The sequence below is a fragment of the Fodinicurvata fenggangensis DSM 21160 genome (assembly GCF_000686045.1).
Lineage (GTDB): Bacteria > Pseudomonadota > Alphaproteobacteria > Kiloniellales > DSM-21159 > Fodinicurvata > Fodinicurvata fenggangensis.
Map to the genome: position 1 here is coordinate 1 of NZ_JMLV01000018.1, position 50,314 is coordinate 50,314.

General features: G+C 65.1%; 61 protein-coding genes and 1 tRNA gene. 49 read left to right on the forward strand and 13 right to left on the reverse strand.

What is annotated here, in order from left to right:
* The 16 genes from BP38_RS22855 to BP38_RS21305 all read left to right on the forward strand — a co-directional run.
* On the forward strand, nucleotides 1–368 hold a 368-nt coding region (locus tag BP38_RS22855), incomplete at its 5' end, for a hypothetical protein (RefSeq protein ID WP_035725770.1).
* A complete protein-coding gene (locus BP38_RS0117105) occupies nucleotides 349–2,331 on the forward strand; it encodes a phage terminase large subunit family protein (RefSeq protein ID WP_026988730.1) in 1,983 nt (660 codons plus the stop codon). The genes BP38_RS22855 and BP38_RS0117105, both read left to right, overlap by 20 nt.
* 4 nt (nucleotides 2,332–2,335) lie before the next feature.
* Nucleotides 2,336–2,539, forward strand: coding sequence for a gpW family head-tail joining protein (gene gpW / locus BP38_RS0117110; RefSeq protein WP_026988731.1), 204 nt, complete (start codon nucleotides 2,336–2,338; stop codon nucleotides 2,537–2,539).
* Entirely contained in the window at nucleotides 2,539–3,621 is a 1,083-nt protein-coding gene (locus BP38_RS23235) for a phage portal protein (RefSeq protein ID WP_051609501.1), read from the forward strand. The genes gpW and BP38_RS23235 overlap by 1 nt, the downstream gene beginning before the upstream one ends.
* A complete protein-coding gene (locus tag BP38_RS23240) occupies nucleotides 3,582–4,166 on the forward strand; it encodes a phage portal protein (protein ID WP_051609502.1) in 585 nt (194 codons plus the stop codon). Before BP38_RS23235 ends, BP38_RS23240 begins: the two co-directional genes overlap by 40 nt.
* A gap of 3 nt (nucleotides 4,167–4,169) precedes the next feature.
* The gene (locus BP38_RS0117120) at nucleotides 4,170–5,126 is read left to right on the forward strand and encodes a S49 family peptidase (RefSeq protein WP_026988732.1); all 957 of its coding nucleotides are present in this window, start codon (nucleotides 4,170–4,172) and stop codon (nucleotides 5,124–5,126) included.
* A gap of 52 nt (nucleotides 5,127–5,178) precedes the next feature.
* Nucleotides 5,179–5,679: a hypothetical protein gene (locus tag BP38_RS21965; protein WP_026988733.1), complete on the forward strand. Its 501-nt coding sequence runs from the start codon at nucleotides 5,179–5,181 to the stop codon at nucleotides 5,677–5,679.
* Nucleotides 5,680–5,745: 66 nt separating this feature from the next.
* The gene (locus tag BP38_RS0117130; protein WP_026988734.1) at nucleotides 5,746–6,114 is read left to right on the forward strand and encodes a head decoration protein; all 369 of its coding nucleotides are present in this window, start codon (nucleotides 5,746–5,748) and stop codon (nucleotides 6,112–6,114) included.
* A gap of 63 nt (nucleotides 6,115–6,177) precedes the next feature.
* Complete coding sequence (locus tag BP38_RS0117135; protein ID WP_026988735.1) at nucleotides 6,178–7,209, forward strand: major capsid protein; 1,032 nt, start codon at nucleotides 6,178–6,180, stop codon at nucleotides 7,207–7,209.
* Between the two features lie 76 nt (nucleotides 7,210–7,285).
* Entirely contained in the window at nucleotides 7,286–7,663 is a 378-nt protein-coding gene (locus tag BP38_RS0117140; RefSeq protein ID WP_026988736.1) for a hypothetical protein, read from the forward strand.
* A gap of 6 nt (nucleotides 7,664–7,669) precedes the next feature.
* Nucleotides 7,670–8,005, forward strand: a complete 336-nt coding sequence (locus tag BP38_RS0117145; RefSeq protein ID WP_026988737.1) for a head-tail joining protein — start codon at nucleotides 7,670–7,672, stop codon at nucleotides 8,003–8,005.
* Nucleotides 7,998–8,582, forward strand: coding sequence for a hypothetical protein (locus BP38_RS0117150; RefSeq protein WP_026988738.1), 585 nt, complete (start codon nucleotides 7,998–8,000; stop codon nucleotides 8,580–8,582). Before BP38_RS0117145 ends, BP38_RS0117150 begins: the two co-directional genes overlap by 8 nt.
* A gap of 11 nt (nucleotides 8,583–8,593) precedes the next feature.
* Nucleotides 8,594–8,770, forward strand: a complete 177-nt coding sequence (locus tag BP38_RS0117155; RefSeq protein ID WP_245602440.1) for a DUF2635 domain-containing protein — start codon at nucleotides 8,594–8,596, stop codon at nucleotides 8,768–8,770.
* Between the two features lie 3 nt (nucleotides 8,771–8,773).
* Complete coding sequence (locus BP38_RS0117160; RefSeq protein WP_026988740.1) at nucleotides 8,774–10,273, forward strand: phage tail sheath subtilisin-like domain-containing protein; 1,500 nt, start codon at nucleotides 8,774–8,776, stop codon at nucleotides 10,271–10,273.
* Nucleotides 10,274–10,311: 38 nt separating this feature from the next.
* Complete coding sequence (locus BP38_RS0117165; protein ID WP_026988741.1) at nucleotides 10,312–10,671, forward strand: phage tail tube protein; 360 nt, start codon at nucleotides 10,312–10,314, stop codon at nucleotides 10,669–10,671.
* A gap of 1 nt (nucleotide 10,672) precedes the next feature.
* Nucleotides 10,673–10,978: a phage tail assembly protein gene (locus BP38_RS21305; protein ID WP_051609503.1), complete on the forward strand. Its 306-nt coding sequence runs from the start codon at nucleotides 10,673–10,675 to the stop codon at nucleotides 10,976–10,978.
* Here BP38_RS21305 and BP38_RS0117175 read toward each other — a convergent pair.
* The gene (locus BP38_RS0117175) at nucleotides 10,948–11,127 is read right to left on the reverse strand and encodes a hypothetical protein (RefSeq protein ID WP_026988742.1); all 180 of its coding nucleotides are present in this window, start codon (nucleotides 11,125–11,127) and stop codon (nucleotides 10,948–10,950) included. The genes BP38_RS21305 and BP38_RS0117175 overlap by 31 nt on opposite strands.
* Between BP38_RS0117175 and BP38_RS0117180 the strand changes: the two genes are divergently transcribed.
* Genes BP38_RS0117180 through BP38_RS21325 form a run of 10 tightly spaced genes read left to right on the forward strand, consistent with a single transcriptional unit; the run spans nucleotide 11,126 to nucleotide 19,847 of the window.
* Complete coding sequence (locus tag BP38_RS0117180; protein ID WP_026988743.1) at nucleotides 11,126–12,880, forward strand: phage tail tape measure protein; 1,755 nt, start codon at nucleotides 11,126–11,128, stop codon at nucleotides 12,878–12,880. The two genes, BP38_RS0117175 and BP38_RS0117180, sit on opposite strands and share 2 nt — an antisense overlap.
* The gene (locus BP38_RS0117185; RefSeq protein ID WP_026988744.1) at nucleotides 12,877–14,055 is read left to right on the forward strand and encodes a DNA circularization protein; all 1,179 of its coding nucleotides are present in this window, start codon (nucleotides 12,877–12,879) and stop codon (nucleotides 14,053–14,055) included. The genes BP38_RS0117180 and BP38_RS0117185 overlap by 4 nt, the downstream gene beginning before the upstream one ends.
* A gap of 3 nt (nucleotides 14,056–14,058) precedes the next feature.
* Complete coding sequence (locus BP38_RS21310; protein WP_051609504.1) at nucleotides 14,059–15,141, forward strand: phage baseplate assembly protein; 1,083 nt, start codon at nucleotides 14,059–14,061, stop codon at nucleotides 15,139–15,141.
* Nucleotides 15,138–15,716, forward strand: a complete 579-nt coding sequence (locus BP38_RS21970) for a phage baseplate assembly protein V (protein WP_081816762.1) — start codon at nucleotides 15,138–15,140, stop codon at nucleotides 15,714–15,716. Before BP38_RS21310 ends, BP38_RS21970 begins: the two co-directional genes overlap by 4 nt.
* Before the next feature lie 3 nt (nucleotides 15,717–15,719).
* Nucleotides 15,720–16,172: a phage GP46 family protein gene (locus BP38_RS0117200; protein WP_211250386.1), complete on the forward strand. Its 453-nt coding sequence runs from the start codon at nucleotides 15,720–15,722 to the stop codon at nucleotides 16,170–16,172.
* Nucleotides 16,165–17,226, forward strand: a complete 1,062-nt coding sequence (locus BP38_RS0117205) for a baseplate J/gp47 family protein (RefSeq protein ID WP_026988746.1) — start codon at nucleotides 16,165–16,167, stop codon at nucleotides 17,224–17,226. The genes BP38_RS0117200 and BP38_RS0117205 overlap by 8 nt, the downstream gene beginning before the upstream one ends.
* Complete coding sequence (locus BP38_RS0117210) at nucleotides 17,226–17,816, forward strand: YmfQ family protein (RefSeq protein WP_035725776.1); 591 nt, start codon at nucleotides 17,226–17,228, stop codon at nucleotides 17,814–17,816. Before BP38_RS0117205 ends, BP38_RS0117210 begins: the two co-directional genes overlap by 1 nt.
* A complete protein-coding gene (locus tag BP38_RS21975) occupies nucleotides 17,813–19,096 on the forward strand; it encodes a hypothetical protein (RefSeq protein WP_051609506.1) in 1,284 nt (427 codons plus the stop codon). Before BP38_RS0117210 ends, BP38_RS21975 begins: the two co-directional genes overlap by 4 nt.
* On the forward strand, nucleotides 19,096–19,452 hold the full coding sequence (locus BP38_RS0117220; protein WP_155992490.1) for a hypothetical protein: 357 nt from the start codon (nucleotides 19,096–19,098) through the stop codon (nucleotides 19,450–19,452). Before BP38_RS21975 ends, BP38_RS0117220 begins: the two co-directional genes overlap by 1 nt.
* The gene (locus BP38_RS21325) at nucleotides 19,449–19,847 is read left to right on the forward strand and encodes an HI_1402-related protein (protein WP_051609507.1); all 399 of its coding nucleotides are present in this window, start codon (nucleotides 19,449–19,451) and stop codon (nucleotides 19,845–19,847) included. The genes BP38_RS0117220 and BP38_RS21325 overlap by 4 nt, the downstream gene beginning before the upstream one ends.
* Nucleotides 19,848–19,863: 16 nt before the next feature.
* On the opposite strand, the gene BP38_RS0117230 is transcribed toward BP38_RS21325, so the two are convergent.
* Nucleotides 19,864–20,142, reverse strand: a complete 279-nt coding sequence (locus BP38_RS0117230) for an SH3 domain-containing protein (protein ID WP_026988749.1) — start codon at nucleotides 20,140–20,142, stop codon at nucleotides 19,864–19,866.
* A gap of 138 nt (nucleotides 20,143–20,280) precedes the next feature.
* Here BP38_RS0117230 and BP38_RS0117235 point away from each other — a divergent pair, with 138 nt between their 5' ends.
* From BP38_RS0117235 to BP38_RS21335, 7 genes are all read left to right on the forward strand, one after another.
* Nucleotides 20,281–20,574 (forward strand): hypothetical protein, encoded by a 294-nt coding sequence (locus BP38_RS0117235; protein ID WP_026988750.1) that lies wholly within the window; start codon nucleotides 20,281–20,283, stop codon nucleotides 20,572–20,574.
* 72 nt (nucleotides 20,575–20,646) lie between these two features.
* On the forward strand, nucleotides 20,647–20,994 hold the full coding sequence (locus BP38_RS0117240) for a hypothetical protein (RefSeq protein ID WP_026988751.1): 348 nt from the start codon (nucleotides 20,647–20,649) through the stop codon (nucleotides 20,992–20,994).
* Nucleotides 20,995–21,005: 11 nt separating this feature from the next.
* Entirely contained in the window at nucleotides 21,006–21,230 is a 225-nt protein-coding gene (locus BP38_RS22760; protein WP_026988752.1) for a DUF350 domain-containing protein, read from the forward strand.
* Nucleotides 21,190–21,717: a transglycosylase SLT domain-containing protein gene (locus tag BP38_RS21330; protein ID WP_211250388.1), complete on the forward strand. Its 528-nt coding sequence runs from the start codon at nucleotides 21,190–21,192 to the stop codon at nucleotides 21,715–21,717. The genes BP38_RS22760 and BP38_RS21330 overlap by 41 nt, the downstream gene beginning before the upstream one ends.
* The gene (locus tag BP38_RS22405; RefSeq protein ID WP_081816764.1) at nucleotides 21,714–22,004 is read left to right on the forward strand and encodes a ubiquitination-like system serine protease family protein; all 291 of its coding nucleotides are present in this window, start codon (nucleotides 21,714–21,716) and stop codon (nucleotides 22,002–22,004) included. The genes BP38_RS21330 and BP38_RS22405 overlap by 4 nt, the downstream gene beginning before the upstream one ends.
* On the forward strand, nucleotides 22,004–22,423 hold the full coding sequence (locus BP38_RS0117255; RefSeq protein ID WP_155992491.1) for a hypothetical protein: 420 nt from the start codon (nucleotides 22,004–22,006) through the stop codon (nucleotides 22,421–22,423). Before BP38_RS22405 ends, BP38_RS0117255 begins: the two co-directional genes overlap by 1 nt.
* The gene (locus BP38_RS21335) at nucleotides 22,404–22,595 is read left to right on the forward strand and encodes a hypothetical protein (protein ID WP_155992492.1); all 192 of its coding nucleotides are present in this window, start codon (nucleotides 22,404–22,406) and stop codon (nucleotides 22,593–22,595) included. Before BP38_RS0117255 ends, BP38_RS21335 begins: the two co-directional genes overlap by 20 nt.
* Nucleotides 22,596–22,664: 69 nt before the next feature.
* Here BP38_RS21335 and BP38_RS0117265 read toward each other — a convergent pair whose 3' ends face one another.
* Nucleotides 22,665–23,192, reverse strand: coding sequence for a hypothetical protein (locus BP38_RS0117265; protein ID WP_155992493.1), 528 nt, complete (start codon nucleotides 23,190–23,192; stop codon nucleotides 22,665–22,667).
* A gap of 830 nt (nucleotides 23,193–24,022) precedes the next feature.
* On the opposite strand from BP38_RS0117265, the gene BP38_RS0117280 reads away from it, so the two are divergent.
* The 5 genes from BP38_RS0117280 (at nucleotide 24,023) to BP38_RS0117300 (ending at nucleotide 27,790) form a co-directional block, all read left to right on the forward strand.
* On the forward strand, nucleotides 24,023–25,288 hold the full coding sequence (locus tag BP38_RS0117280; protein WP_026988755.1) for a Y-family DNA polymerase: 1,266 nt from the start codon (nucleotides 24,023–24,025) through the stop codon (nucleotides 25,286–25,288).
* Nucleotides 25,285–25,539: a hypothetical protein gene (locus BP38_RS0117285; protein WP_035725781.1), complete on the forward strand. Its 255-nt coding sequence runs from the start codon at nucleotides 25,285–25,287 to the stop codon at nucleotides 25,537–25,539. Before BP38_RS0117280 ends, BP38_RS0117285 begins: the two co-directional genes overlap by 4 nt.
* Before the next feature lie 107 nt (nucleotides 25,540–25,646).
* A complete protein-coding gene (locus BP38_RS21340) occupies nucleotides 25,647–25,997 on the forward strand; it encodes a hypothetical protein (protein WP_155992494.1) in 351 nt (116 codons plus the stop codon).
* Nucleotides 25,998–26,088: 91 nt separating this feature from the next.
* Complete coding sequence (locus tag BP38_RS0117295; protein WP_026988758.1) at nucleotides 26,089–26,787, forward strand: GntR family transcriptional regulator; 699 nt, start codon at nucleotides 26,089–26,091, stop codon at nucleotides 26,785–26,787.
* A gap of 91 nt (nucleotides 26,788–26,878) precedes the next feature.
* Nucleotides 26,879–27,790, forward strand: a complete 912-nt coding sequence (locus BP38_RS0117300) for a dihydrodipicolinate synthase family protein (protein ID WP_026988759.1) — start codon at nucleotides 26,879–26,881, stop codon at nucleotides 27,788–27,790.
* Between the two features lie 27 nt (nucleotides 27,791–27,817).
* Here the strand turns inward: BP38_RS0117300 and rlmN are convergent, their stop codons facing one another.
* Complete coding sequence (rlmN, locus tag BP38_RS21345) at nucleotides 27,818–29,032, reverse strand: dual-specificity RNA methyltransferase RlmN (protein WP_081816765.1); 1,215 nt, start codon at nucleotides 29,030–29,032, stop codon at nucleotides 27,818–27,820.
* A 59-nt stretch (nucleotides 29,033–29,091) separates the two neighbouring features.
* Nucleotides 29,092–29,634, reverse strand: coding sequence for an invasion associated locus B family protein (locus BP38_RS0117310; protein WP_026988760.1), 543 nt, complete (start codon nucleotides 29,632–29,634; stop codon nucleotides 29,092–29,094).
* A 253-nt stretch (nucleotides 29,635–29,887) separates the two neighbouring features.
* On the opposite strand from BP38_RS0117310, the gene BP38_RS0117315 reads away from it, so the two are divergent.
* The 3 genes from BP38_RS0117315 to BP38_RS0117325 all read left to right on the forward strand — a co-directional run bounded on the left by BP38_RS0117315 (nucleotide 29,888) and on the right by BP38_RS0117325 (nucleotide 33,081).
* The gene (locus BP38_RS0117315) at nucleotides 29,888–30,571 is read left to right on the forward strand and encodes a sigma-70 family RNA polymerase sigma factor (protein WP_245602441.1); all 684 of its coding nucleotides are present in this window, start codon (nucleotides 29,888–29,890) and stop codon (nucleotides 30,569–30,571) included.
* Nucleotides 30,568–31,260, forward strand: a complete 693-nt coding sequence (locus tag BP38_RS21350; RefSeq protein WP_035725783.1) for a ChrR family anti-sigma-E factor — start codon at nucleotides 30,568–30,570, stop codon at nucleotides 31,258–31,260. Before BP38_RS0117315 ends, BP38_RS21350 begins: the two co-directional genes overlap by 4 nt.
* 99 nt (nucleotides 31,261–31,359) lie before the next feature.
* Nucleotides 31,360–33,081, forward strand: a complete 1,722-nt coding sequence (locus BP38_RS0117325; protein WP_026988762.1) for a sensor histidine kinase — start codon at nucleotides 31,360–31,362, stop codon at nucleotides 33,079–33,081.
* On the opposite strand, the gene BP38_RS21355 is transcribed toward BP38_RS0117325, so the two are convergent.
* Nucleotides 33,078–33,629: an RNA methyltransferase gene (locus tag BP38_RS21355; protein WP_035725786.1), complete on the reverse strand. Its 552-nt coding sequence runs from the start codon at nucleotides 33,627–33,629 to the stop codon at nucleotides 33,078–33,080. The genes BP38_RS0117325 and BP38_RS21355 overlap by 4 nt on opposite strands.
* 112 nt (nucleotides 33,630–33,741) lie before the next feature.
* Between BP38_RS21355 and BP38_RS0117335 the strand changes: the two genes are divergently transcribed.
* Nucleotides 33,742–34,782 (forward strand): asparaginase, encoded by a 1,041-nt coding sequence (locus tag BP38_RS0117335; protein WP_026988763.1) that lies wholly within the window; start codon nucleotides 33,742–33,744, stop codon nucleotides 34,780–34,782.
* A gap of 2 nt (nucleotides 34,783–34,784) precedes the next feature.
* Here BP38_RS0117335 and BP38_RS21360 read toward each other — a convergent pair whose 3' ends face one another.
* From BP38_RS21360 to BP38_RS0117355, 4 genes are all read right to left on the reverse strand, one after another.
* A complete protein-coding gene (locus BP38_RS21360) occupies nucleotides 34,785–36,020 on the reverse strand; it encodes a pyridoxal phosphate-dependent aminotransferase (protein ID WP_081816767.1) in 1,236 nt (411 codons plus the stop codon).
* A gap of 354 nt (nucleotides 36,021–36,374) precedes the next feature.
* Entirely contained in the window at nucleotides 36,375–38,342 is a 1,968-nt protein-coding gene (locus BP38_RS0117345; RefSeq protein WP_026988764.1) for an acetoacetate--CoA ligase, read from the reverse strand.
* 50 nt (nucleotides 38,343–38,392) lie between these two features.
* Nucleotides 38,393–38,857, reverse strand: coding sequence for a DUF3429 domain-containing protein (locus BP38_RS0117350; protein ID WP_026988765.1), 465 nt, complete (start codon nucleotides 38,855–38,857; stop codon nucleotides 38,393–38,395).
* 40 nt (nucleotides 38,858–38,897) lie between these two features.
* Nucleotides 38,898–40,085: an MFS transporter gene (locus BP38_RS0117355; protein WP_026988766.1), complete on the reverse strand. Its 1,188-nt coding sequence runs from the start codon at nucleotides 40,083–40,085 to the stop codon at nucleotides 38,898–38,900.
* A gap of 334 nt (nucleotides 40,086–40,419) precedes the next feature.
* Here BP38_RS0117355 and BP38_RS0117360 point away from each other — a divergent pair, with 334 nt between their 5' ends.
* The 3 genes from BP38_RS0117360 to BP38_RS0117370 all read left to right on the forward strand — a co-directional run bounded on the left by BP38_RS0117360 (nucleotide 40,420) and on the right by BP38_RS0117370 (nucleotide 43,394).
* Nucleotides 40,420–41,457: a DctP family TRAP transporter solute-binding subunit gene (locus BP38_RS0117360; RefSeq protein WP_051609510.1), complete on the forward strand. Its 1,038-nt coding sequence runs from the start codon at nucleotides 40,420–40,422 to the stop codon at nucleotides 41,455–41,457.
* A gap of 96 nt (nucleotides 41,458–41,553) precedes the next feature.
* Nucleotides 41,554–42,090, forward strand: a complete 537-nt coding sequence (locus tag BP38_RS0117365) for a TRAP transporter small permease (protein ID WP_026988768.1) — start codon at nucleotides 41,554–41,556, stop codon at nucleotides 42,088–42,090.
* Complete coding sequence (locus BP38_RS0117370; protein WP_245602442.1) at nucleotides 42,087–43,394, forward strand: TRAP transporter large permease; 1,308 nt, start codon at nucleotides 42,087–42,089, stop codon at nucleotides 43,392–43,394. Before BP38_RS0117365 ends, BP38_RS0117370 begins: the two co-directional genes overlap by 4 nt.
* 99 nt (nucleotides 43,395–43,493) lie before the next feature.
* Here the strand turns inward: BP38_RS0117370 and BP38_RS21365 are convergent, their stop codons facing one another.
* The 3 genes from BP38_RS21365 to BP38_RS0117385 all read right to left on the reverse strand — a co-directional run bounded on the left by BP38_RS21365 (nucleotide 43,494) and on the right by BP38_RS0117385 (nucleotide 47,546).
* The gene (locus BP38_RS21365) at nucleotides 43,494–44,450 is read right to left on the reverse strand and encodes an Abi family protein (protein ID WP_051609511.1); all 957 of its coding nucleotides are present in this window, start codon (nucleotides 44,448–44,450) and stop codon (nucleotides 43,494–43,496) included.
* Nucleotides 44,451–44,533: 83 nt separating this feature from the next.
* Nucleotides 44,534–47,314: a DNA polymerase I gene (gene polA / locus BP38_RS0117380; RefSeq protein ID WP_051609512.1), complete on the reverse strand. Its 2,781-nt coding sequence runs from the start codon at nucleotides 47,312–47,314 to the stop codon at nucleotides 44,534–44,536.
* A 43-nt stretch (nucleotides 47,315–47,357) separates the two neighbouring features.
* Nucleotides 47,358–47,546: a zinc-finger domain-containing protein gene (locus BP38_RS0117385; protein WP_026988771.1), complete on the reverse strand. Its 189-nt coding sequence runs from the start codon at nucleotides 47,544–47,546 to the stop codon at nucleotides 47,358–47,360.
* 138 nt (nucleotides 47,547–47,684) lie between these two features.
* Between BP38_RS0117385 and BP38_RS0117390 the strand changes: the two genes are divergently transcribed.
* From BP38_RS0117390 to BP38_RS22765, 4 genes are all read left to right on the forward strand, one after another.
* Complete coding sequence (locus BP38_RS0117390) at nucleotides 47,685–48,677, forward strand: ABC transporter ATP-binding protein (protein ID WP_026988772.1); 993 nt, start codon at nucleotides 47,685–47,687, stop codon at nucleotides 48,675–48,677.
* A 39-nt stretch (nucleotides 48,678–48,716) separates the two neighbouring features.
* A complete protein-coding gene (locus BP38_RS21370) occupies nucleotides 48,717–49,736 on the forward strand; it encodes an alpha/beta hydrolase (RefSeq protein ID WP_155992495.1) in 1,020 nt (339 codons plus the stop codon).
* Between the two features lie 97 nt (nucleotides 49,737–49,833).
* Nucleotides 49,834–49,910, forward strand: a tRNA-Arg gene (locus tag BP38_RS0117400).
* A 166-nt stretch (nucleotides 49,911–50,076) separates the two neighbouring features.
* The coding region (locus BP38_RS22765) for a COG3415 family protein (RefSeq protein ID WP_211250390.1) at nucleotides 50,077–50,314 on the forward strand (238 nt) is incomplete at its 3' end.

Consider the following 50,314-nt stretch of genomic DNA (forward strand, 5'->3'; position numbering starts at 1 on the left):
CGGCGCCCGCTGCCGCCGGCCCTGGCTATCGCGACGAGAAGACACAGACCGAGCGCGTGCGCCGGCAGCTGTTGCAGCTGGAGCTCGAGGAGAAGCAGGACCGCCTGCGCCCCCGGGCCGAGGTCGAGGCAGCGATGACGACCTGCGGCCGGCGCCTGCGCGACAGGCTCGGTCGCGAGATGGAGCGGTGGGCCGTGCCCTTGGCGCAGCTGACCGGACACGACCAGACAGAGCTGCGCGACTTCCTGCGCGAACGCGCGACGGAGCTGCAGCAGGCCCTGGCCGAATCCCTGGCCGGCGTGGACGACAGCGTCCAGGCCGAGGACGACGAAGGCGAGGAGGATGCCGATGACCAAGCTGCGGCGTAGTACCCTCGCCATAGTGGCGGGCGCCCTGGCGGTTGGCCTGATGCCAGATCCGGTGATCCAGCCGAGCAGCTGGGCCTCCGAGAACGTGGTCGTGCCGGACGGGCCTTTTGCCGGAGAACGGTGGTCCCGGGACGAGGCGCCCTATGCCGCCGAGATCCTGGACAGCCTGGCGCTGCACGAGCCCTGCAACCGGGTGACGGTGCGCAAGAGCGCGCAGACCGGCCTGACCTTGGTGGGTCTGGCCTGGCTGGGATACATCGCCACGGTGGCGCCGGCCGATGCCCTGGTGGTGCAGCCGACACAGGACGCGCATCAGCGCTTCAATCGCGAGAAGCTGCAGCGCCTGATCGATTCCTCGCCGGCAGTGAAGGCGAAGATCTCGCCGATCGCCAGCCGGTCGGGCGAAGGCTCGACCTCGGCGCACAAGCGCTTCCCGGGTGGCGGCATCACCCTGGGCATTGCCAGTTCGGCGGCGGCGCTGCGCTCGGCCACGGTGCGCTATGTCATGGCGGACGAGGTCGATGAGTATCCGGCCGACGTGGACAACCAGGGCGACCCGATGGAGATGCTGGCGGCCCGCCAGATATCCTTCGGCCGCGACGGTCGCTGGAAGCGTCTGGAGATCTCGACGCCGACGCTGTCGCGGCTGAGCCGCATCGACGCGGCCTACGATGAAGGCGACGGGCGGCAGTGGGTCTGCCCCTGTCCGCATTGCGGCGGGGACCAGGTGCTGAAGCCCGAGCAGGTGCGCGGCGCCGAGCGGGCGCCGTTCAATGCGTTCCTGGTCTGCGAGGCCAACGGCTGCGTGATCACGGAAGCGGATCGCTGGCTGATGGTTGGGCAGGGCCGCTGGGTCGCGCAGCGGCCGTGGGTGGAGCGGCATCGCTCCTATCACGTCGATGCGCTGATGAGCCGCCTGGTCACCCTGGACCAGTTCTGGGCCCAGGAGGTTGCGAGCCGGGAGAACCCGCAGAAGCGGAAGGCCTTCCTGAACCTCTGGTGCGGCCAGGTCTACGAAGGCGAGGGCGAGGCCCCCGCCTGGCAGGACTTGCAGCGCCGCGCCCAGGAAATCGACAGCCATGCGGTCGGAGAGATCCCGGCCTGGGTACTGTTCACCACCGCCGGCGTGGACGTCCAGGCCGATCGCCTGGAGGTCTCGTTGTGGGGCTGGGGCGTCGGGCGGACGAGCGCGCTGGTCGAACACAAGGTCTTCTCGGGCGACACCTCGGCCCCGGATGTTTGGGCCGAGCTGACAGCCTGGTGGGCCGAGGCCAAGGAGACCCGGGACGGGCGCAATCTAAACCTGGCGGTGACAGCGGTAGACAGCGGCTTCCGGCCGGCGATGGTGCACGACTGGTGCCGCAGCAAGCAGGGTGCGATCGCGGTGAAGGGTGCCAGCACCACGACCCGGACGGACTGGGCCCTGTCGAACCCGAAGACGATTCACTACACGCCGCGGGGCAAGCCGTCGCGGCGGGCCGGTGCCAACCGCCTGGTGGGCACCTGGCGAATGAAGAGCGAGATCTACTCCGCCCTGGAGATGGAGGGACCGCGGCCGGACGGGAACTTCCCACCGGGCTTTGCCTTCCTGCCGACCGGCGCACCGGACGACCTGTTCCAGCAGATCGTCTCGGAGCAGCTGGTGCGCATCGAGCGCAAGGACGGCCGGGTGGACTATGCCTGGCGGCTCCTGCCGCAGACACGCAACGAGGTGCTGGACTGCGCGGTCTATGCCCGGGCGGCCGCCTATCACTTGGGCATGGAGCAATGGACCACGCAGCAGTGGCAGGACATGGCGGCCCGCGCCGGCGCCCAGGCCGCCGCCGCGGCCAACGCGCAGCTGGACCTGCTGCAGGCCGTGCACCGTCCGCCGGCCGAAGAGCAGGCGACCACGAAGACCGAGAAGCCGAAGGCTGGCGGCAAGCTGGCCGCCCGTCTGAAACGGTACAACCAGGGAAGCTGAGATCATGACGAAAGCCGAGCGGCTGGCGGAAGCGGAAGAGGCGTTGCATCGCCTGCTGACCGGGGCGTCCGTGGCGTCGGCCCGGGATGCGACGGGGCGGCAGGTGACCTATACACAGGCGACCCGCCGGGACCTGGAGGCCTATATCGCGCAGTTGAAGGCCGAGCTGGGGCAGAAGCCCCGCCGTGCCTTGAGGGTGGTCTTTTGATGGCGGCCGCTCAGAAATCCTCGATCCTGGACAAGACGGGCCATCCCTATGCCCTGCCGGACGCCAAGTCCAAGGCCCGGGGCATGGCAGCCTATGACGCCGGCGATCCCTTCAGCCAGGAGCTGATGACCTGGGATCCGCCGACGATGTCGGCGGACTCGGCCTACCTGCCCGAGCGCGAGCGCATCGCGGCGCGGCTGCACGACCTGGTGCGCAACGACGGCTGGGCCAGCGGCACGGTGACCAGCTTCGTGAACGCCGCCATCGGCTCGCAGTTCCGCCTGAACAGCCGGCCCGACTATCGGGCACTGGGAATCAGCTTCGAGGCTGCGCGGCAGCTGGGCAAGGAGATCGAGGCGCAGTGGCGCCAGTTCGCCAACGACCCGCGCTGCTACGCCGATGCCTCGCGCCGGACGACGGTGACCGGCCTGTTCTACCAGGGCTTCCGGCATCGCATCATTGATGGCGAGACCCTGATGGTGCCGGGGTACAAGCCGCGGCCGGGCTGGGGCTGGACCACGAACTTCCGCCTGGTGCATCCGGAGCGGCTGTCGAACCCGAACCACGCGCCGGACACGGCCTATCTGCGCGGCGGGGTCGAGCTGGACGACGATGGCGCGGCGGTCGCCTACCACTTCCGCAAGGCGCACCCCGGCGACTGGCACATGATGGCCAGCGAGTTCTATGCCTGGGAGCGCGTGCCGCGCGAGACGGCCTGGGGCCGGCCCCAGGTGATCCACTACTTCCTGCCGACCGAGGCGGAGGAGACCCGCGGGATCAGCCCGCTGGCCCCTGTCGTCCGGCGCATGAAGATGAACCAGAAGTACGAGTCTGCCGAGCTACAGGCGGCTGTCGCCAATGCGGTGCTGGCGGCCTACATCGAGACCAGCCTGCCGCCGGAAGCGGCAGCGGACCTGCTGAGCGGGCAGAACGAGTGGGAGAACCACAACGAACGGCGCATGGACTTTTACGAAGAGGCGCCGGTGAAGCTGAATGGGATGCGGATCCCGTCCTGCCAAGCGGCGACGGGATCAAAATGCCCATGGCGTCCCGGCCGAACCGGGAGGCAGCGGACTTCGTGAACGCCAGCCTGCGCAATCTCAGCGCCGCGTCGGGGCTGAATCCCAGCACGATCAGCCGTGACTACAGCCAGACAAACTACAGCAGCGAGCGGGCTGCCATGCTGGAGGCCTGGCGCACCATCACGGCGGAGCGCCAGTTCTTCGCGCAAGGCCTGGCATCGCCCATGCTTCTCTGCTTCCTCGAGGAGACCTTCGATCGCGGCTACATCGAGCCGCCGCCAGGCGCCCCGGAGTTCTGGGAAGCCCCGGCGGCCTACCTGCAGGGCGACTGGATCGGGCCCGGCCGCGGCTGGGTGGACCCCGTCAAGGAAGCTGTTGCCGCCGGAACCCGGCGCGTCAACCGCGTGTCCACGCTGGCCCGCGAGAATGCCGAGCAGGGCCTGGACTGGGAAGAGACCCTGGAGCAGCTGGCGGCCGAGCGGCGCCAGATGGAAGAACTGGATCTGGGTCCCATGGACGATGGCGAGACGGCCTATCGCGAGACCGACAGCGAGGGCAACAGCGTCCAGGTCGGCGGCGAGAGCAGCGACGGCAACGGGAGCTAACGCATGACGTCACATCCTTTTCTGGCCGCGCGCCTGTTTGGCACGCCGGTCCTGGCGGAGCCCCGCAAGGCCGAGGTGGTGGCCCGCGTCCTAGCCCCACGGCTGGGCTTGGGCCAGCAGGTGGAGATCCGCAGTGATGCTCCACCTGCCGACCAGAGCTTCTGGGCCAGTCCGCCGCCGGCGTCCCGTTTCGGGGCACCGAACCTGGGCCCGCTGCAGGAGAGCGCAATGCGCGAAGCCTGTGGCGGGAACGGCTATCTGCTGGATCCGCTGAACGGAATCGCGGTGATCGAGGTCAAGGGCACCCTGGTGCACAAGTCCGGCCATGTCCGGGCCTCAAGCGGCGAACTGGGCTACGACGGCCTGGGCGCCCAGCTGACCGCCGCGCTCGAGGACAGCCGCGTCCGGGGGATCCTGCTGGATTGCCACTCCGCAGGCGGCGAAGTGGCCGGTTGTTTCCAGTTCGCGGACCGCGTTCGTGAGGCCGGCGACGTGAAACCGGTGATCGCACTGGCCGACGAAATGGCCTATTCGGCCGCATACGCCATCGCGGCCGCTGCCGACGAGGTCTGGCTGGCCAGCGAGACGGCCGGCGTGGGCTCGATCGGCGCGATCCTGTTGCACGTGGACTTCACCGGCGCCCTGGACGACGCGGGGATCAAGGTGACGGTCCTGCGCAGCGGTGATCGGAAGGCGGATTTCAACCCCTTCGAGGCGCTGAGCGACGACGTCCAGGCGCGCGAACAGCGCGAGCTGGACCAGGTGCGCGATCTCTTCGTGCGACGAGTGGCGGACTGGCGTGGCCTGCCGGATGACACGGTCTATGGGACAGAGGCCGGAACCTACACGGGCCGTGATGCCCTGGAGATCGGCCTTGCCGATGGTATCGGCGCGCCCGAAGCCGTCTATGACGCCTTCGCACAGCGCCTGAAGGAGCTGTCTGCAGCGCCGGCGGCCTGACAGCCGGCCCTCACCCCGCCGTTGGACGGCGGACATTCCAAAGGAGAAAGCCATGGGTAAGCGATTTGGACTGCTCAGCCGCAAGGCTGAGGAGGAGACGGCGGAGTCCGTCGAAGAGGAAGAGACCGAGGCCGAGAACGCCGAGGACACCGAAGCCGAAGAGGCCGAGGAGACCGAGGCGGAGGGCGCCGAAGCCGAAGATGAAGAGGCCGAGGAGGAGTCCGCGGAGGACGAGGACAAGGAGATGTCCGAGCGCGGCCGTGAGCGTAAGCGGATCGCCTCGATCCTGCGCTCGAAGGAGGCCAAGGGCCGCATGTCGGCCGCCATGGCCTTTGCCCTGGACACGGACATGGAGCCCAAGGCCGCGAAATCGGCGCTGGCCGGGATGTCAAAGGACTCTGGCAGCGGCTTCGACACCCGCATGCAGCAGGCCGCGCAGCCGGACCTGGGGCCGGGCGGCAAGCCTGGGGCGGACAAGAGCAATCCGGCCGCCTCGATCCTGGGCAACTACCAGAAGATGGGCGGCCAGGTGCCGTCAAAACAGCGCGGCTGACGAACAGGGCCGCTTCACAGGGGGCGAAGGCGCTTTTCAGCCTCAAGATATTGAAAGGATAGAGCCATGCCTGCGGATTCCGCTGAGTTCGAGTACCAGCCGGGGCACTTCGTCTCCGGCGATTTTCCCATCCACACCCAGCCGGTGACCATTGCTTCGGGCGAAGAGCTCGAGGCGCGCAGCGTGCTGGGCCAGGTGACCGCTGACGGTACCTTCAAGCTGTCGGCATCGGGCGCCAGCGACGGTTCCGAGACGCCGAAGGCGATCCTGGCCTATGCGGTGGACGCATCGGGCGGGGCCGTCGAGGCCGCCGTCTACATGTCCGGCAGCTTCGATCCGGACAAGCTGGTCTACGGCACCGGCCACGATGCCGAATCCGTTGCCCAGGCCCTTCTGGGCAGCCCGATCTTCCTGCGCAAGCCGGATCAGCGCTGAGCCTGAGCTGCCAGTTTCAACCCATTGCCCGGCAGCGTGCCGGCAGACCGAGGAGCAAGTATCATGGATGTGACCCTGTACGATACGCGCACGCTGCTGCGCGTGGTCGAGGACCTTTACGGACCGTCGACCTTTATCCTGGAGACCTTCTTTGCCCAGGAACAGACCTTCGACACCGAGATGATCGACTTCGACCTGGTGAAGACGGCCCAGAAGCTGGCCCCTTTTGTCAGCCCGATGGTCCAGGGCCGCCCGATGCGCGGTCGTGGGACCACCACCCGGTCTTTCAAGCCGGCCTACCTGAAGCCCAAGGATGCCGTCGATCCCAACCGCCCCTTCAAACGCCGAGCCGGCGAGCGCTACATGGGCGAGATGACCCCGGCGCAGCGACGCGATGCGGTGATCGCCGACATCCTGCGCGATCACACAATCGGCATCGACCTGCGCCTGGAATGGATGGCCGTCCAGGCCATGGTCAATGGCAAGGTGACGGTCTCAGGCGAAGACTACGAAACCGTGGAGGTGGACTTCGGGCGCGATTCCGAGCTGTCCATCCAGCTGACCGGGGGTGCCCAGTGGGGCGAGGCCGGCGTGAAGCCGACCGAGGACCTGGAAGAGTGGTTCGAACTGGTCGGCGACAAGTCCTCGGCCCCGGTGACCGACGTGGTGATGGACACCAAGGCCTGGCAGCTGCTGCGCGCGGACGAGGACTTCCGGGACACCCTGGACAATCGCCGCGGCACCTCGGCCAGCTTCGAGCTGGCGCCGGACAGCCGGATCAATGTCCAGTGGAAAGGCAGCACCGGCACCACCGATTACTGGGTCTATACGGCCAAGTACGAGGACGACGACGGGAACCAGGTGCCCTTCCTTCCGGAACACACGGTTATCCCGGCCAGCCGCCTGATCGAAGGTGTCCAGGCCTTCGGCGGGATCAAGGACCCCCGTGCCGGGTATGTGCCGGCCCGCTGGTGGCCGAAGAACTGGATCAACGACGATCCGCCGACCGAGTTCGTCATGACCCAGTCGGCACCGCTGGTGATCCCGTCGCGGCCCAACGCTGCGGCCTGCATCCGCGTGCGCGAGCCGGCCTGATCGCAGGCTGACGCCTGACCATCCAACGACGAAAGGCCCCGGGTGACCGGGGCCTTCGTATTTTCGGAGAAGAGACATGAGCAAGGACAAGAAGCTGACGATCGTGCCGACGATCACCCTGAAGATCGAGCGCGGCGGATCGCGCTTGGTGGCCGGCAAGGAAGCCTCGGTGAAGGAAGCGGAGGCCCATCGCCTGGTGAAGGCCGGCCGCGCGAACTGGCCCGCCGGCAATGCCGCGCCCAAGCCGGCGAAGCCCGAGGGCGAGGCCCTGACGGCCGCGATCTCCGAGGCCATCGGCAAGATGGACCGGTCGGACCAGGAGCAGATGACCGCCGCCGGCGTGCCCTCGACTTCGGCCCTGGCGCAGATGCTGGGCTACAGCGTATCCGCCGAAGAGCGGGACGCGGGCTGGGCGCGCTTCCAGGAGCAGAACCCCGGTCTGTTCAAGGACTGATCCATCATGGCCCTGGACTGGGACAGCCTGACGGTGCGGCCGGTGGCCGGGATCTTCGCGCAGGACGTGGAGTACCGGCCGCTGGACGCCGCCGACTGGATCGAGACGCGCGGCATCTTCAACGAGCCGCACGAGCTGATCCAGCTGGGCCAGGTGCCCATGGGCGACACCCAGCCTTCGCTGGACCTGCGCCTGGAGGACCTGCCGGGCGTGGATCCCCAGCAGGGCGACCTGGTTCGGCTGTCCGACAGCCGGGTCTTCGAGGTCTGCGATCCGCCGGAACGGCAATCCGAGCCGGCGGTGCGGCTGCGCCTGATGCAGGTGGGGAACGGCAATGTCTGAGGATCTGCCCTGGCGCACGGCCCTGCGGCATGAGGCGCTGCCGCTGATCAAGGCGGCGCTGCCGGACCTGGCCGCGAAGGTTTTCGACTCCCCGGTGACACCGCGGGCTTCGGAGCAGCTGCCCTATATCCTGATCCACACGCCGTCGACGCGGTACGAGAACGTCAGCCAGGAAGTGCACATGCCGTCCTTCCGGGAACGGCAGCGCCTGCAGATCGAGCTCCACGATACGGCCGGAGGCGGGGACGACCTGGCTACACGGCTGGACGAGAAGGCACTGACGATCGAGGGCGCCCTGATGAGCGATCCCGACTGGGTCAACCTGGCCAGTCATATCGATCTGGTGGAGACGACGAACGAGACCGACGGCGAGGGATCGCAGCGCAAGGCGGTGGCCACCCTGGTGATCGAGGCGTGGCGTGAGATCGACTTCGAGCCGAAGGTCGAAGACACGCTGAAGAGCCTGCGCTTCGAGGTGGACGTGATCGATCCGGCCGCCGACCCGAACCGACAGTATCCCGGCCCCGACGGCCGCATTGAAGTCGGAGGCGACTTCGACATCCCGCAAGAGGAGTGAGGACCATGTACGTGAAGCCTCGAGCCGGGGCGCTGGTGCGCGACCCCGAGACGATGAAGCCTGTGCCGGCGAAAGGCCGGGACGTGCCGCGATCCAGCTACTGGCTGCGCCGCCTGCAGGCGGGCGAGCTGGAGCAGGCCCAGAAGCCCAAGCGCCGCCAGGCGGGCGCCAGCAAGAAGGAGGACTAAGCCATGGCGGTGTCTTTCGAGCGTATCCCCGCGAACGTCCGCGTGCCGCTATTCTATGCGGAGGTGGACAACAGCCAGGCCAGCTACTTCCAGATCCAGCAGTGCGCGCTGCTGATCGGGCAGATGCTCGAGGCCGGCGATGCCGAGGCCGAGGTCCCAGTGCTGGTCAGCACGGCCGACCAGGCCCGCGGCCTGTTCGGCAATGGCTCCATGCTGCATCGCATGATGCAGGCCTATCGCCGCAACGACGACTTCGGCGAAGTCTGGTGCCTGCCGCTGACGGATGCCGACGCGGCTGCCGCGGCGAGCGGCAGCCTGGAGATCTCCGGCACGGCCACCACGGCCGGGCAGGTGAACCTCTACATCGCCGGCGAGCGGATCCGCACGGCGGTCAGCGTCGACGACGATGCCGAAGACGTGGCCGCCGCCATCGTCGAGGACGTCAACGCCATCACGGCCCTGCCGGTGACGGCGGAGGTGGACGGCACCACGGCTTCGAAGGTCAACCTGACGGCGCGCCACGGCGGCGACCTGGGCAACGAGATCGACCTGCGCCTGAACTTCCTGGGCAATGCCGGCGGCGAGCGCACGCCGGACGGCCTGGAGATCACCGTCACGGCCATGGCCGACGGCTCGGGAGATCCCGAGATCGCCGACGCCCTGGCCCAGCTGGGGGACGAGGAGTACGACTTCGTCGCCATGCCCTATACCGACACGGCGAACCTGGATGCCGTGAAGGAGGAATGGGGCGACGTGACGGGCCGCTGGTCCTGGTCGAAGCAGATCTATGGCCATGTCTTCAGCGCTATGCAGGGCACGCTGTCAGAGCTGAACACCTTTGGCACCGGCCGCAACGACCCGCATGTGACGGTGGTCGGCTATGACGGCAGCCCGACACCGCCCTGGGAATGGGCGGCAGCCTGGACTGGCCAGGCGGCGGTCAGCCTGCGGACGGATCCGGCGCGGCCGTTGCAGACCCTGCCGCTGCAGGGCGTCCTGGCGCCCCGCTCGGAGAAGCGTTTCACGATCAGCGAGCGGCAGACGCTGCTGTTCGACGGCATCGCCACCTGGGCGGCGAGCGAGGACGGCACGGTGCGCATCGAGCGCTCCATCACGACGTACCAGCAGAACGAATACGGCGAGCCGGACCCCAGCTACCTGGACGTCCAGACACTGTTCCAGCTGGCCTACATCATCCGGCGCATGCGCCAGGCGGTGACCCAGAAGTTCGGCCGCCACAAGCTGGCCAACGACGGCACGCGCTTCGGGGCCGGCCAGGCGATCGTAACGCCGCGGATCATCAAGGCGGAGCTGGTCGCGCAGTACGCCGCGATGGAGGAGCTGGCGATCGTCGAGAACCGCGAGGCCTTCCAGGAGGCCCTGGTGGTCGAGCGCAACGCCACGGATCCGAACCGCGTGGACGTGCTCTATCCGCCGGACCTGGTGAACCAGCTGCGGGTCTTCGCCCTGCTGGCCCAGTTCCGCCTGCAGTATCCTGAGTGAGGCCCCGCGCCTCCCGATCTTTCGAGGAGTAAAGACCCATGAGCAAGCGCATCGCCGGGACCTGCTATTTCAAGGCGGATGGCGAGTCCTTCAACCTGCGGGGCAGCTTCACGGTGAGCCCCGATCCCTACGAACGGGAAGGTGTGGCCGGCCTGGACGGCGTCCACGGCTACACCGAAAACCAGCGGGTGCCCTATATCGAGGGCGAGATCTCCGACCACGCGGACCTCTCGCTGAAGCGGATCCGCGAGATGACCGACGTGACCATCACGGCCGAGCTGGCGAACGGTAAGACGTACGTCCTGCGCAACGCCTGGGCCGCGTCGGCCCGCGACCTGAACGCCGGCGAGGGCAGCATGACGCTGCGCTTCGAGGGCCTTGAATGCGAGGAGATCTGACATGGATCAGACAGTCAGACTGAGACAGGCCGTTCAGGCCCACGGCAAGGAAATCGAGACCCTGGTCCTGCGCGAGCCGACGGGCGAGGACATCACGGTCTGCGGCTATCCCATGAAATTCGGCGACGGCGAGGCGCAGCCCGAGGCCAAGGCGATCTCGAAATATATCGCGCGCCTGGCGGACGTCCCGCCCAGCACCGTCAAGCAGCTGAGCACCGCCGATTACAACGAGTGCCTGATGGTGATCATGGGTTTTTTCATGCCGCCGGAGTCCCTTCAGCAGAACCAGACCATGGGGTCGGCCTGATCGACCGCCTGTTCGACCTGGCCTATTTCTGGCGCTGGGGCCCGGCCGAGCTGGGGCAGGTCCGCCTGTCGCAGCTGCGGCTCTGGGAAGCCCAGGCCCGCCGGATAGGCCAGGAAATCAATCCGTCGAACCCTCACTGAGGCAGCCATGTCCGATCGTCGCTTCAGCGTGCAGGCCATCGTCTCGATGGTCGACCGCATTAGCGGGCCCATGCGCCGGATGACCAATGCCATGCGCGGGCCGCGCCGGGCCTTCGGCAACCTGGCCTCCGCAGCCGGACGCCTGGGCACCCAGCTGGGTCTGATCGGTGCGGCCGGCGGCGGGGCCGTCTTCGGCATGCACCGCTTCATGTCCGGGGTGTCGGACCTGGGCGTCCAGGCCGAGCAGGCGGCAGAGCGCTTGAAGGTCTCCACGGAGTGGCTGTCCCAGTGGCAGCAGGTGGGCCGGCAGTTCGGCATCGATCCTGGCGACCTGGCGGACGGCATGCGCGAGCTGGCCATGCGTGCGGACGAGTTCGTGATGACGGCCGGCGGGCCGGGGGCCGAAGCCTTCGAACGCCTGGGCCTGTCGATCGAGGACCTGCGCAAGACCGGCGGCGACACCGACAAGCTGTTCGAGCTGATCATCGACAACATCCGCGACATGGACAACGTGGCCGCGCAGGCGCGCGTCGTGGACGAGCTGTTCGGCGGCCAGGCCGGCGAGCGCTTCACCGAGATGCTGTCGGCCAGCCAGTCGGAGATGGAGGCCTTCCAACAGGCCGCCGTGGAGTCCGGTCGCGTGATCGATGACGAGATGGGTGAGGGCCTGCGGGCTTATGGCCGCTCCATGACCAGCCTGATGCAGAGCACAGAGGGCTTGCGCATCGCCATCGGGACATCGCTCGTGCCGGTCCTGATGCCGCTGATCGAGCAACTGACGGACTGGATCCAGGCGAACCGCGACCTGATCGCCACCAAGGTGGAGACCTTCGTGGAGCGGCTGGCCACCTGGCTGCAGGAGGTGGACTGGACGGCCGTGCTGGAGGGGCTGCAGACCTTCGCCGATCGCGTGGGTGCGGCCGTGGACTTGATCGGCGGCTGGGACAACGCCCTGGTCGGCCTGATCGCCGTGCTGAACGGCCCGCTGATCGCGGCCCTGGTCTCGGTCGGTGCGGCGATCGTCAAGCTTGGCGCCGTGCTGCTTGCCAATCCCATAGGTCTTGCGGTGGCCGGGATCGCCTTGGCTGTCACGGCCATCTATCAGAACTGGGGCGGCATCGGGGATTGGTTCGAAAAGCGCCTGGGCAACCTGGAGAATATCTTCAGCGGTACCTTTGAATGGATCATCGGCCTGCTGACCGGCGATTTTGCACGCTCGGCCGAGGGCGTGAAGGAGGTCATGCGCGGCATGGACGGTGTTTTCAAGAGCACTTGGGAAGCCATCGAGGGAATCGTCAGCTGGGCCTGGGGCGAGATCAGTCCGATCCTGGACAAGTTCGGCCTGCTGGAGCCCATCAAGACGGCCTGGGACGGGCTGAAGAACAGCTTCGATAATATTCTCGGCACGATCGAGGGCCTCTTCGAGGACGCCTGGAATCTGATCGAGCCGATCGTGAACAGCATGAAGGACGCGGCGGACCTGCCTGGCCGGATCGGCACGGGGCTGGCGAACTTCGGATCTAGCCTGAAGTTCTGGGAAGACGACGAGGACGAGGCCGCGCAGGCGCGGCAGGCGCCCGGCGCGCAGGGCTACCAGCAGGGCTCGATCCTGCGCGAGGCGCAGCGGCGCTGGGGCGGCCAGCTGGACGTGCGCTTCCACAATGCGCCGGACGGCATGCGCGTGGAGTCCACCTCGGATGAAGACATGGACGTGAAGGCCGATACCGGAAACCATCCACTGGCGAGCGGAGCAGCCCCATGAGCTGGCGCGAGCGTTTGCGCCCCGGCAGCTTCCGGGGCGTCGGCTTTCATCTGGACGCGGACGACCGGCCGGCAGGCCGGCGGGCACAGGTGCACGAGTACCCGCAGCGGGACGAGCCCTACACCGAGGATTTGGGGCGGCAGACGCGCCGCTTCCGCATCTCGGCCTATCTGCTGGGGCCGGACTATGACCAGGAGCTGCAGGCACTGATCGAAGCGCTGGACCAGGCGGGCCCCGGCACGCTCGTCCATCCCTTCTATGGCGAGCTGCAGGTGGTCTGCCTGGGCGACGGCACGCGGATCTCGCACGACCGGCGCGAAGGCGGCTATTGCCGCATCACCATGTCCTTCGTGGAGGCGGGCGCCCTGCGTTATCCCGAGGGGCAGGTGAACAGCCGCGTGCAGACGCGCAGCTCGGCCGACCTGCTGGACCAGGCGGCACTGGCGGACTTCGCCGCCACCTTCGACGTGACGGCCTGGCCCGACTATGTGCGCGATGCGGCCACCGGCCTGGCGGACGAGCTGTCGTCTTTCATCTCCGACGGCTTCATGGCGGCGCCGCTGGAACTCACCGGCCTGCTGTCGTCCTTCGTCTCCTCGGCGACCGGCGCCCTGTCGGCGCCCATGGACCTGGGCCGGGCGGTCCAGGGGTTGGTGGGGGATGCCGCCGGCCTGATGGACAGCGGGGACCGGCTGGAGCCGCTGCTGGATCTGGGCCGCTTCTCGGGCAGCGGGGGTCCGACCTATTTCGACACGCCGGCCCGGCGGGCCCAGGCGGACAACGCCCGCGCTTTCTCGGGGCTGACTCGCCGCGCCGCTCTGGCTGAGGCCGCGCGGGCCACGGCGGACATGGAGTGGGAGGTTCTGGACGACGCGCTGTCGGCGCGTGAGCGAATCGGCGGCGGCCTGGACACCGAGGCGCAGCGGCCGGAAGTGAGCGACCGGACCTTCCGCGCGCTGACCGAGCTGCGCACCACGACGGTGCGCGACATCACGCGCCGGGCGGCCTCGGTCCCGCAGCTGCGGACCGTGCGGCCGAATGCGCCCATGCCGGCCCTGGTGCTGGCCTATGACCTGTTCGAGGACGCCGGCCGGGAAAGTGAGATCGTGACCCGCAACCGGATCCGCCATCCCGGATACCTGCCGGCCGAAGAGCTGGCCGTGCTGGAGCGCTGAGGTATGGACGAAGAAAATCAGGTGCGGGTCCAGGTGGACGGCCGCGACCATGCCGGCTGGCTGGAGGTGGAGATCTCCGCCAGCATCGAACGGCAGGCGCGCTCCTTCACCCTGGCCATCACCGAGAGCTGGCCGGGGGCCGCGGCGCAGGCCGGGCGGGTGCGCCCGGGGGCGACGGCGCGGGTCTTCATCGGGGCTGACCCGGTGGTGACCGGCCATGTCGACGCCACGCCGATCAGCTATGACGCCGGGCAGATCCGGGTCAGCCTGCGCGGCCGCTCGAAGACCGCCGACCTGGTGGATTGCGCACCGGTGGAAAACGGCGGGCAGTTCCGCAACCGGCGTGTGGAGCAGGTAGCGCGCGCCCTGGCGCGGCCCTATGACGTGGAGGTGCGCGCCGATGTGGCGACTGGGGCGGCAATACGTGACCACCAGGTAGAGCCGGGAGAGACGGTCTTCGAGTCCATTGCCCGTATGCTGGAGCTGCGCGGCCTGCTGTCCACCGACGATGCCGAGGGCGTCCTGGTACTGACCCGCGCCGGGGAAGGCCGGGCGGCCGATGCGCTCGAGCTGGGCCGAAACGTCCTCTCGGCCTCGGCTGATTTCGACATGGTGGACCGCTTCAGCGAATACCGCGTTCTGGGCCAGCAGGCGGGCAGCGACCTGGATTATGGAGAGACGATCAGCGGCGTGCGCGCTGTGGCGGAGGATCCCGCCGTGCCGCGCCGGCGGGTCACCGTGATCACGGCCGATGGACAGGTGGACACCGGCACGGCGCGCGAGCGGGCGCGCTGGACGGCGGCGAAGGCAGCGGGCGAGACACAGCGGGCACGGGTGCGCGTCCAGGGCTGGCGGCAGTCCGACGGACGGCTGTGGCAGGTGAATGAGCGCACGCGCCTGACCTGCCCCGTCCTGGGCCTCGATCGCGAGATGCTGATCGCCGAGGTGACCTATCGCCTGGACAGCGCCGGCACCACGACGCGCCTGAGCCTGGCCCCGCAGGAGACTTTCGAAATGCCACCGGCCAAGCAAGTGGCGAGCAGTGAGTCCTCGTCGCCCTGGGGACTCGGTTGGGAAGAACCATGAGCAACCGGCAGATGAAACACCTGCTCTCGCCGATCCGCCGGGCAATACGACTGGTCCTGTCGCGCGGAGTGGTGACCGCGGTGAACGCCGGCCTGAAGATGCAGGGCCTGCAGATCAAGCTCTATGCCGACGAGGTCAAGGGCGACCTGGAGCACTTCGAACCCTACGGCTTCACGGCGCATCCGCACTCTGGGGCCGAGGCGCTGGGCGGCTTCTTCGGGGGCGACCGCAGCCATGGCCTGGTCATCACCGTGGCGGACCGCCGCTATCGCCTGCGCAACCTGAAGGCGGGCGAGGTCGCCATGTACGACGATCTGGACCAGGTGGTGCACCTGACCCGCGAGGGGATCCGGATCTATTCGCCCATGGACGTAACCGTGAAGGCGGACAATCTGGCGCGCCTGGAAGGCGACGTGGTGGAGATCCATGCCGCCACGAAGCTGCATTTCGACGTGAACGGCTATGGCGAGGACTGGGTGCACGACGGCGCCGCCTGGCGCGTCGACACCTGGAAAGACGGCAACGTGGTGAGCGGCAGCAGCAATCCGATCTCGCCGCCCGAGCACGAGGGATAGGCCATGGCGTATGCAACCGACTCCGCGACCCTGGAGGTGGCCGGACAGCGCCTGTCCCTGGACATGCGTTCCGACGATGCGCTGACCCGCGCCGTCCTGATCTCGCTGTTCACCTGGCGCCGTGCCCGGCCGGACGACCGCCTGCCCGACGACCGGCGGCACGGCTGGTGGGGCGACACCTACGCCACGGTGAACGGCGATCGCATCGGCAGCCGCCTGTGGCTGTTGACGCGCGAGAAGCTGACGCAGGAGACCATCAACCGCGCACAGGAGTACGCCGAGGAGGCGCTGGCCTGGATGCGCGAGGACGGCGTGGCAGCCCGCATCTCGGTGCAGGTGGACCGTCGCGGGCTGGACCGCCTGGACCTGCTGGTCCGGATCTGGCGCCGCGAAGGCGACCGGCAGCCGGTGGAGCTGCGCTTCGACAACTTCTGGCAGGAGATGCTGAATGCCTGAGACAGGCTTTGACCGGCCCGGCCTGACGGACCTGATCGAGCAGGTGCGCGCCGACATCCTGGCCCGCAGCGGGCAGGACGAGACCCTGCGCCGCTCGGACCTGGAGGTGCAGGCCCGCGTCCAGGCCGGTGGTCTGCATGGTCTCTATGGCTACCTGGACTGGCTGGCGCGCCAGATGCTGCCCGACACGGCCGAGGCGGAGATCCTGGACCGCCATGCTTCCTGGTGGGGCGTGGCGCGCAAGGGCGCGACCCGAGCGGAGGGGCGCGCATCCTTCTCCACCAATGCCGGGGCGGAGATCCTGGAGGGCACGGTACTGCAGCGCGAGGGCAGCGACTTCGACTTCGTCACCACCGAGTCCGCCACGGCCACGGGCAGCGAGACCGAGGTGGCGATCGAGGCCGAGGAGGCCGGACCGGACGGCAATTTGCCGGAGGGCGCGGTGCTGTCCCTGGTCTCTTCGATCCCGGGTGTGGGCGCCACCGCCACTGTGATCGAGCTGACCGGCGGCGCCGATGTCGAGAGCGACAGCGACCTGCGCGGGCGCCTGCACGACCGCATCCGTCGGCCGCCGGCCGGCGGCGCGAAACATGACTATGTGGCCTGGGCCCTGGAACAGCCGGGCGTCACGCGCGCCTGGTGCTATCCGCTGCAGCTGGGCGTGGGCACCGTCGGCGTGACCTTCGTCATGGACGAGCGCGAGGACATCATCCCGACGCCGGCCGATGTGGACGCGGTGCAGTCGGCCCTGGACCTGCTGCGCCCGGTCACCGGCGACCTAACCGTCTATGCCCCGCAGCCGGAGGAGGTCGAACTGACCATCCAGGTCAACCCCGATACGCCGGAGGTGCGCGCCGCGATCGAGGAGGCGGTGCGCGACTTCATCTTCCGGGAGGCCGAGCCCGGTGGCACGCTCTATCTCTCGCGCCTGCGCGAGGCCATCAGCCTGGCCGCCGGAGAACGTCGGCACGACCTGATCAACCCCGCCGCGGATATCTCGGTGGATGAGCAGCATATCTCGATCTTCGGCACCATCACCTGGGAGAGCCCGTGATGCCGCTGCAGGATCTGGACCGCGACGATTATTACCGGCAGCTGCTGCAGCTGCGCCCGCCGGGCCCGGCCTGGCCGGCGGAGGATCCCCTGCTGGAGGCCATCGCCGAGGGACTGGCGACTGTCCATGCGCGCACGGCGGACTTGATGGACGAGGCCGATCCGCGCGCCACGCTGGAGATGCTGCCAGCATGGGAACGAAACGCCGGCCTGCCCGACGATTGCACAGGCCCGGCGGAGGGCCTGGTCGCTCGACGCGAACGTCTGGTCCAACAGCTAACCGAACAGGCCGGGCAGAGCCGGGCCTTCTTCATCGAGCTGGCGGAGACTCTGGGCTACCCGGATGCAACCATCACCGAGTTCCGGCCCTTCAACTGCCAGTCGGATTGCGACGACAGTCTGGACCCCGACCCCTGGCGCCATGCCTGGCGCCTGAACCTGCAGCAATCGGAAAATATCCATGACTTTACAGCGACGTCCGGTTGTGACGAGGCGCTGCGTGTCTGGGGCAACGAGGTTCTGGAATGCATCGTCCGGCGGCTGAAGCCGGCCCACACCAATGTTCTCTTTGCCTATGGAGTGAGTGAATGAAACGCATCGACACAGCCAATGTCGAGCCGGATAAGTTCGGGTCCGGCAAGAACGGTTTCCGCAACGGGGATCCCCTGGCGGGAACGCCGGCGACGAGTCTCTCCGCTTCGTTCTTCGACAGCATTCAGGAAGAGGTCTGCCGGCCTGTGGAGAGAGCCGGGATCTCGCTGGATGGTGAGGTCTATGAGCAGTTGACGGCTGCCATCCTCCGCCTCGCCGGCACCCAGGCGACGGCGCTGTCGTCCAACACCACTCTGGGCCTTGGCCATGCCGGCCTGGTCCTGGTGGACGCGAGCGGCGGCAACGTGACGCTGACGCTTCCCCCGGCCGATACTTTAGCCGGCCTGCGCTACACGATCCTGCGCACCGACGACAGCGGCAACAGTGTCTCGATCGAACCCGACAGCGGGGCCGGTGATGCCGTCGCCGGCGGCACCAGCCTGACCGTCGCTTCGGGACAGACCGTCATCCTGAACTCCGACGGCACGAGTGGCTGGCGGAAGGTGATGGATCTCAGCGATTATCTTAGATCATCTCAACTAACGGGATCTCTCAATCTGAGCGACCCACTTGGTGAAAGGGTCAGCTCAGAGATCGCCGCGGTAAATATGATTAAAGGTCTTGGGATTGGCGTTGATGATACAGAATCATTGGCCAGCACTCCTGCAGACTGGCGAGGTGTGCGAAGTGGCTTTTATAGATCTGGCGGTGGAGACACTGGACCATATTCATCGGTCGGCTCATTTATCTTAGTCCGCGGTTACACAAATGGTGAGAATGAAGGAGAACAATGGCAATTATATAATAATCGTTCGACAAATAGGTTTTTCTTTAGAGGATACGATATCGCTTTGAAGCAGTGGCTTCCTCCAGTAGAAGCCTTTACTGAAAAAAATATCGTCGGTGGAGTTTCGCAACAAAACGGCCTGCCAACGGGCGCCGTGATCGAAGAAGGCGACAACGCCAATGGACGATACGTCAGATTCGCTGATGGTACTCAGTTCTGCTATGGCGAAATTACTTTAATCTATCAGGGTGATAACTGGAGATTATACGAGGACTGGACTTATCCGGCGGTCTTCGCGGGCGATACTGCGCGCCCAATCGCTTCAACAGGTGACGGCGGGTCGGTTACGCCAGCTCTGCGAGATCTTACACACACACGTGTGTTGAACGTCACTGACACGGATTGCCGTGTCATCCAATACACCAATACAGATAACTTCGCCTCAGGCGATACGATCCAATGCGGCCTGATCGCGAGCGGGAGGTGGTTCTGATGCACCTGATATTTTTGCCTCAACGCGCGGACAGGGAAGTTACCTATGCGCGCGACGGAGACACTTTCCTAATCGACGGCGAGGCGATTGACCTGTCCGGAGACTGGGCGATCCTGGAGCCGGATGTGGAGGGCGAACCGCTGGAGCCGAGCGGCAACCTGCTGGCCGGGCGCCGCGAGAACGGCGAGATCACGCTCACGGTAAGGGCGCCGCACAAGCCCCAGGCGGAGGAGTCCGATCGCTATCCCGTCCCGATCAATCTGGCTGACGACGAGAGCATAACGCTGAGCGGCATTCCGCCGGAGCCGGAGCCGCCCGAAGATCCCGAAGGTACGGAAGAGGAGCCGGCGGAATGAAGAAAGTCAGCACCGCAGACTATGAGCAGAGGCGTTTCGAGCAGGTCAGGACCATGAAGCTGGCGCAGATCCGGGCGGCCTGTGACCGCGCCTGCGCCGGCCTGAAGGCGCCCTACAGCGCCACCGAGATGCAGACCTGGGAACGCCAGGAGCGGCAGGCGCGGGCCTTCATCGACGACAGCAATGCGGACACGCCGCTGCTGGACGAGCTGGCGACCAAGCGCGGCCTGAGCCGGCAGGAGATGGCGGACAAGATCATCGCCAAGGCCAATGCTTTCGAGACCGCGGCGGCGGAGGCCATCGGCACGCAGCAGGCCCTGGAGGATCAGGTGGATGCGGCCACGACGGTCGCCGAGATCGAGGGCATCACCTGGCCGGAATCAGGAGGAAGCTGATCAAATTGACCGGCGCCTAATACGTTAGTCCATCCGGGTCAGTGGGACCGATCTGGTCGATCCGGATCCAGCCATCTCGCCCGCCGGCCTTGTCGATGCCGACCTGCATGTAATCGCCTTTGCGCTGGAACTCCACCAGCTTGCGTCCGATGGCGATCACGAACTTAACCTCAGCGTCGGCGCTGGGCCCTTCACGCACTTCGGCCTGAAGGGTGTCGACATAGTGGAAATCGCCGGGCGCGGCCGAAGCCGAAGCGGCGAACAGACAGACGAGCAGTACAGTCAGGATGCGCATGGGCTTGCTCCCTTCACACGCAGGGTCAATGGGACATTCAACCCTGCATCAAGCGCCAGGACGATGACCACTATAAATCGTGCCTGCAAGGCATTGGGCTGACCTTCACCTGAACAATCTGAAAGCGGAGGCGATCGCATGCACTTGATCTGGTGGCTGTTTCTCATGGCCTTGGGGCGTCTGCCCGAGCCGGACCGTCGGCGTTTCGAGCATGGTTTCGGCTGGTGGGCACCGGCCATGCGCCCGCACTGGCGCCGGTTGTGGCGAAACCTCTGCAGCTTTTGGCGGCCAAGGGCCTGGGCGGACCTTTTCCATTCCATCGAGAATATTCCGACGGAATGGGCCAGGCAGGATCCGCAGCGGGCGCAGAAGTATTACCGCAGCGTGGTGCACTACCTGCTGATCGCCCTGATTGTCGTGGGCTTCGTTTGAACCGACAGGGGACGCTCGCGTTTCCAGGCCGCCGGGGGGCGGCTTTCTTTGTGTCTGCAGCTAGGGGGCTGGATGGAGACCTATCAGTTCTGGGGGCTTTTGCTCTCTGCCGTCGCAGTCTGTGTGTCCATGGCCGGTTTGGGAATCGCCTTGCTGCGGATCCTGCACAATCAGAACCGGCGCATCGACGACCTGCGCGAGCGGGCCCACGAGCAGACCGACGCGATCTACGCCAAGATCAACAAGAATCGCGAGGTCGCGGAGCAGCGCTTCGCCACCAAAGACAGCGTCCGTGAGGGCATCGAGGGGCTGTCAAAGCAGCTCGACAAGATGGACCGGCGGATCGAGCAGATCTGGCACTACGAACAGGAACGCGACCGCGACCGGCGCCTGGCCTCGGACGGTGCCGGCAACCGCTAAAGGAGAAAACCATGAGTGAAGTCATCGCCGTCAGCCAGGGCCTGAATCTGCTCTGGCTTGCTATCGCGCTCGGTCTGCTGTTCGGGACCCTGCGCGCCTTCGACCACTTGCTGGGGATCAATTTCAAGGCGCACATCTATGAAAAAATCGAGAGCGATCCTATTGGCGCTGGCCTTTACTTTGGTATGCGCTTCCTTGCCATCGGCATCGTGGTCGCAGCCGCTCTACAAAACTGACTACGACTCGCAGATCCAGCGCACCGTCGATCGCTACTGGCCGGCCTGGCCATTCTGGCGCAGCTGGAAGGCGCAGCTTTATCAGGAATCCTTGCTGGATCCCGAGGCTGTCAGCCCTGTCGGCGCAAGGGGTCTGGCGCAATTCATGCCGGGGACCTGGCAAGAAGTGGCGGCCGAGCTGGGCTATGGCAATGTGAGCCCGCACATGGCGGGCCCGGCGATCGAAGCCGGGGCCTACTACATGGCGAAGCTGCGCAAGATCTGGTCCAGCCCGCGGCCGGAGGAGGCACGGCACAAGCTGGCGCAAGCCAGCTACAACGCCGGTGCCGGGAACATCATCAAGGCGCAACGGCTGTGCGACGGGGCGCTGCTATGGCAGCGGATCCGCTACTGCCTGCCCCAGGTCACCGGGCACCACAGCCAGGAGACCATCACATACGTCCGGCGCATCGAGCGCTGGTGGCGGATGCTGGAGGGGCGGCGATGATGACAAAGGTCAAGGCGCTCCTCGTTGAGGATATTGATGCAGTCCGAGTAACGCCAGGCGCTTACGAATTCACAGTGCGTCATGGCGAGGAAGATCCCTGCGGGATGATCTTTAACTGCCCCTGCGGCTGTGGTCGCGAGGGCTATCTTCCCTTCAAGCCAGAGCCGTCACCCTCATGGTTGTGGGACGGAAACCGCGAGGCGCCGACGCTGAGACCGAGTGTGCTGCAGATCGGTGGTTGCCGCTGGCACGGCTTCCTGACTGCCGGTGAATGGAGATCCTGCTGATGATCGGGACGATCGCAAGTGTGGCTTGGGGCGCGCTGAAGAGCTGGAAAGTCGCGCTCGGCGTTGCGGCCGCCGTGGTGGTGCTGGGCCTGGGCGGCCTGCTGTGGCTGGAGCGGGCGGAGAACGAGCGCCTGCAGTCGGAGAATGCGACGCTCGAGGAACGCTTGGACACGGCCGTGGAGGCAAACCGGCGCACGGTCGAAGCCTTCGAGGAAGCATCCAGGCGCCATCGGCGGACGCAGGAGATCCTGGCGCAGGAGCGCGACGAGCTGGCCGAAAGGCTGCGCAGCCTGTCGAGGATCCGTGAGGAGATAGGGAATGCGAGCAGTGAAGAAGACGATGCGCCTGCCGGTCCTGCTATCCGCAGTGCTCTTGACGGGCTGCGCGAGCGAGCGCGTGGTGACGGAGATCCGGACTGAAAAGCAGGAGGTGCCGGAGAGCCTGCTGACCTGTCAGCCCAGCCCGGTCCCGCCCGAGGGCGACAGCCAGCGCCAGGTGGCGTACTTCATCATCGATCTCTACGAGGCGGGGGAGGACTGCCGGGCGAAGCTGGGGGCGGTGCGCAAGGTGGTGCGGGAGGAGCAGGATTAGACCCTCCGTTTCTGCCCTCTGTCTTTTAGTGACCCATCCGGTGGCGAATGCTTTGCCCGAGGGATGAGTTCATGCAACCCAGTGCGCCCCCTCAATATAAATGCCAGTCCCAAAGCTTCCCTCTCTGGTCTTCAGCACATCCTCAAGGTTTTCTTGAACGATAGGGTTGTCCGCATTCGATTGCTCCCAGCGGCGCACCGCGTCTGAGATATCATTGCAGAACTTCCTAAGGTCGATCTGTAAGGTCTGCATCTCTTCGTCCACAAACCCCTTATTATTGTGCACGAAGTTATCGGTATTAGGGGGAGAAAAAACATACCTCAGTGGCTTGTTTCGTTGGGTTGTTTGCCCTCGATGAGAGAGGCCGTTGCGCATGTAATATAAATCAGTGCCATCGAGTCCTATATCCCAATCCGGCAAATAAGTCTCTACGAACCGCTGAAATACGCGTTCGCCGCGATTCTCTCCCTTCGTTGAAAATAGATCTGACTGCTCACATCTGCCGCACACCTCCGGCAGTGTAACCGTAGCAGCAAGAGCCGCATAAGAGGCGCCAGCATCAAGAGCCCGTTGTATATCTTGCAGTATCATTTCCATCGACGAGACCTCCATCTGCACCTGCCAAGTCCAACTTTGGTCCAGGAAAGCAAGTTGTTCAATTCCGTATTAGTAGCACCCACGCCACCTTCCATGAAGACGAGAACGATGAACAATTGACTGACGTTTCTTTTCAGTTGCATCGGCCGACCTGGTCGGCAGAGTCCATAACCGCATGCCGGTGAGCCTGCACCCGGACCAGGAGGCGCCCTGGCTGGCGCTGAAGAAGACCAACCTCGGGAGGAGGACTGGGGCGCGTGAGCAGCTGGTATTGGGGGAGTGAGCGTGGCCCGTTGCCAGGCCTTCTCGTTACCACTTCGTTACCAGAGATGGTGGGCGCGGCTGGGATTGAACCAGCGACCCCTACGATGTCAACGCAAGGGTCAGCTTGCAAGCCGGCTAAGCTCTGTGTGTAGCGCTCCCGTGTTCAATTGAACACGAATCCGTGAACGAGGCGGGAACAAATGGGCGAAAATGGCCCAAATCGGTTTTGCGATATCGTTGTATATCAAGACCTTGGGCGGGCTATCGCTACAATGGCATTGTAGAGGTCAGGGGTTCGATTCCCCTCGGCTCCACCATTTTTTATCAATAAAATCAAATCACTGAAACGCAACCCCCCTGTTTTAGGGCAGTTTGCGCCAATCCCTGTGGCGCCTGGACTCGTTTCGCCTATGCCCCCGGATGAGACTGTCCAATTCTGATACACCTTGCGCCCGTCACCTGGGGGCAATGGCCGCCAGCCATACTGAACGCTTCGGCGAGAAGCTCTTGACTCCTGGGTGTACATGAATGTTCTCTATTTGTTCTCACTCAGGGAACAGAGCATCATGCGCAAACCGGAGACCATCGAGCGGCTTTACCTGGATTTCGACGGCTTCTTTGCCGCCGTCGAGCAGCAGGCGGACAGGCATCTGCGCGGCCGGCCCGTGGGCATCGTTCCCTTCGATGGCACTGACCGGACGACGGTGATCGCCTGCTCACGGGAAGCCAAGGCGCAGGGCGTCAAGAACGTCATGCCGGTGCGCGAGGCCCGGCGGCAATGCCCCGGCCTGGTGCTGGTGCCGCAGAAACCGGACCTCTATCGCCGGGCGCACAATGCCCTGCTCTCGGAAATCGAGACCGTCATTCCCATCGATGCGGCGAAGTCCATCGACGAGTTGACCTGCCGCCTCGATCCGAGTGACCGGCAGGATCCGGCGGATCTGGCACGCTGGATCAAGGCCGCGATCCGGGACAACATCGGGCCCTGGATCACCTGTTCCATCGGCTTTGCCGCCAATCGGCAGCTGGCGAAGATCGCCTGTAAGGAAGGCAAGCACGGCAATGGACGTTATGGTGACGGGCTTGCCATCTGGGAACCGGATACCATGCCGGACCCGTTGTTTTCCGTGCCGCTGGACGACATTCCGGGCGTTGGCAGCAACATGAGGGCGCGTCTTCAGCGGGCGAACGTCTTTACCACGGAAGAGCTCTACGCCCTGCAGCCCAAGCAGATGCGCAAGCTGTGGGGCAATGTGACCGGCGAGCGCCTGTGGTACGCGCTGCACGGCTATGACATCCAGGCCCAGCCGGCCGCGCGCGGCATGTTCGGCCACGGCCGCGTCCTGCCGCCGGAGTCGCGCACGATTGCGGCCGCGCGGGAGATTTCCCGCCTGCTGCTGACCAAGGCGGCACGCCGCCTGCGGCGCGAAAACTACTATGCCGGCGGGCTCTGGCTCTGGCTGTCGACCCGCAGCGGCACCTGGCTCGGCAAGACAGAGCTGCCCATCGTGCGCGATGACCAGGCGATTCTCTCCGCGCTTTCCGGCCTCTGGGTCCAGGTGGGAAAGGCCTATCCCCGCGGCGTCATGATCTTCCGCGTGGGCGTGACCCTCTATGACCTCTCGCCCGCGGGGGAGCGTCAGCTCGACCTGCTGCTGCGCGACGACAGGGTCCGCCAGCGCTGGGAGCACATCAGCCAGGCCATCGATGAACTCAACGCGCGCTATGCCGGCACGGTGGTCAGCCTGGGCCACTGGAACCCGCCCAAGGGCGGCCACGTGGGGGGCAAGATCAGCTATACGCGCGTGCCCTCGGCGGAGGACTTCTGGTGAGCGGCTGGAAAGAGAACATCCGTGTCGGTGACCTGGCCGACGAACAGAAGCTGGAGGCACGCTGCCGCAAATGCGGGCATAGCCATTACCTGACGCGTGCGCTCATCTGTGTGTCGCCGGAGCGGGAATTCCTGTCCATCGCCGAGCTGGAGCAGGAGACGCTGTGCAAGGCCCGCGGCTGCCGCGGCCGGGTGCGGCTGTCCCTGGTGCGCCAGGACGACCTGAGCGGCTTCGTCGGGGGCTTGGCGTGATCCCTGGACCCTTATGACGGCGGTGCAGTCATTCTGGACTGCAGGCAAGGCTTGGCTGGTGTTTGCCCTGCGTTAGACTGTTGAAGTCTTACTGAACAGGGGGTTCCATGAAAGTCGTGAGAGCGTGTTTGCTGGCCGCGCCGGTTCTTCTGGCGGGTCCTGTGGCTCAGGCCGGGGCGTTGTCGATCCATGATGCCGAGGAGGCCGGCTTCGAGCCGGATCAACAGCAGCACTACCAGATGATCGGGGCGGAGGACGGTTGGAGCGGCCGCTGGGCCGGAGAGAGCGTGGAGCTATATGAGTACGCGGACGCCGCTTCCGTGAATGCGGCCGTCTTCGAGTCAGCCGTGGCGCCGGGTAATCCCTCCGGCTGGGTGGCGCTCTGCGAGGTCGGGAACCTGCTGATGCTCAGCAAAGGCGAAGAGGCCTGTGCCGCGCTGGAGGCGCTGTCCCGATAGGTCCGCTCGTCCCGAATTGCCTGTTTCCCTTAGCCGGCATCGTGCTTATACCTTGTGAGAATTGAAATTTTGCAAGGGAGGAGCGGCCAAGATGGCGGCCGTGGAGATGGACCAGACGGAGTCCCAGGAAGGGAGCGGTCCCGCCAGGACCGAAAGCCTGGCCGAGCGCGCCTATCGCCTGCTGGAGGAACAGATCGTCACATTGCAGCTGCAGCCCGGGCAGGTCGTTTCGGAAACGGAACTGAGCCAGTCCCTGGGCGTTTCGCGCACGCCGCTGCGTCAGGCCCTGCAGCGGCTGGCCAGCGACAACCTGGTGGTGATGATGCCGCGCCGCGGCCTGTTCATCAGCGAAATCCACCTGGGCGACCACCTGAGCCTGCTGGAAACGCGCCGTGTGCTGGATGGCCTGCTGGTGTCCAGTGCCGCCAGGCGTGTCCTGCCGCGCCACAGCCGGGCGATGCAGGACTGTGCCGAGGCCATGCGCCGGGCCGCGCGCGCGGAGGACACGGAGGCCTTCATGCGCGCGGACAAGCACTTCGACGGCCTGCTGATCGAGGCCGCGCGCAATCGCTTCGCCGCGGCTGCGGCCACCCCTCTACATGTCCATTGCCGTCGCTTCTGGTACCTGCATCGTGTGGACAGCCACCTTCAGCAGGCGGCCAGGCTGCACTGTGCGCTGATCGAGGCTGTTGCGGCGGGGCAAGCGGCGGCGGCCGAAGCGGCCAGCCACGCCCTGATCGACTATCTGCTGGAACTGTCCCAGCAGGCTCTGGGCGTGGAGCAGGCGTAAACCGTACCCCCAGTGGCTGTGGTGCTTTCCACTTGATTTGATTGTATACAATCGCTACCCCTAGAGAACTTCATACAGGGAGGAGACACGCATGAATAGCGACTGGACCGGTGTTTTTCCGGCCGTGACGACAAAGTTCCATGCCGACGAAAGCCTCGACATGGGGGAGATGGAGAAGAACTTCCGCGCTCAGGTGGATGCCGGGGTGGACGGCCTGATCGTCTGTGGCTCGCTGGGCGAGGCGAGCACGCTGGAGCCCGACGAGAAGCTGGAGATCGCGGCCCTGGCCCAGAAGGTCAGCGGCGGCCGGGTGCCGGTCCTGCTGACCGTTTCCGAACGGCGCACGCGCACGGCCTGTGACGTGGCGGCCCGGGCCGAGGCCCAGGGGATCGACGGACTGATGGTCCTGCCGGGCATGCAGTACGTTTCGGACGCTCGCGAGACGCTGGCCCACCTGCGGGCCGTGGCGGACGCCTCGAAACTGCCCATCATGGTCTACAACAATCCCGTCGCCTACAAGGTGGATGTCAGCGTGGAGATGTTCGCGGAACTGGCCGAGAACGAGCGCTTCGTCGCCATCAAGGAATCCTCCGACGACGTGCGCCGGGTGACGCGCATCATCAACGCCATGGGCGATCGCTACCGCATCTTCTGCGGGGTCGACAACCTGGCGCTGGAAGCCCTGATGATGGGTGCGGATGGTTGGGTCGCCGGCCTGGTGGATGCCTTCCCCGCGGAAACGGTGGCCATCTATCAGCTCTTCAAGGCCGGGCGCATCGAGGAGGCGCGCGAGATCTATCGCTGGTTCGTGCCATTGCTGGAATTGGATGTCTCGACCAAGCTGGTCCAGAACATCAAGCTGGCCGAGACCAAGGTCGGCCTGGGCACCGAGCATGTGCGCGCACCGCGCCTGCCGCTGGTTGGCGAGGAACGGGCCCATGTGGAGGCCGTGATCGATGCCGCGCTGAAACGGCGCCCGAGCCTGCCGAAGCTGGCGGCGTAACTTTCGGAATCCGGGAAATCGGGGGGATCAGGCGGACGCCGAGGCGGCGGCCTGTTCCTTCTGTTCCTTGAGGATCTGCGAGCGGCGCTTCTTCTGGCTGTCGCTCTTCAACTGGCCACAGGCGGCGAAGATGTCGCGGCCGCGCGGCATGCGGATCGGCGCGGAATAGCCGAGTTCGGCCATGCGGTCGGAAAAGGCCTCGATGGCTTCCCACGACGAGCACTCGTAGGACGTGCCCGGCCAGGGATTGAAGGGGATCAGGTTAATCTTGGCCGGAATGTCCTTCAGGATCTCGGCCAGGCGCTCGGCTTCTTCCAGGGAATCGTTCACGCCGTCGATCATCACGTATTCGAAGGTGATGCGCCGGGCGTTGTGAACGCCGGGATAATTGCGGCAGGCGTCCAGCAGGTCCTTTAGCGGATATTTCTTGTTGAGCGGGACCAGTTCGTTGCGTGTCTCGTCGTCGGTGGCATGCAATGAGACCGCCAGGTTGACCCCGATCTCCTCGCCGCAGCGCTGCATCATCGGCACGACGCCCGAGGTGGACAGCGTGATGCGCCGGCGCGAGAAGGCCAGCCCATGGGAATCGGTGGCGATCTTCAGGGCCGTGGCCACGTTGTCGTAGTTATACAGCGGTTCGCCCATGCCCATCATGACGATGTTGGTCAGGCGGCGGCCTTCCTTGGGCGAGGGCCACTCGTCCAGGGTGTCGCGGGCCAGCATGATCTGTCCCAGGACTTCGCCGGCGCTGAGATTGCGCACCAGGCGCTGGGTGCCGGTGTGGCAGAAGCTGCAGGTCAGCGTGCAGCCCACCTGGCTGGAAACGCAGAGCGTGCCGCGGTCCTCTTCGGGGATGAAGACCATCTCGGCCTCGTTGCCGTCGGCAAAGCGCAACAGCCACTTCTGCGTGCCGTCGCTGGAGACCTGATGCGATGTTACGGCGGGGCGGCCCACCGTCATGCGTTGCGCCAGCTTCTCGCGGAAGGTCTTGGACAGCGAAGACATCTGAGCGAAGTCCGTGGCCCCGCGATGGTAGAGCCAATGCCAAAGCTGCTTGGCCCGGAACTTCGGCTCGTCCAGTTCGACAACAGCTGCCTCCAGCTGATCGTAGGGCAGGCCGATCAACTCGCGTGGCACCGCGTTCAGGTCGGAGCCCTCCTGTCGGGCCTCAGCCGCCTGGTTTCGCGCAGGGGACCGGGAGGCCCCTTCGCTTGGGGCAGCTGTTTCAGGCTGTGTGTTCATGGGCCCTACCTACGCTTCCGCTGGCCCGCATTCAAGGCCTACCGGCTGCAGGGCAGCTGTCAGGAGTCCGGGCAGCTGTTCTGCATGGCCTGGTACGAGGCGGTAAATCCGCGCAGGGAGTAGGTGTCCGTGGTCTCTGTGCCGCGATTCGAGGTGCCCTTGACGACCATTTCCAGCCCGCTCTTCATGGACTCGATCATCTCGGCGTCCGCGTCGGGCTCGTTGGGCAGCCAGGCGGCATCGTCCTGGGTGAAGAAGCGGAACTGCTCGCTGCCGTCCAGGGTGACCTCGACGGCGCTGTCCTCCTCGAAGGTATAGCCGGCAATGAAGGAGACCTCCGGATCGCGGTTGTCGGCGGGCCTGAGCGTTACGATAGCAAAGGCATTGCCGCGCCGCGTGTAGTTGCCTTCCGAATTCGTCGGCACGCTGGCAACGAAGCAAACCGGATTGCCGTTCTCCGTCGTGGAATAGGCCGACCAGTCCCGATAATCCCCGATTCGCTTGACCGACTGGGCAGCGGCACCGGTCGCAAGGCTGGCTGTGGCCAGGGCCAGTACGGCTAGGGTGAGTATGCTGTTCCGTAGTCTCGCAGTAATCATCATGATGCCTGTTCCGGTCTATCGGCCTTCATATACCAGGACACTTCTCACCCAAGGTTTGGATGCTTCGGCGCGCGAGCGCAAGCCCTTTCGGTGTTCTGCCAAAATGAAGCCAAATTTCAACCAGCCTGCAAGCCTTCTTGCCTAAAATGCCGTCCAAGTTCGATTCTCCGGCTTTTCGGCCGGGAACGAAAAATCTTCAACTTCGGTGCTGCCGCAACTGATCCAGGCCCGTCGCCCGGGCGTAGAAACCAGCATGGAAGCGAGCCTCGATATACTGGATCGGCCGAAAGAGCGCGTGCGGGACGGGGGCAAGCCGGCGGTTGCGGCGGCGGCTGGAATAGATTTTCATGGCAGCATGACCCTTGCCGATCCCTCTGCCGAAATGCGCCGCGACCACCATGCCGCCCTGATTCGGGCGGTTGCCGGGCATGGTGACCGGACGGCATTCGCAGAGCTGTTCGATCACTTTGCGCCGCGCGTGAAATCCTACCTGATCCGGTTGGGTGCCAATGACGGCTTGGCGGAGGAACTGGTCCAGGAAGTCATGATCATGATCTGGCGCAAGGCGGCAAGCTTCGACCCCGCCCAGGCCAGCGTGAGCACCTGGGTCTTCACCATCGCACGAAACAAGCGGATCGATTCGCTGAGGCGCGATCGGCGCGGAGAACTGGACAGCGAGGATCCGGCCCTGCACCCGGAAGCGGAGCCGTCCGCCGACATCAGGGTCGAGGCACGCGAGGACAGCGAACGCATTCGGGCCGCCCTGGATCAATTGCCGCCCGAACAGGCGGCCTTGATCCGCATGGCCTATTTCGAGGACAAGGCCCACGGCGCCATCGCACTGGAAAGCGAGTTGCCGCTGGGAACGGTGAAATCACGCCTGCGCCTGGCCCTTGGACGGCTGCGCAAGGCCCTGAAGGAGGATCACATAGAGTGACGTTGCCGGTTCATCATGCACCGGAAGAGCTGCTGTTCGATTATGCGCGTGGCGCGCTCAATGCGCCTGCGTCTCTGATGATCGAAACGCACCTGGCCCTGGACCCGGAAAGCCGCAGTCATGTGGAAGACTATGACTGTATCGGCGGCCTGTTGCTGGAAGACCTGGAGCCGGAACCCGTGAGTTCGGACTGTTTCCAGCATCTCCTGGCGCGACTGGAGCGCGAGAGCGAAGAGTCTCAACAGGAGCAATCAAGTGACACGCCGGCTGACAGCGCGGGGGATCGCGAAGCGGACAGCCCGCTGCCAAGGCCCTTGCGACGCTACATAGGCAGCGACCTGGACAGCCTGTCCTGGCGGCGCGTGATCAACGGCCTGGAAGAGGCCGACCTGGACGCCGGCGAAGATGACGGCAAGCAATGGCGCCTACGGCTGATGTGGATCGCACCCGATACCAAGATGCCCCGGCATACCCACAAGGGGACCGAATACACCCTTGTGCTGCAGGGCGCCTATCGGGATGAAAACGGCCGCTATGGCCGCGGTGACATCCAGGTGGCCGATGCGGAGATCGATCATCGGCCCGTGTCCGAGCCGGGCGATCCCTGTCTCTGCCTGGTGCTGACCGATGCCCCCTTGCAGTTGACCGGGGCGTTCGGGCGCTTCCTGAACCCCTTCATCCGCTACTGAATCCGCCTGCGTCCGGACAGGCCGGATGGAAACGCCCGGCTTAGAAAAGGCGGCTGCCGGTAATGAGTTCTTCACTTCCTGGCAGCTAGCATTCCCGCAATGACGTTGCGCTATTACCTTGCCCTCTTGAGCCTGCCGGTCCTGGACCTGCTGTTGTCCGTGACCTTCGTGCTGCTGGCCGGCATGCCGGGCGCCCTGCTTTACCGCCTGCCCGAGGTCCTGGTCTTTCTGGTGGTCCTGAACCTGCTGGGTGGTTGGTGGATTCATCGCCCGATCGGTGCCTTCCTGGCCGGGCAGGGACGGGCGGACGAAGCCCTGTCGGCCCTGGCGCATTTGCCCAGCCGGGCGACGCGCTGGGCACTGGCCGTGACGGCCCTGTTTTCCATCAGCGCCTTCTTGGTGACCCCCGTCCTGGTGCACGACGCCAGCCTGAGCGGCGAAATGCTGCTGTTGCTGCTCTCCCGTGCCGTTACCTGGTGTGTCCTGCTGCCCTATACGGCCTATTTCCTGCTGCAGGACTACGTGCGGCGCCTGCGCCGTCATTTCTTCCGGGATTATGGCCTTGCCGCCGCACCGGGCCAGGCAACCCTGGGCGGCAAGATGATCCTGATCGCCGCCGTGGGAATCCTGGTGCCGATCCTTTCGCTTTCGGTCAACCTGTTGTTCCTGCCCGATGTTTCGCCCCTGACGGGCCAACCGCGCGAGACCATCATGGCTGTCACCCTGCTGGGCTCGGCCGTGGCCTTCACCATCGCGCTGCGGGCCATCCTCTTGTCCGTGCACCAGAGTCTGGGCAGCCTGAGAGAAGGCATGGAGCGGATTCAGGCTGGCGATTTCGAGAAGCGCATTCCCATAGAAAGCGATGACGAACTGGGCCAGCTGGCCGACAGTCTCAACGCTCTCGCCGGGACGCTGAAGGAAAGCCGGGAGGAGGCGGAACAGCAGCAGGAACAGCGCGAGAAGGCGGATCGTCTGTTCCACGAGGCCCAGAAGCGCGATGCCGTTGGGCGCATGGCGGCCGGCATCGCCCACGACTTCAACAACATACTGGGCGTGATCCTGGGGTATGGCGATCTGTTGAAGGACAGCCTCTCCCGGGACGAGGCCAACAGGAGCAATGTGGACGCCATCCTGAAGGCGGCCGAGAAGGGCCAGACCCTGATCGGGCGGATCATGACCTTCACCCGTAGCGGCAATTCTGCGCACCAGGTTCTGGACCTGCGCGCGGTGGCCAGCGAGACGGTGGAGTGGCTGCGCGTGACCCTGGCCCCGGCGGAGCTGGAACTGAAGACGGCTGATCATCCGCTGCCGGTCGAGGGGGATGCCATCGAGCTGCACCAGGTTCTGGCCAATCTCTGCGTCAATGCGGCCCAGGCCATCAAGGGACAACCGGGACGCATCAACCTCGACGTGGCAGAAGTTCGCATCGACGGTGGCCGTGCCGAGGGACTCAGGGACTACGGTTCGGCCGAGGAGCCGACGCGCCTGGTTCAGGGCGGGCAGGCAGGCGAAGCGCATCGCACCTGGATCGGTCTGCTCGCCTCGGGCCCGCATGCACGCCTGCGGGTGACCGATCAGGGCACGGGCATGGACGAGGAAACCTTGAGGCAGATCTTCGAGCCCTACTTCACCACCAAGCAGGTGGGGGAAGGAACCGGACTTGGTCTGGCGGCCCTGCTGGGCATCATCCTGGACCACCAGGGGGCCGTTACAGTGAGCACCCAGCCGAACCACGGCACCACCTTCGAGATCTACCTGCCCTTGTCGGAGCTCTGCAACACGGTTGCGGAACCGGAGGCGAAGCGGGTGCCCGCCGGCTAGTCGGAGTCGGCAGGGTTCTTCACTTTACTGCGAATCTTCTGGGCCCCGTGGACATGCGCTTCCAGCGGGTCGGGGCGTGCCAGGCTGCTGGCCGGGCGTGGCGGGAAACGGCCCAGGCTGCGTACCCGGTCATACATCACCAGGGCCCCGGCCAGGCCGACGTTGATGCAGAAGCGGGTCGGGATCTTGACGATCACGTCGCAGCGTTCCTGCATCCCCGGCGACAGGCTTCCGCGTTCCGGGCCCAGGATATAGGCAGCTGCCGTGGGGTGCTGGAAACTGGGCAGATCGATGGCGTCGTCGGTCAGCTCTATCCCCACCAGGCGGCAGTGGCGCGGCAGGGTGAGGGATTCGGTATCCGGGAAGTGATAGACGGGCAGGTGTTCCGTTGCCGCCGAGGTATCGGACAGGCGGACCTCCCGCTGCTTGAGGTTGGCGGCAACGGTGAAGAAGAAACTGGCGTCAAAGGCATGGGCCGAGCGTTGCAGGCTGCCGAGGTTCATGGACTTGCTGATACGTTCGACACCGATTCCGAAATATCCTCGCATGGGGCTGGAACTTGCACAGTCGGGCGGCCTTCGGCAAGGTCCATTTCTCCTGCGGGCCCCGGTTTTCTCCCGTCCCGATTCCTCGAAGCGAAGCAAAAGGAACAGCCTATCCATGTCCTCTGCCGACTCACAGACCGCTGCCGCCTCTGCCAACCCCGTGCTGGTCGAGGTCAAGCGCGGCGACCTGGTGGAAAGTCGTCACCGTGCCGCGCTCGCCGTGGTGGATGCCGCCGGCAAGGTCCTGCTGTCCGCCGGGGACATCGAGCGCCAGGTCTATCCACGCTCGGCCATCAAGCAGCTCCAGGCGCTGGCGCTGTTGGAAAGCGGGGCGGCGGACGCCTTCGGCTGCAGCGATGAAGAGATCGCACTGGCCTGTGCCAGCCACAACGGCGAGCCGCGCCATGTGGAGGTGGCGGATGCCTGGCTGAAACGCATCGGCCTGTCTGCAGCCGACCTGGAATGCGGTGCGCACAAGCCGATGGGTGTGGAGGCAACGGAGGCCCTGTTGCGCGCCGATGGCACGCCAACGGCACTTCACAACAACTGTTCGGGCAAGCATGCCGGATATCTGACCACTGCCCTGCACCTGGGGGCGCCGACCCGGGGCTATATCCGGATCGAGCATCCCGTGCAGCAGCGCATCCTGGGCATCCTGGAGATGATGAGCGGTTGCGAACTGCGCGATGCGCCGCGTGGCATCGACGGCTGCGGCATCCCGCAGATCGCCATTCCGCTGAGCCACGTGGCGCTGGCCTTTGCCCAGTTCGCCGATCCGGTGGACCAGCCGGAGCAACGCCAGACCGCCTGCGAACGCATCTGTCAGGCTATCGCCGCGCATCCCTTCCTGGTGGCCGGCAGCGGGCGTTTCTGCACGCGTGTCATGGAGGCGACGCAGGGCCGGGTGTTGGTGAAGACCGGAGCGGAAGGCGTCTTTTCCATCATCGTGCCGGAGATGGGCATCGGTGCGGCGCTGAAGGTCGATGACGGCGCCACCCGCGCCGCCGAGGTGCTGGCCGGCCGGGTGCTGGAGAGGTTGAACCTGCTGGACGACGCGGCCCGCGAGTCGCTGTCGGACCTCTTGCTCCAGCCGGTGAAGAACGTCGTAGGCAAGGAGGTCGGACAGATCCGCGTGGCGCAGGACAGCCCCTTCTGAGTCTACCGTGCGGCCGTTTTCAGTAGCGGCCGGATGCGGTCCATGGCTTCAGCGATGCGCTCGGGCGAGCTGGCGAAGCAAAGGCGCACGAAGCCTTCGCCGGAGCTGCCGAAGGCGGCGCCGGGGGCCAGGCCGACGCCGGTTTCCTCGAGCAGTTCCTTGCAGAAGGCCAAGCTGTCGCGCATGCCGTCGATGGCGAAGAAGCTGTAGAAGGCGGCCTGGGGCTGGGCGATGTGCACGCGCTCCAGGTCCGACAGGGCCTGATAGACGATGTCGCCGCCCTGACGGCAGCGCTCCACCATCTCGGCCACGAAATCCTCGCCCTCGTTGATGGCGGTGAGTGCGCCGGCCTGCAGGAAGGTCTGGCCGCCGGAGGTGCTGTATTCGATCAGGCGTCCGAAGATGTCGCCCAGCTCGGCCGGATGAACCAGCCAGCCGATGCGCCAGCCCGTCATGGCCCAGGCCTTGGAGAAGGAATGTATGGCGATGACGGGATCGTCGGCGCGCGCCAGGCTGAGGAACGAGGGCGCCACCGGCCGGTCGTAGGTGAAGCGGTGGTAGACCTCGTCCGCCAGCAGCCAGATACCGTACTCGCGGCAGAGCGAGAGCACCTGCTGCATCTCGTCGCTTTCCATCATCCAGCCGGTCGGGTTGCCCGGCGTGGCGATGAAGAGGGCGCGGGGCCGCTCGTTGTCCAGAATGCGGGCCAGCTTCTGCAGGTTGAGGGCGAAGCCGCCCTCGGGCTTGGCGTCCAGCCCCACTTCCACCGGCTGGCCGCCGGCGACCTTCACGGCCTGGACCACGTTGGGCCAGATGGGGGAGATGATGGCCACCCGATCACCGGGGCGGACCAGCGTCTGCATGCAGAGCATGACCGAGGACATGCCCGAGGCCGTCACGGTGACGTCCTCGGCCGAGAGGGCCGTGCCGAGCAGGCGGTTGTGGTAGCTGGCCAGGCTGTCCCGCAGCTCCGGCACGCCGCGCTTCGGCGTGTAGTAGGTGTTGCCGGCTCTCAACGAGGCAATGGCGGCTTCGCAGATGAAGCCGGGCGTGGGCAGGTCGCCTTCACCGACCCAGAGACCGATCAGGTTCTCGCGTCCGAAACCGGCCTCCCATACCTCCTGGATCAGGGAACCTTCCAGGCTTTCCGCTTCCGGCCGCAAGGGGGCGGTGAAGGCAAAGGACGGTCGACTGCCCGAATCTTCTTCTTCGGACGGGGACAGAGGTCGCAGGGTCATGTTCGGGCTCTCCCAGGGTTTTGTTGGCCAGGGCCGTGAAGCGGGAGTGTCATGGAAGGGACGCTGAAGACGGATATCTTCACAGGCATGTCACAACCCAAGCCATATCAGTTGTCTTATAGTGCAATCGTGTGGAGTTGCAGGGAAGAACGTTATTTCGGTGCTCCCCAAGCTCGATCAGCCCCCGTTTCTTCCCGGTCATGCAGTTGATCCACACGTGCTTTTGCGAACCACACGGTCCGGCCTTGACGCTTCCCATAGCCTTCCCCTGAAGCGGAAAAGCCGGAAACCTGGAACAGGTGGCCAGGTAGGCCACCTGCCTTCTTTCGCCCGTTCCGTGGGGCGTACGAGTTGTCATTCCTGAAGTTCCGACCGGCCACGGTATTCCTCGAGCGCCTCGGGATTGGCGAGCGCCTCGCGGTTCTTGATGTCGCGCCCGTGCACGATGTCGCGCACCGCCAGTTCGACGATCTTGCCCGACTTGGTGCGCGGAATGTCGTCCACCTGCACCACCCGGGCCGGCATGTGGCGCGGACTGGCGCCTTCGCGCACGGTCTTGCGGATGCGGTCGACCAGGGCGTCGTCCAGGTCCACGCCTTGCGAAAGGCGCACGAAGAGGACGACACGGGTGTCGTTGTCCCACTCCTGGCCGATCACCAGGGATTCCAGCACCTCCGGCAGCTTCTCCACCTGGCGGTAGATCTCCGCCGTGCCGATGCGCACGCCACCCGGATTCAGGGTCGCATCCGAACGGCCATAGACGACAATGCCGTCATGCCGGGTCAGCTTGACGAAGTCGCCATGGCACCAGACGCCGGGGAACTGGGCGAAATAGGCCTTGCGATAGCGCTCGCCGTCGGGGTCGTTCCAGAAGTAGATCGGCATGCAGGGGAAGGGTTTCACACAGACCAGCTCACCCTTTTCCTCGACCACCGGCTGGCCCTGCTCGTTCCAGACCTGGACCGCCAGGCCGAAGCCGCGGGTCTGGATCTCGCCGCGCCAGACCGGCTGGGTCGGGTCGCCCAGCACGAAGCAGGACACGATGTCGGTGCCGCCGGAAATGGAGGCCAGGCAGAGGTCGGCCTTTACCTCGTCATAGACGTAGTCGAAACTTTCGGCCACCAGCGGCGAGCCGGTCGAGGCCATCATGCGCAGGGCCGAGAGATCATGGGTCTTGCGCGGTGACAGGCCGGCCTTCTTGAGCGCGTCGATGTACTTGGCCGAGGTTCCGAAGAGCGTGCCCTTTTCGGCCTCCATATAATCGAACAGCACATTGCCGTCCGGGTGGAAGGGCGAGCCGTCATAGAGCAGCAGTGTGGCCTTCGAGGCGAGCGCGCTGACCTGCCAGTTCCACATCATCCAGCCGCAGGTGGTGAAATAGAAGACCCGGTCGTCGGGCTTGATGTCGCTGTGCAGCTGGTGTTCCTTCAGGTGCTGCAGCAGCGTGCCGCCGGCGCCGTGCACGATGCACTTGGGTTTGCCCGTGGTGCCCGAGGAGAACATGATGTAGAGCGGCGCATTGAAGGGCATGCGCTCGTAGGCGATCTCGCCGGCCTCGTAGGGGGCCATGAAATCGTCCAGCCAGCGGCCCTTGTCCAGACCGGTGTTGCCGCCGCTCTCGCCGATCAGGGGGCAGACGACGATGCGCGAGAGGGTCGGAAGCTCGGCGGCGAAGTCGCGCACGCGCTCCAGCACCGGCAGGGTCTTTCCGTTGTAGTAGTAGCCGTCAGGGCAGAAGAGGACCTTGGGCTCGATCTGGCCGAAGCGGTCCAACACGCCCTGGTGCCCGAAGTCCGGCGAGCAGGAGGACCAGACCGCACCCAGGCTGGCCGTGGCCAGCATGGCCAGCACGGTCTCCGGCATGTTGGGCAGGAAGCCGGCCACCCGGTCGCCCGGCCCGACGCCCTCGGCGGCCAGGGCCTGGGACAGGCGCGAGACGATCTCGTGCACTTCGCGGAAGGTCAAGCGGCGCGTGCCGCCCTGTTCCGTGCGGAAGACCATGGCCTCACCGTCGTCGCGCCGGCGCAGCAGGTTTTCCGCGAAGTTCAGCCTGGCATTGGGAAAGAACTCGGCGCCGGGCATCTTGTCGCCGTTGCGCAGGACCGGCTCGCCGGGGCCGTCCCCGATGACCTCGCAGAAGTTCCAGATCGCCAGCCAGAAATCCTCGATGTTTTCGATGGACCAGTCGTAAAGCGCCTTGCTGTCGGCAAGTTCGGGACCGCCGTTGGCGGCCAGATAGGTCAGGAAGGCCTGGATATTGGACTGCCGGACCTGTTCCGGGCTGGGGGTCCAGAGGGGGTTTTCGCTGTCTGCCTGTGCCATCTGTCCTGCGTCTATCAATGCTGTTTGTCCGAATTCAGTGGAAGCGGACTCTAGAGCAGGACGCGGATCAGGGAAAGCCCGAGGCAAAGGATCACGGCGGCGGTCAGCGGACGGCGCAGCGCAATGTACCAGACCGGGGCCTGGCCACGGCGCACGGCCAGGACGTCGCCCTGCAGGATGCCGAAGAAGGAGAGGATCATCAGGATCAATCCGGGCACCGGCGTCATCACCAGGGCGAACCAGCCCAGCAAGGCCGGCACCACGGACCAGCCCAGGCGCTTCCAGGTTAGCGCGTCCCTGTCACTGCCCTCCGTGCCTGTCCCGGCAAGGGCCAGGCCCCAGTGAATGGCGCCCAGGAAGGACAGTATGACAGCCGCATAGGCCATCTGGATGAAGAGCGCATAGTCGTTCCAGCCCATTGGCAGGAACCAGACGGCAAGGCTGCCCGCGACAAAGGGCAGCAGCCCGGCAAAGCCGAGAACCAGGGCAGGGCGCGGAAGCTGGGCGAGGGTCATTGGGCAAGCTTCATGGGAGTTACCGGTAGCAGGGAGGAGATCATCTGGATGGCCTGCCGCACAGCGGTCGCATGGCCACGAGACCGATTATGGGGCCAATGGCCATCAGGGCAAGGGTGGCCGGCCAGCCTACGGCGTTTGCCAGAAGGGGTGTCACCTGCACCGTGACAATGGTCAGGCCGAAGCCGAGGGCTGTCTGGAAAGCCAGCAGGCTGCCGGCGAGCTGGGGCGGTGCATAGTCGGCGACCAAGGCGGAAAACTGCGCCGAATCGGGGATTACGGCCAGGCCCCAGATGAGGAAGAGCAGGAAGCTGAGCCAGACCGGACCGCCAAAGGCCAGGGCACTGAGGAGGGCGGCGCTGCCGCTTATGGCCAGGGCCGTGATGGCCACTTCGGCTTTGCCGAAACGGTCGGCCAGCCGCCCGGCCAGGACACAGACCAGTCCGCCCAGGGCAATGGCCAGGAAAGCGGTCAGCTTCGCAAGGCTTTCGGCTGCGGCCGGTTCAAGCCGGGCCATGTAGGACGCGCCCGCTGCGGCGGCCACCCAGGCCCAGAGGGCGTAGAGTTCCCACATGTGTCCGAGATAACCGATGTAGGCGCGGCGAATGCGGCTGTCCTTCCAGGCCAGGCCGATGGCCGACGGACGGAAGCGGGGGGCCGTGGCGTGGTGCGGGCCCAGGCCGACCATCAGGACCAAGAGGCCGCCCAGCGCCGCCAGCAGCGAGGCCGCCAGGATTGCCAGGCGCCAGTCGGTCCCGCCCAGGAAAGCGGCGAGGTAGGGCAGGGACTTGCCCAGCGTCAGTCCGCCCACGAGCAGGCCGACAAGGAACCCGCGATCCTTCAGGCCCCAGCCGACGGCGAGTTTCATGCCGACGGGATAGACCCCGGCCAGGAGCGCGCCCGTCAGGAAGCGGCCCGCGACGGCCAGGTCGCTGCCCAGCGGCGGCAGCAGCAGGACCAGATTGACGACAGCGGCGGCAAGGGCGGAAATGCAGAAAACGCGCCGGGGGTCGAAGCGGTCGGCCAGACCCGTGATGGCCAGGCCCAGCGCGCCCAGCACGAAGCCGGCCTGGACAGCGCTGGACAGCAGGGCCTGCCGGTCGGCGGGCAGCGCCGTTTCCCGTGCCATGTCGGGCAGGACGGCCGCCGAGGTGAACCAGAGGTTCATGCCCACCGCTTCGGCAATGACCAGTACTGTCAGGGAAAGCCACTTGGAGGTGGTGCGCATTTCCGGAGGTGTCCACTGTGCTCCGAGGGAGCGGTTTCAGGTCAAGCTAGCAGCCCGTCAAAGGCGGGCCAAAGGAAACCTGGGAGGTGGGGCAGAAAGCGCGGGCTTTCCATCAGCTTGCATGCGGTTTATCCTGCCGCCGCTCAGAGGGGGGCATCCACTGTCCAGCGTTGTACAGTATCCTGTTGCTCCGGCTTCTGTGCTGAAACAACAAGACTGTGCATGCATTCGCGCGAAGCAGTTGTCACGGTTTCGGGTCTCCGTTGCCAGGGCCCTGTTGTCGCTGGAGTGCACGCAAACGAAGAACGTCTCTATTGGGGAGGACAAGCAGACAATGAAAAAGATGACAAGTTTACTGGCCGCCGCGGCGATGAGCTTTGGTGCCACCGCGTTTGCGGTGGGGGTCCAGAGTGCCGCCGCCCAGGACTACAAGGACGAATACAGCGTTTCCACCGTTTTGCCCGAGCCCTTTCCCTGGGGTGTTGCCGCCGAGGAATGGGCCGACCTGGTGGAGGAGCGTACCGATGGCCGGATCAAGATGCGGGTGCATCCCGGTGCTGAACTGGTGCAGGGCAACCAGACGCGCGAGTTCACGGCTCTGCGCCGCGGTTCCATCGACATGGCCGTGGGCTCCACCATCAACTGGTCGCCACAGGTCAAGCAGCTGAACCTTTTCTCACTGCCCTTCCTGATGCCGGATTACGAGGCCATTGACGCCCTGACCCAGGGTGAGGTGGGCGACGAGATCTTCTCGATCCTCGAGGACAATGGCGTGGTGCCGCTGGCCTGGGCCGAGAACGGCTTTCGCGAGCTGACCAACTCACAGCATCCCGTGCGCACGCCGGAGGATCTGGAAGGCCTGAAGATCCGCGTCGTCGGCTCGCCGCTGTTCAACGACACCTTCACGGCGCTGGGTGCCAATCCGACCCAGATGAGCTGGGCCGATGCCCAGCCGGCGCTCACCACCGGGGCCGTGGACGGGCAGGAAAACCCGCTGACCATCTATACCACGTTGGGTATGGACGAGCTGGGCCAGGATTACATCACCCTGTGGGGCTATATGGCGGATCCCCTCATCTATGCCGTCAATCCCGATGTCTGGGAGTCCTTCACCGAGGAAGACCAGGAGATCGTGCGTCAGGCGGCGATCGATTCGGGCGCCCATGGCATCGAGGTCGCCCGCGAGGGCCTGGTGCCGCCGGACACCTCCCTGATCGACTCCATCGAGGAGAAGGGGGTCGAGGTTACCCGCCTGAGCGACGAAGAGCGCGCCGCCTTCGTTGAGGCCACCCGCGGCGTCTACGAGGAATGGACCCAGGAAATCGGTCCGGACCTGGTGGAGAAGGCCGAAGAGGCCATCGAAAACCGCTGATCAAGAGTGGCGGAGGCGGCGTTCCTGCCGCCTCCGCCCTTGTTCCTGGCCAGGATTTCTGCCTGCTGACAGCTCTATGATTGCCGAAGAAAACGTATGAGTGACGTAGAGGAAGAAGGTCAGTCCGCGGTTCCGGTCGAGCCGCCGCACATTCCCGTGACGACGGAGCGTGCCCTGGGGGCGCTGGCCATGGCGCTGATCTGCCTGATCAGTTTTGCCAACGTCCTGGTGCGCTACGTCACCGATTTCTCCTTTGCCTTTACCGAGGAATACTCGACCTTCCTGATGGTCTTCATGACCTTCGTGGGAGCCGCCCTGGCCTCGGCCGGCAACAGCCACATCCGGATCACGGTCATCGTGAACCGCTTGCCTCCGGCGGGCCGCATTTTCTGTGAAATGCTTTCGGTGGTGGCGACCACCCTGATGTTCTCGCTGGTCGTCTATTACGGTGGCCTGCTGACCTGGTTCGAGTTCAAGTGGGGCGAAACTTCGCCCGGCCTCGGCTATCCGCGCTGGATCTACACCATCTGGGCGCCGATGATTTCCATAGTCGTCATCCTGCGCGCCTGGGGATTCGTCCTGCGTCTGCTGCGCGCCGAGCGCAAGGCCCGGGCGGGAGGAGCGGCGCAGTGATTGCTCCCGAGTTCCTGCTGGTTGGCGTCTTCCTCGTGCTGCTGCTGGCCGGTGTTCCGGTCGCGGTCGTGCTTGGCCTGTCGGGTGCGGCGGGCATTCTGGTGGGGCTTGGCCCGACCTCCCTGGAGATGATCGGCACCAATGTCTATAACGGCATTGCCAAGTATCCCCTGATCGCCATTCCCCTGTTCATCCTGACCGGCCTGGCCTTCGAGCGTTCGGGCGTGGCTGAACGCCTGGTGCGGTTCGCCTCGGCGCTGGTGGGGCCGCGGCGTGGCGGTTTGGCCGTGGTGGCGGTCCTGGTCAGCCTGATCATGGGCGGCATGTCCGGCTCGGGCCCGGCCGATGCGGCCGCAGTGGCCACGGTGATGATTCCCGCCATGGCGCGTGCCGGTTATCCGCGGGCCTTTTCGGCCGGGCTCATCGCGGCCTCGTCCTCCACTGCCATCATCATTCCGCCCTCCATCGCGCTCATCATCTACACCGTGATGGTGCCGGGCACCGACCTGCGCGCCCTGTTCGCCGCCGGAATCATCCCGGGCATCCTCTGCGGCCTGGCGATCATCCTGCCGGCCGTCTGGCTCAGTTATCGCCACCAGTTCGGTTCGGCGGAGGCGGCCGAAGAGCGCCCGCCGCTCGGGCGCAGTTTCATGGATGCCCTGCCGGGACTTCTGGCGCCGGTGATCATCCTGGGCGGCCTGCGCATCGGCCTGTTCACGCCGACGGAGGCCGCGGCCGTCGCGGCGGTCTATGGCCTGGGGGTCGGGACCCTGCTTTACCGTACGCTGGGCTGGCGCGAGATCTACCGCATCCTGGCCGACGGCGCCGAGATCACGGCCGTGGTCATGATCATCATCTCCTTTGCCGGGCTCTTCGCCTGGGCGGGCAGCACGCTGGGCGTTTTCAACGCGGCGGCCCAGGGCTTGCTGTCGATTTCCGACGAGGCCTGGGTGGTGCTGGGCCTGATCATGATCTTCCTGCTGCTGGCCGGCATGGTGCTGGACGGCGTCTCGATCTACCTGATCACGCTGCCGCTGCTGATGCCCATCGTGAACGCCTTCGAATGGAACACCGTCTGGTTCGGCATCCTGATGGCCATGAACATTGCCATCGGGCAGTTCACGCCGCCCATTGCCGTCAACCTGATGGTGACCACGCGCATCGCCGGGGTGGGCATGGAGGACACCATGAAATGGGTGGCCTGGATGCTGCTGTCGATGACCGGCATCCTGCTGCTGGTCGCCATTTTCCCCGACATCGCCCTGTGGCTGCCCGAGGTCCTGGACTTCCGCACGGGGCGGTAAGGGTGTCCACCGTTTGAGAAGTTCGGATTCTCAATGCGACCGTTGAACTGAGCGAGTTTTCTGAAGCCTCGCTTGCTTGCAGGTATAAGCTTGTGACCTTCAGTTCCAGAGAGTGCTCGATGTCCAGTTTTCGGGAAAGCCCATCGACTTGAGGTCAAGTGAAGCGGGGCGACTGTCCATCAATTCGCGCAACTGTGATTTCCAGCCCTGTCCGTTGCTCGGGTCAATGTTATTCAGCAAAGCCGCCTGGACCACCAACCGCGAATAGCAATTTGTATTGTTGGCAAGGTCTTCCGCGTAAGCCTTGGCCTTTTTGGGCATATCCACACGCATTTCAGCATTCCACAAACGACCATGATGTGCGCAGACATTCCTGAGTGTCGATAGGGATCGAAACCAGGAAACGCAGATACTTTCGTCAAAGCCGAACTCCGAGGCAATCTCCTTGCGATAAGCTCGGTGAAGATCTGCATACCATCTTGAGAGTTCACCAAAAGTGGATGCTTCAGTCAGACACCAGATTGCCGGAAGATAGGGCGTTCCATATTCAGCTTTGTAATGTGCAATGGAGAGGTGTTTCCCGTTCTCACCTTTTCGACGGATACGGGTTACCGCTTCCTTGTTCTCGAAGAATTTCTCTTCGTAATAGAAGTGTGAGCCGCCATGACAGCCCATAACGTTTATAAGACAGGCGCGCAGCGCCACCTCGATGCGCTCTATGGCGTCCAGGCACAGCAACCTGAGTTTTCTATCAAAGTTATAGGTCTCAACCACCTGCTCGAAAGTTGTGCCGGGGAGAAAGTCCTTTGAGGCCGTCTCGAACGGCCTCATGTAAATTTTCAGTCGATAGTATCCGATATAAGTCAGACAGCGTTTGGCAAGCTGTTGATGCTTGAAATCGAGCCCCTTGCTCTGAAGAAAGGAGATCAACTCATTCGTTGAAAGGACCGGCTTTGCAAATGTCCGCTGAGACATATTCTGAGCGCAGGTTTTCAAGCAAAAATAAACCCCCTGGTGCGCATCGTTGAGAGGCGTGGGGGTTCTGATCACCTGCATTTTCGCTATTTCCCATCCGGAAAGCAACAAAAATCTTAGTTTGTTCTTAGGTCATCCGGATTTCAGGGAGAGAGTGGATCGGTTCAGTGCGCCTCGGACCAGGAGGGGCCGTGGCCGGCTTCGGCGACCAGCGGGACGGAGAGCTGCACCACGGGATCGCAGGCCTTTTCCATTACCTCGGTCACGACTTTCGTGGTCGCCTCCAGCTCCGCGTCCGGGACCTCGAAGAGCAGTTCGTCGTGCACCTGCAGGACCAGGCGTGCCTTCAGCTTCTCGGCCTCCAGGGCCGGCTGGACGCGGATCATGGCGCGCTTGATGATGTCGGCCGCCGTGCCCTGGATGGGCGCGTTGATGGCGGCACGTTCGCCGAAGCTGCGTCGCGCCGGGTTCTTCTCCTTGAGCGCCGGCACGTGGATGCGCCGGCCGAACAGCGTGGAGACATAGCCCTGCTCGCGCGCCAGCTTCTTCATGTTGTCCATGTAGGCGCGGATGTTGGGGTACTGCTCGAAATAGGCCTCGATGTAGCTCTTGGCGTCGGACTGGGCGATGCCCAGGTTGTTGGCCAGGCCGAAGGGCGAGATGCCATAGATGATGCCGAAGTTGATCGCCTTGGCGCGGCGCCGCGTGGCCGGATCCATGTCCGCCAGCGGCACGCCGAAGACCTGGCTGGCGGTCATGGCGTGAATGTCCTGGCCATCGGCGAAGGCCTGGCGCAGGGAGTCCTCCTCGGCGATGTGGGCGGTCAGCCTGAGCTCGATCTGGCTGTAGTCCACGGACAGCAGGGTATGACCCTCTTCGGCCACGAAGGCTTCGCGGATCTTGCGGCCTTCCTCGGTGCGAATGGGAATGTTCTGCAGGTTCGGGTCGTTGGAGGACAGCCGCCCTGTCGAGGCCACGGCCTGGCTGAAGGTGGTGTGGACACGCCCGGTCTTCTCGTTGATCTGGGATTGCAGGGCATCGGTGTAGGTCGACTTCAGCTTCGAAAGCTGGCGCCAGTCCAGGACCCGGGCCGGCAGGTCGTGGCCCTGGTTGGCCAGGCCCTCCAGGATGTCGGCACCGGTGGAATAGCTGCCGGACTTGCCGCGCTTGCCGCCGCCGTCCAGGCCCATCTCGTCGAAGAGGACCTCGCCCAGCTGCTTGGGACTGCCGATGGTGAAGCGCCGCCCGGCCAGCTTGTAGATCTCTTCCTCCAGCGTCTCGATGCGCTGGGCGAAGTCGTTGGACTGGCGGCGCAGGCGGTCGCGGTCCACCTTGATCCCCGTCAGCTCCATCTCGCAGAGCACGTCCACCAGGGGACGCTCGAGCGTCTCGTAGACGGTGGTCAGCTTCTCCGGCACCAGGCGCGGCTTGAAGGCCTCCCAGAGACGCAGGGTGATGTCGGCGTCCTCGGCGGCATAATCCAGGGCCTTGTCCAGCGGCACTAGGTCGAAGGTGACCTGGGACTTCCCGCTGCCCGCAACCTCCTTGTAGGAGATGGTCCGGTGGCCCAGGTGCAGTTCGGCCAGCTCGTCCATGCCGTGGCCGTGCAGGCCGCCTTCCAGGACATAGGACAGCAGCATGGTGTCGTCGAACGGCGTCAGGCGGATGCCGTAGTTGGACAGGACCCGCATGTCGTACTTCAGGTTCTGGCCGATCTTGAGAACGGAATCGTCCTCCAACAGGTCCTTCAGCGCCACCAGAGCCTTGTCGAAATCGACCTGTTGCGGTCCTTCCTCGGCCTGGTCGAAGTCCAGTCCTTCCGCCTTGGGATTGCGGTGGGCCAGCGGGATGTAGCAGCCGCTTTCGGCCTCCAGTGACAGGCTGACGCCCACCAGGTGCGCCTGCTGGGGATCAAGCGAGGTGGTCTCGGTGTCCACCGCCAGCCAGCCCTGTTCGCGCGCCCGTGCGATCCAGTCCTCCAGGTCGGAAAGTTTGGTCACCAGGCTGTAGCCGACGGGTTCCTTGCGTTCCCGGACCGGTTCCGGCGCTTCGCCCAGAAGGTCGCTCAGGCGGTTGATGATCGAGCGGAACTCGTACTTCTCGAGGAAGGCGCGCAGTTCGTCTGGATCGGGCTCGTCCTTGACGAAATCCTTGATCTCGTAGTCCAGCGGCACGTCTCTATCCAGTTGCACCAGCTGGCGGGAGACGCGGGCCTGTTCGGCATTCTCGATCAGACGCTCGCGGCGCTTGGGCTGCTTGATTTCCTCGGCGCGGGACAGCAGCGTCTCGACATCGCCGTAGGTGGCGATCAATTCGGCGGCGGTCTTCAGGCCGATGCCCGGCACGCCGGGAATGTTGTCCACGGAATCGCCGGCCAGCGCCTGGACCTCCACCACCTTGTCCGGGGTCACGCCGAATTTCTCCTGCACCTGCTCGGGTCCGATGGGTGTGCCCTTGATGGGGTCCAGCATGTCCACGCCGTCGGTGACCAGCTGCATCAGGTCCTTGTCCGAGGAGACGATGGTCACGCGGATCCCGGCCTCGCGTCCGCGGCGGGCCAGCGTGGCGATGATGTCGTCGGCCTCGTAGTTCTCCAACTCCAGGCAGGGCAGGCCGAAGGCCCTGGTGGCCTCGCGGATGATGGGAAACTGCGGGATCAGGTCTTCCGGCGGCTCCGGCCGGTTGGCCTTGTAGTCGTCGTAGATGTCGTTGCGGAAGGAGCGCTTGCCGGCATCGAACACCACCAGCAGGCCGTCTGCCTCGTTCTCCCGCATCAGCTTCATCAGCATGTTGGTGAAGCCGTAGGCCGCGCCGGTGGGCGTGCCGTCAGGGGTGGACATCTGGGTCTTCAGGCCGAAGTAGGCGCGGAAGATATAGCCGGAGCCGTCCACGACGTAGAGATGCTTCACGCCGTTGGCGGCGGCCTTGCCGGTGCTTTCGCTCATGCTGCGCCTGCCTTGCGGGATGGGGTTCCTGGCGTGCGGTGTCTCAATGACCGCTGCCGGCCGCCTTGCGGCCTTCTTCGGACAGGACGAAGTGACGCCCGCAGTAGGGGCAGTCGATTTCGCCGTGGCCTTCCATGTTCAGCCAGACCCGCGGATGGCCCAGCGGTCCGCCGCCGCCGTCGCAGGCCACGGTCTCGTCGTCCACGTAGTGCGTATCATCTAGTGTAGTCATTGCGCGGTTATCCTTGCTGGTCCCCGTGGTTGGGCTGGGCCCCGTTGTTCGGGCGCAGATGATACCTGCTGAGCGTGCCGGATCAATGTTCATCGCTCACTTGCATGCGCATGCGCGCCGAATTAGTTAAGGTCGATCATGTCAAAGGTCCAGCAATCAAACCTCGCCGCGCCGTCCGCACCGGATCGCGCGGCGTTACCCGAGACCGCCGTGTCCGTCGAGGGACTCGGCAAGGTCTATCGCGGCTCCTCGCGCATGCCCGAGAAGGTGGCCCTGAAAGAGGTCGACCTGAACATTCCACGCGGCTCGCTGTTCGGCTTGCTGGGACCGAACGGCGCCGGCAAGTCCACGCTGATCAACATCCTGGCGGGGCTGGTCACCAAGACCAGTGGCCAGGCAAAGATCTGGGGTTATGACATTGACCGGGACACGCGCATGGCGCGGGCCTCCATCGGCGTGGTGCCCCAGGAACTCAACATCGATCCCTTCTTCACCCCGTTTGAGCTGCTCGAGCTCCAGGCAGGGCTTTACGGCGTTCCCCCGGCCGAGCGGCGGACCATGGAAATCCTGGGGATGCTGGGCCTGGCGGACAAGGCGAAGGCCTATACCCGGACCCTGTCCGGGGGCATGCGCCGGCGCCTTATGGTGGCCAAGGCCATGGTGCACTTTCCGCCTGTGCTGGTGCTGGACGAGCCGACGGCCGGGGTGGACATCGAGTTGCGCCAGCAGCTCTGGACCCAGGTCAAGGCGCTGAACGATGCGGGCACCACGGTCCTTTTGACCACACATTACCTGGAGGAGGCGGAGCAACTCTGCGACACCATTGCCATCATCAATGACGGCGAGGTCATTGCCTGCGAGTCGACCAAGAAGCTGCTGAAGCGTCTGGACAACAAGGAACTGAGCCTGACGGTTTCCGAAGAGTTGACCGAGGTGCCCGAGTCGTTGCGGTCCTTCGGGCCGGAACTGGTGGACGGCAACCGCCTGATCTTCCGCTATCGCGCCAGCGAAAGCCCCGTGGCCGATCTGCTGCACGCGATCAACGAGTCAAGGTTGAGCGTGGTCGACCTGCGGACCGAGGAAGCGGACCTGGAAGACATATTTCTCCAATTGACACGAAAAAAGAGTTAGGCTGACTCCGGTGTTCTACATGAGCATCGGGATTTGAACTTGTACAAGCACGCTTTATCATCTGTTTTCCTGATCGCAGTGGTGGCCATGCTGTTGACCGCTTGCGCCCCGCGCAATGCGCCTCCCGGGCCCGGGGATACCGAGCCCGAAATCATGATCGGGGCCGAGGAAACACACGGAACGCTCATCACCCAGGATGGGCTGGAATTGCCGCTGCGTGCCTGGCTGCCCGAGGGCGACAAGCGGCCAACGGCCGTGATCCTGGCCGTTCATGGCTTCAACGACTATTCCCATGCCTTTGCGGAGGCGGGCCAGAGCTTCGCCGAGCAGGGCATTGCCGTCTATGCCTATGACCAGCGTGGCTTCGGCGAGGCCCCCCATCGCGGGCTCTGGCCGGGCAAGGCGGTGCTGGCCGAGGACCTGCGCACGGCGGCCAATCTGTTGCGCCAGAAGTACCCGGGGATTCCTCTCCATGTGCTGGGGGAATCCATGGGCGGGGCCGTCACGGTGGTGGCGGCCACGACGGAATCCGGCCTGCCGGTGGACAGCCTGGTGCTTTCGGCACCGGCGGTCTGGGCACGCAGCACGCAGCCCTGGTACCAGCGGGTGGCCCTCTGGGCCGCCGTGCGAACGGTCCCCTGGTTCAAGCCATCCGGTGAAGGGCTGCAGCGCCAGGCTTCGGACAACATCGAGATGCTGCGCGAATTGGGGCGCGATCCCCTGGTGCTCAAGAACTCGCGCGTCGACGCCATCTATGGCCTGGTGAACCTGATGGACGCGGCCCTGGCGGCCGGGCCCGAGTTGAAGACACCGACCCTGGTGCTCTATGGCAAGAAGGACGAGATCGTGCCGCGCAAGCCGGTCGATCGGTTCTGGGAGGCTTTGCCGAACAATGAGGGCCACCGTTACGCCCTTTACGAGGACGGCTGGCACCTGCTGCTCCGCGACCTGCAAGCCGATGTGGTGATCTCGGATATCGCTGCCTGGGTGGAGGAAGAAGACAGGGACCGCCTGCCGTTCTCGGCCGAGGTCCTGGTCAAGGAGCGGCCTGCCTCCTGAGGGCGCGAAGTCGGCTTCAGGACAGGACGTCTACACTCTTGTTCTTTGGCAGAGGCTTGGGTAGTGTCGCGCCCGATAACGGCATCCGCCCGTTCGCGGGCCCGTAGCTCAGCTGGATAGAGCGCTTCCCTCCGGAGGAAGAGGTCTGGGGTTCGAATCCCTACGGGCCCGCCATTTCCCTTTATTTTTCAGTAAGTTACGAATATGCGGGCTTCCATTCCTTTTTGGGGTGGAAGAAGGGTGACGAGACCTAGAGCGTGTCGGCGTAGATCAGATTCGGGATTCCCCTGAGAATTGATCTGTGATTCCCTCTGCGTATGGCAGATATAGGGGGTTACAGATGGGTAAGCCACATCCCTTTGAGCTTCGCCGCCGTGTTGTCGAGTTTGTCGAGGAGGGTCATACCCACCGTGGGGCGGCGGCGCATTTCCGGGTTTCGATCAAGTTCGTCAACGACATGGTCAAGCTCAAGCGCGAGACGGGCGGGCTGGCGCCAAAGCGCCAGGGCAATCCCGGGCGGGGTAAACTCAGCGAGGTATCTGACTGGTTGCGTGCCAGAATGTGCGAGAAAACAGACA

Coding starts and splice junctions, on each gene's coding strand:
- BP38_RS0117105 (WP_026988730.1), top strand. CDS start 349: ATGACCAAGCTGCGGCGTAGTACCCTCGCCATAGTGGCGGGCGCCCTG.
- gpW (WP_026988731.1), top strand. CDS start 2,336: ATGACGAAAGCCGAGCGGCTGGCGGAAGCGGAAGAGGCGTTGCATCGC.
- BP38_RS23235 (WP_051609501.1), top strand. CDS start 2,539: ATGGCGGCCGCTCAGAAATCCTCGATCCTGGACAAGACGGGCCATCCC.
- BP38_RS23240 (WP_051609502.1), top strand. CDS start 3,582: ATGGCGTCCCGGCCGAACCGGGAGGCAGCGGACTTCGTGAACGCCAGC.
- BP38_RS0117120 (WP_026988732.1), top strand. CDS start 4,170: ATGACGTCACATCCTTTTCTGGCCGCGCGCCTGTTTGGCACGCCGGTC.
- BP38_RS21965 (WP_026988733.1), top strand. CDS start 5,179: ATGGGTAAGCGATTTGGACTGCTCAGCCGCAAGGCTGAGGAGGAGACG.
- BP38_RS0117130 (WP_026988734.1), top strand. CDS start 5,746: ATGCCTGCGGATTCCGCTGAGTTCGAGTACCAGCCGGGGCACTTCGTC.
- BP38_RS0117135 (WP_026988735.1), top strand. CDS start 6,178: ATGGATGTGACCCTGTACGATACGCGCACGCTGCTGCGCGTGGTCGAG.
- BP38_RS0117140 (WP_026988736.1), top strand. CDS start 7,286: ATGAGCAAGGACAAGAAGCTGACGATCGTGCCGACGATCACCCTGAAG.
- BP38_RS0117145 (WP_026988737.1), top strand. CDS start 7,670: ATGGCCCTGGACTGGGACAGCCTGACGGTGCGGCCGGTGGCCGGGATC.
- BP38_RS0117150 (WP_026988738.1), top strand. CDS start 7,998: ATGTCTGAGGATCTGCCCTGGCGCACGGCCCTGCGGCATGAGGCGCTG.
- BP38_RS0117160 (WP_026988740.1), top strand. CDS start 8,774: ATGGCGGTGTCTTTCGAGCGTATCCCCGCGAACGTCCGCGTGCCGCTA.
- BP38_RS0117165 (WP_026988741.1), top strand. CDS start 10,312: ATGAGCAAGCGCATCGCCGGGACCTGCTATTTCAAGGCGGATGGCGAG.
- BP38_RS21305 (WP_051609503.1), top strand. CDS start 10,673: ATGGATCAGACAGTCAGACTGAGACAGGCCGTTCAGGCCCACGGCAAG.
- BP38_RS0117180 (WP_026988743.1), top strand. CDS start 11,126: ATGTCCGATCGTCGCTTCAGCGTGCAGGCCATCGTCTCGATGGTCGAC.
- BP38_RS0117175 (WP_026988742.1), bottom strand. CDS start 11,127: ATGGCTGCCTCAGTGAGGGTTCGACGGATTGATTTCCTGGCCTATCCG.
- BP38_RS0117185 (WP_026988744.1), top strand. CDS start 12,877: ATGAGCTGGCGCGAGCGTTTGCGCCCCGGCAGCTTCCGGGGCGTCGGC.
- BP38_RS21310 (WP_051609504.1), top strand. CDS start 14,059: ATGGACGAAGAAAATCAGGTGCGGGTCCAGGTGGACGGCCGCGACCAT.
- BP38_RS21970 (WP_081816762.1), top strand. CDS start 15,138: ATGAGCAACCGGCAGATGAAACACCTGCTCTCGCCGATCCGCCGGGCA.
- BP38_RS0117200 (WP_211250386.1), top strand. CDS start 15,720: ATGGCGTATGCAACCGACTCCGCGACCCTGGAGGTGGCCGGACAGCGC.
- BP38_RS0117205 (WP_026988746.1), top strand. CDS start 16,165: ATGCCTGAGACAGGCTTTGACCGGCCCGGCCTGACGGACCTGATCGAG.
- BP38_RS0117210 (WP_035725776.1), top strand. CDS start 17,226: ATGCCGCTGCAGGATCTGGACCGCGACGATTATTACCGGCAGCTGCTG.
- BP38_RS21975 (WP_051609506.1), top strand. CDS start 17,813: ATGAAACGCATCGACACAGCCAATGTCGAGCCGGATAAGTTCGGGTCC.
- BP38_RS0117220 (WP_155992490.1), top strand. CDS start 19,096: ATGCACCTGATATTTTTGCCTCAACGCGCGGACAGGGAAGTTACCTAT.
- BP38_RS21325 (WP_051609507.1), top strand. CDS start 19,449: ATGAAGAAAGTCAGCACCGCAGACTATGAGCAGAGGCGTTTCGAGCAG.
- BP38_RS0117230 (WP_026988749.1), bottom strand. CDS start 20,142: ATGCGCATCCTGACTGTACTGCTCGTCTGTCTGTTCGCCGCTTCGGCT.
- BP38_RS0117235 (WP_026988750.1), top strand. CDS start 20,281: ATGCACTTGATCTGGTGGCTGTTTCTCATGGCCTTGGGGCGTCTGCCC.
- BP38_RS0117240 (WP_026988751.1), top strand. CDS start 20,647: ATGGAGACCTATCAGTTCTGGGGGCTTTTGCTCTCTGCCGTCGCAGTC.
- BP38_RS22760 (WP_026988752.1), top strand. CDS start 21,006: ATGAGTGAAGTCATCGCCGTCAGCCAGGGCCTGAATCTGCTCTGGCTT.
- BP38_RS22405 (WP_081816764.1), top strand. CDS start 21,714: ATGATGACAAAGGTCAAGGCGCTCCTCGTTGAGGATATTGATGCAGTC.
- BP38_RS0117255 (WP_155992491.1), top strand. CDS start 22,004: ATGATCGGGACGATCGCAAGTGTGGCTTGGGGCGCGCTGAAGAGCTGG.
- BP38_RS0117265 (WP_155992493.1), bottom strand. CDS start 23,192: ATGGAAATGATACTGCAAGATATACAACGGGCTCTTGATGCTGGCGCC.
- BP38_RS0117280 (WP_026988755.1), top strand. CDS start 24,023: ATGCGCAAACCGGAGACCATCGAGCGGCTTTACCTGGATTTCGACGGC.
- BP38_RS21340 (WP_155992494.1), top strand. CDS start 25,647: ATGAAAGTCGTGAGAGCGTGTTTGCTGGCCGCGCCGGTTCTTCTGGCG.
- BP38_RS0117295 (WP_026988758.1), top strand. CDS start 26,089: ATGGCGGCCGTGGAGATGGACCAGACGGAGTCCCAGGAAGGGAGCGGT.
- BP38_RS0117300 (WP_026988759.1), top strand. CDS start 26,879: ATGAATAGCGACTGGACCGGTGTTTTTCCGGCCGTGACGACAAAGTTC.
- rlmN (WP_081816765.1), bottom strand. CDS start 29,032: ATGAACACACAGCCTGAAACAGCTGCCCCAAGCGAAGGGGCCTCCCGG.
- BP38_RS0117310 (WP_026988760.1), bottom strand. CDS start 29,634: ATGATGATTACTGCGAGACTACGGAACAGCATACTCACCCTAGCCGTA.
- BP38_RS0117315 (WP_245602441.1), top strand. CDS start 29,888: ATGGAAGCGAGCCTCGATATACTGGATCGGCCGAAAGAGCGCGTGCGG.
- BP38_RS0117325 (WP_026988762.1), top strand. CDS start 31,360: ATGACGTTGCGCTATTACCTTGCCCTCTTGAGCCTGCCGGTCCTGGAC.
- BP38_RS21355 (WP_035725786.1), bottom strand. CDS start 33,629: ATGCGAGGATATTTCGGAATCGGTGTCGAACGTATCAGCAAGTCCATG.
- BP38_RS0117335 (WP_026988763.1), top strand. CDS start 33,742: ATGTCCTCTGCCGACTCACAGACCGCTGCCGCCTCTGCCAACCCCGTG.
- BP38_RS21360 (WP_081816767.1), bottom strand. CDS start 36,020: ATGACCCTGCGACCTCTGTCCCCGTCCGAAGAAGAAGATTCGGGCAGT.
- BP38_RS0117345 (WP_026988764.1), bottom strand. CDS start 38,342: ATGGCACAGGCAGACAGCGAAAACCCCCTCTGGACCCCCAGCCCGGAA.
- BP38_RS0117350 (WP_026988765.1), bottom strand. CDS start 38,857: ATGACCCTCGCCCAGCTTCCGCGCCCTGCCCTGGTTCTCGGCTTTGCC.
- BP38_RS0117355 (WP_026988766.1), bottom strand. CDS start 40,085: ATGCGCACCACCTCCAAGTGGCTTTCCCTGACAGTACTGGTCATTGCC.
- BP38_RS0117360 (WP_051609510.1), top strand. CDS start 40,420: ATGAAAAAGATGACAAGTTTACTGGCCGCCGCGGCGATGAGCTTTGGT.
- BP38_RS0117365 (WP_026988768.1), top strand. CDS start 41,554: ATGAGTGACGTAGAGGAAGAAGGTCAGTCCGCGGTTCCGGTCGAGCCG.
- BP38_RS21365 (WP_051609511.1), bottom strand. CDS start 44,450: ATGCAGGTGATCAGAACCCCCACGCCTCTCAACGATGCGCACCAGGGG.
- polA (WP_051609512.1), bottom strand. CDS start 47,314: ATGAGCGAAAGCACCGGCAAGGCCGCCGCCAACGGCGTGAAGCATCTC.
- BP38_RS0117385 (WP_026988771.1), bottom strand. CDS start 47,546: ATGACTACACTAGATGATACGCACTACGTGGACGACGAGACCGTGGCC.
- BP38_RS0117390 (WP_026988772.1), top strand. CDS start 47,685: ATGTCAAAGGTCCAGCAATCAAACCTCGCCGCGCCGTCCGCACCGGAT.